The following is a 57,671-nucleotide window of genomic DNA, read 5'->3' as shown; positions in this document are numbered from 1 at the left end:
CAGGGAGGCGGTGTTCGACGCCGGGTTCCTTTCGGCGCTCACCGAGGCCGTGCTGCGGCGCAGCATGGAGTCCGCCGCGGGGGAGGAGCCGTTCGAAGGCAACCCCGACGCGGTGGAGCTCCAGGTGGCGTCGGCGACCGAGAACATGCCCGAGGCGATGCTGGAGCGGTTCGTGCGCGGCCCGCTCGCCGCCACCGTGGAGCGCCTGGAACGGCAGAACGCCACGCGGGAGCAGGTGGCGGACATCGTGCTGCGCCCGCTGCGCAAGGTCGCCGGCCGCCCGGAGGCGACCATGCTCGGCATGCGGCTGCTCGGCTACGTCCAAGGGCAGCGCGAGCGCACCCTCGGGTACTGCCTCACCGTGGCCATCATCGCCGACCTGCTCGGCGAGTCCGCGGACACGGAGTCGTCCTACGCCTCGCTCATCGGCTACCACAGCGCCCTGCGTGGCGTGTGGGAACTGCTCACCGAGGGGGAGCTGGAGTTCGAGGGCCGCGCGCGGCGGTTCACCGCGACCAACACCGCCAACCTGGCCACCGAGATGTGGAAGCTGATCGAGGCCTCCCCGTCCACCCCTGAGGAGCGCGAGCGGCGGCATCGGGTCATGCGGACCCTCAAGATGATGGCGGCGGTCGCCAAGGAGGCCCCGGACATCGAGGACGCCGCCGCGACGGCCGTCCTGGAGGGGCTCGGCGTGCGGGCCGCCCCGCCGCGGGCCGCGCTCGCCGTGATCCGCACCATCGGGATCGGCGTGGCCGACCTGTGGAGCGACGACCTGCCCGACCAGGCGCGGCTGCTGTCCGCCGGAGCGGTCGCCGCCGCCACGATGGACGAGTCCGACCGCATGGCCGCCGCCTTCTTCAACGCCGGGGTGACCCTGCTGCAGAGCGACCGCCGCGAGACCTCCACGGTGATCTGGGCGCGCATGGTGCTCAACCTCCTCGGCATGCGGTGGGGCCTCGCCGAGGACGGCACCCCGGCCGCGTTCATCGCGGGCGACGGGCTGGACTGCGCCGTCAACCTGCTCGGCAGCGCCGTCGAGCACCGCCGGCTCAACCGGCCGGACCCGCCGGCGCCGCCGGAGCTCCACAGGGTCGCGCGTCTGGTACTCGGGCTGCTGGACCTGATGCCCGACCACCCGGACAACCGCCTGAAGGCGTCGAGGATCTCCCGCTCGGGACGCATCCTGGAGGCCGAGCCGCTGCCGCTCTCCGACCTCGGCCCCCTGACGGCCGCCGTGGACGAGGCGATCTCGGCGCTGCGCACGGCGGTCGCCGGGACCCGGCCCGAGGAGGCCGACCCCCTGCTGGACACGGCGCGCACCGTGCGGTGGGTGTTCGAGGACCTGCTCGGCCGCCCGTCGTGGCCGCTCGCCGACCGCGTCGCGGAGCTGGTCGCCATGCGGGAGCACGCCGGGGACGTGTTCGCCCGGGGCTACGCCGAGTACGCCCGGCCGCTCGACGACCCGTACGGGACCGGCCCCCTGGTGCCGGCCGGCATGCTGACGGAACAGGAATGGGCCGAGCGCTGCGCACGGCTGCTCGGCACCGTTCCCGACTCGATGGTGCGGGCGCTGCGCGGCTTCAGCCTCTGAGCGCCCGGCGGGTCAGCTGTCGTCCGGGCGGGGCTCGATCAGCTCCATCGCCACCTGAAGGGCGGCCTCCTTGCGCTCCTCGTCGGTGATCTTCTCGCCGGTCAGGAAGAACATGGCCCCGTGCAGGGCGAACAGGGCCATGGTGGAGCGCAGGCGCTTGGCGTGGGGGTCGTCCTCGTCGGACAGGACGCCGACCATGGCGACCATCAGGTCGCGCATCTTGCCGACCTTGGGGTGGTCGCGCAGGGCGGTCTGGTTGCGCTCCATGAAGCGCATGAACAACTGGTGGTGGCCGGCGAACAGCTCGTCGGCGTAGCGGCGCACGAACTCGCGGCGGGTCTCGATGGTGCGGGGCTGGTCCTGCGCCCACTTCACGAGGCGCTCGATCATCGCATGCCGCTCCTCGCTGAGGCTGGCGATGATGTCGTCCTTGGTCTTGAAGTGGTAGTAGAGGGCGGCCTTGGTGACACCGAGGGCCTCGGCGATCTCGCGCAGCGACGTCGCCTCGTAGCCCTGTTCGGTGAACAGCCTGAGGGCGATCTCCTGGATGCGGGTTCGCGTGTCGGTCGTTTCCCTCATGTCTCCCCAGACGTGCTTTAGACCCATATTGACTTGACGGTCGGCAAGTTCGAGCCCTACCTTGGTCGCCATACTAACTTACCGGTCGTCAAGTAAGTACAGCGTTCCGTTCCACCAAGGGGGCACAAAGAAATGACGGAAACCGGAGCCGAGGCGGTTCCCGGTAGGCGCCGAGAGGTCATGATCGTCCTCCCGGGCCTGATGCTGGCTGTGATCCTGGCCATGCTCGACAACATGATCGTCGGCACGGCGCTGCCGCGCATCGTCGGCGAGCTCGGAGGCCTCGCCCACCTGTCCTGGGTCGTCACCGCTTACGTCCTGGGCACCACGGTCTCGACGCCGATCTGGGGAAAGATCGGCGACCTCTACGGCCGCAAGAACATCTTCCTGGCTTCGATCGTCATCTTCCTGATCGGCTCGGTGCTGTGCGGCATGGCGGGCTCGGCCATGTTCGGCGGCGCCGGCGGGGGCATGGGCGAGCTGATCGCCTTCCGGGCCCTGCAGGGCCTCGGCGCCGGCGGCCTGCTGGTGAACGCCATGGCGATCATCGGCGACCTGGTGCCGCCCCGCGAGCGCGGGCGCTACCAGGGCATCATGGCCGCCATGATGTCGCTGGCCATGATCGCGGGCCCGCTGGTCGGCGGCTTCATCACCGACCACCTGAGCTGGCGCTGGGCCTTCTACGTCAACCTGCCCATCGGCGCCGTTGCCTTCGTGTGGCTGCTCGTCCGGCTCCACCTGCCGAAGTACCGCACCGAGCACCGCATCGACTGGCTGGGCGCCGGGCTGCTGGCCGTCGGCATCACCGCGCTCGTACTGATCACCACCTGGGGCGGCACCGAGTACGACTGGGTGTCCCCGCAGATCCTCGGCCTGGCCGCTCTCGCGGTGATCTCGCTGGCCCTGTTCGTCCCCGTCGAGCGCCGCGTCGCCGAGCCGATCCTGCCGCTGCACGTGTTCGGCGACCGCAACTTCACCCTCATCTCGCTGGTCGGCTTCCTGCTCGGCTTCGCGATGTTCGGCGCGATCAACTTCCTGCCGCTGTTCCAGCAGACCGTCCAGGGGGCCTCGGCCACCAACTCCGGCCTGCTCCTGCTGCCGATGATGGCGGCGATGATGGTGATCTCACTGTTCGTCGGCCAGGCCATCACCCGGACCGGCCGCTACAAGATCTTCCCGGTGGTCGGCGGTGTCATCATGGTCGCCGGCATGGGCCTGCTGTCGCTGCAGGACGTCAACACCCCGAGCTGGCAGACCGGCGTGTTCATCGCCGTGCTCGGCCTCGGCATGGGCTTCCTGATGCAGACCACGATGCTGATCGCGCAGAACAGCGTCGAGCAGAAGGACCTCGGCGTGGCCAGCAGCGCCTCCACGTTCTTCCGGTCCATCGGCGGCTCGTTCGGCGTCTCCATCTTCGGGGCCATCTTCAACCACCACCTGACCGCCGGCCTCGCCGACAGGCTCGGCCCGCAGGGCGCGTCCCTGGCCGAGGGCGGCGGCGGGCGCCTGGACCCGGCGGCCCTCGCGGCGCTGCCCGCGCAGGTGCGCGACGGCTTCCTGGGGGCGCTGGCCTCGTCCATCTCCAGCGTCTTCTTCTGGGCGATCCTGTTCGCGGTCGCGGTCCCGCTGCTCGCCGCGTTCGTCAAGGAGGTGCCGCTGCGCGGCGGCCCCGGGGCCACGCCCTCCGACGAGCCCGGTGAGCGGCCCCAGCCGGTTGCGGCGGCCCTCGACTGACGACCCTCACCACGCTCGTGCGGTGGCCGTGATCCCCCAGGGGGCACGGCCACCGTCACACCGGGGTACTCGCAGGGTAGTAGCGTCGGATCATGCGAGTCGGCGTTCTCGACATCGGGTCCAACACGGTGCATCTGCTGGTGGTCGACGCCCACCGGGGGGCGCAGCCGCTGCCGGCCTTCTCCCACAAGGCCGAGCTGCGCCTGGCCGAGCACCTGCACGACGGGAACACCCTGTCGCCCGACGGCGAGCGCAGGCTGCGCAAGTTCATCGAGGACGCGCTGCGCATCGCCGAGGACAAGGGCGTGGAGGACGTCATGGCCTTCGCCACGTCCGCTGTCCGTGAGGCGGTCAACGGCGAGAAGGTGCTGTCCGGCCTGCGCTCGGCCACCGGGGTGGACGTCCAGGTGTTGTCGGGGCCGGAGGAGGCGCGGCTGACGTTCCTCGCGGTGCGGCGGTGGTTCGGCTGGTCCTCGGGGCGGCTGCTGGTGCTGGACATCGGCGGCGGGTCCCTGGAGATCGCCTCCGGCATGGAGGAGGCGCCGGACGTCGCGGTGTCGCTGCCGCTCGGCGCGGGCCGCCTGACCCGGCAGTGGTTCACCGCGGACCCGCCGCCCCCCAAGGAGGTGCGGGCCCTGCGCAAGCACGTGCGGGCCGAGATCGGCCGCGTCGTCGGCGACGTCGCGCGCCACGGCCGTGCCGACCACGCCGTCGCCACCTCCAAGACGTTCCGCCAGCTCGCCCGCATCGCCGGCGCCGCGCCGTCCGGCGAGGGCGCGTACGTCAGGCGCACGCTCTCCAGGGACGACCTGTCCCGCTGGGCCGAGCGCCTCGTCACCATGACCCACGCCGAACGCGCCGCCCTCCCCGGCGTCTCCACCGGCCGCGCCCCTCAGCTCGCCGCCGGCGTCGTCGTCGCCGACGCCACCATGGACCTGTTCGACCTCTCGTCCCTGGAGATCTGCCCGTGGGCCCTGCGTGAGGGCGTCATCCTGCGCCGCCTGGACACGATGCCGGGTGCCTGACCCCACCCGCGCGCCCCCGCCCCAGCGGGCCCATGAGAAACACCGCTCCACCTGCCGGAACGCAGGTGTGAGCGCGCCCGTCCGGGGCACGTGAGGCACTGGCACAAGAGAAGAGGAGGACAGGCGATGATGGCGATCATCGGCACGGTCTACACGCTGCTGGCCGTCCTGATGCTCGTGACCCTGGCACTGATGCTCATAGCAGTGCTGACTCTGATCACCCTGGCCCTTCTGGCCTCCACCACCAACCCCGAGCCTCACCCCGACCCCGCCCCGCCCCCGGACCCCCGAGCGTCCACCGACCCCGTCCCGGCCCCCGCGCGCCCGGCCACCCGTTCCCCCTTGGCCAACGGGACACGCCCGGTCAAGGAGCCGCGTACGGGCGGCGATCTGCTCACGGTCTTCGAGCCACGCGCGGGTGAGGAGCCGCGCACGGCCTCCGGGCCGCGTGCGGGCGGTGAGCTGCGTACGGCCTTCGAGCCGCTCAGGGGCGGCGAGCCGCGCACGGTCTCCCGGGCGCGTGCGGACGGTGAGCTCTCTGGAGTCTCCCGGGTGGGAGCGGACGGTGAGCTCTCTGCGGTCTCCGGTGCAGGTGAGGACGAAGAGCCGCGTGCGGTGCCGGGGTCACGTGCGGGTGGCGGGTCGCGTAAGGCGGCCGAACTGCGTAAGGCGGCCGAACTGCGTGCGAGGGGCGAGCTGCGTACCGGGGGCGAGCTGCGTACGGCCTTCGAGTCGCGTATGGGCGGTGAGCCGTGCACGGTCTCCGGGGCGCGTGCGGACGGTGAGCCGCGTACGGTCTCCGGGCCCCGTGCGGGCGGTGAGCCGGGCAAGGCCGCCGAGCCGCGTGTGAACGGTGAGCCGCGTACGGCGGCCGGCTCACGTGCCGCCGGTGAGTCCCGGCGTCCCATGACAGCGTTCATGCCCGGTGGGCAGCCGACCAGGAAGGACGGCGGGCCGGGGACGCGTGCTCTTGACCGGTGGATCGCCTCGGGGTGAAGGTCGGGTCCGGCTCCGTCGGACCGACCCCTGAGGAGGGACCATGCCGTCCGGCAGGACTCTCGGCGTGTTCACGACCCTGCTGCTCGCCTCCGCCCCACTCACCCCGGCCCTCGGTGCGCCCGCCACGGCGGCCCGTCCGCACGGCCCGGCGGGTGCCGCCGTCACCGTGACGGCCGGCCCCCGTGCCGCTCTCGGTCACCCGCACGAGGCCACCTCCGCCGCCGGTGGGCCGGCGTCGTACACCGCGGACACTTCGGCCGCCGGCGGACCGGCGATGTACGCCTCGGCCGCCGCCGGTGGATCGGCGTCGTACACCGCGAACGCTTCAGCCGCCGGCGGACCGGCGATGTACGCCGCCGCCGGTGGGCCGACGGCGTCCACCTTGACCGCCGGCGGTTCGGCGGGGTCCGCTTCGGCAGGGAGCGGTGGGACGGAGAGGTTGCGGTGGGGACCGTGTGAGGGGACGGCCGATGAGACGGTGCGGTGCGCGGGAGTGCGGGTGCCGCTGGATCATCGGCGGCCGGAGGGGCGGTCCATCACGATCGTGATCTCGCGGCTGCCCGCGACCGACCCCGCGCGGCGGCGGGGTGTGCTGCTCACCACAGGGGGCGGGCCGGGTGGTCCCGGGGTGCCGCTCCCGGCGGCACTCGCGCCCTGGTTCTCCGCGGAGGTGCGGGCCCGGTACGACCTGATCGGCTTCGACATGAGGTTCGTCGAGCGCAGCACACCCATCGGGTGCGGGCAGGCCGCCGAGGAGCCGGGCGGGTTCTGGGTGCGGACCGCGACGCCGGGGAGCTTCGGCGCCGACGCCGCCGCGGCCCGGCGGTACGCCGAGGACTGCGCGCGTGCGGCGGGCTGGGCCCTGCCGTACGCCACCACCGCGAACGCCGCCCGGGACATGGATCTCATCCGGGCCGCGCTCGGCGAGTCCCGGATCTCCTACATCGGCGGGTCGTACGCGGGGATGCTCGGGGCGACGTACAGCACCCTGTTCCCCGGCCGGGTGGACCGGTTCGTCCTGGACAGCCCGGTGAACGGGGACATCGCGTGGCGGCCGTTCGAGCTGGCCCGCACACCGGGGTTCGAGACCGGTCTGACCGCCTTCGCCGCCTGGGCCGCCGAGCGGGACGACGTCCACGGGCTGGGCGGCACGACCGAGGCGGTGATCGGCTGGATCACCGCGCTCCTGGACCGGGCCGGGCGCGAGCCGATCGTCGCGGGCGGGCACGCGTGGACGGCCGGGGAACTGGGCTTCCTCCTGGTCGCCGCCGTCTACTACGAGCACTACTCAGGGCTGGTCGCCGCCGCGCTCGCCGACGTGTCGGCCGGCCGCGAGCCGTTCGTGCCCTTCCCGGTGCGGCCCCTCCCGCCCGAGGGCGTCCCCGGCGTCCCGGTGGACAACCACACCGCCGTCAGCACCGCCTTCCGCTGCGCGGACGGCCCCTGGCCCCGCGGCCTCGGCACCTACCGCCGCGACCTCGCCGTCTACACCGAGCGGTACCCCTTGTTCGGCCCGGCCAACGCCAACATCACTCCCTGCGCCTTCTGGCCGCGCGTCCAGGCCGAGCGCGTCCCGCTGGCCCGCAACCGGGCGCCCGGCGCCCTGGTCCTCGCCGCCCTGGGCGACGTGGCGGTCCCCGTCTCCGTCAGCCGCTCCGTGGCCGCCCGCATCCACGGCTCCCGCCTGGTCACCGTGAACGCCCGGACCCACGCCCCGTTCCCGTACCACGGCGACCCGTGCCTCAACGACACGGTGAACCGCTACCTGGCCACCGGCACCCTCCCTCCGGCCGACATCGCCTGCTGACCCCCACCATGAGGGCCTCCGTCACGTCGCGGGCCGGAAGTAGGTGCCGGGGCGTTCGCGGCCGGTCACGCCGCCGACGCAGCGGTAGATGCGGACGCCTTCCTTGAAGGCGTCGGGGCTCGGGGGGAGGACGGAGACCATCCACTGCGAGGACGGGACGGAACGGGCCGCCCCGATGCGGGAGCGGAGCATCACCTGGGAGGAGCACAGTTTCTTGACGACGGGGTGGGCTTCCAGGTCGGCCAGGTCGAAGGTCATGGCGTCCTGGGGCAGGGGGGCGATGGCGAAGGTCTCCCAGACGTGGCTCTCCTCGCAGGCGCGGCGGCGTACCGACACGGCGCCGGTGATGGCCACGATGCCGCCCCAGCACTCGGGGTCGCGGCCGCAGGCCGCGCCGGCGCCGGTGACGACGGTGGCGGGGCAGTTCTCGGTGACGACGGGGACGCCGCCGAGGGTGCCGGGGGCATCGGCCTGGCCGTCGCCGGTCCCGGCGCCGGCGTCACCGGACGGGCCGGCGGCCTGGCCCGGCGCGCCGGTGGCGCCCGGGGACCCCGAGGGGCCGGTGACGGGCTCACGGGACTCGAACCACGCGACGGTCACCCCGACCACCAGCAGCACCGCGAACAACGCCGCCACCGTCCCGTAGAGCTTGGTCTGCCTGGGGCGCGCCACCGGGGGAACGGGCGGCTGGGTGATGTCCGCCCGGCCGCCCGGCCCCGCGGCCCTGGACCTCGCCCCCGGACGGCCGTCACCGCGCACACTCGGACCGGTGACCTGGCCCCGCAGCCCCGGCTCGGCGCCCCCGCCCCACCCGCCGGGCACCCTCCCCCCGCCCGCGGGACCCGCGGCACCGCCGGGCCCACCGGGCCCGCCGCCGGGACGGCTCCTGAGCCCGCCGGGAGCGCCGGTGCCGCTGCCGGGATTGCCGGGACCGCTGATGGGGCCGTTGGGAGCACCGGGACCATTGGGTACACCGGGGCTGACGATGGGAGCACCGGGGCCGTTGGGAGTACCGGGGCCGATGGGAGTACCGGGGGCGATGGGAATGCCGGGGGCACTGAGGCCGCCGGGAGTGCGGGGGGCACTGATGAAGCCGCCGGGAGCGGCCGGGGCACCGCCCGGCCGGCCGCCTGGGCCCGCACCAAGCTGTCCGCCGGGCGTGGCGTTCGCGGGGGACCCGCCCGGGCCGTACCCGTGGCCACTGCCAGGGTCGTACCTGTGGCCGCCGCCAGGGCCGTACCCCAGGCCGCCGCCAGGGTCGTGCCCGTGGCCGCCGCCAGGGCCGTACCCCAGGCCGCCGCCAGGGCCGTACCCCAGGCCGCCGCCAGGGTCGTGCCCGTGGCCGCTGCCCGGGCCGGTGGCCTCCAGTGGGCCGGCGTCCCTGTGCCTGCTGTGCCTCCCGTGCCCGCTGGGGCCCGTCACGTCCGCCGCGTGCCCGGGGCCGGTCGCGTCCGGGGGGAAGGCGGTGTGGGGGAAGGCGTACGGCCCTGCGGGGCCGGAGGACGGCGAGGCGGGGGTGTAGGGGCCCGACGAGGGGTGCGTGTGGGGGCCGGCGGGGGGCGGCGGCGTGGTGGTGGGGGGCTGGGAGAAGATCTCGGCGGGCAGGGCGGTGAGGGCGTCGCGGAGGGCGGCGGCGGAGGGGAGGCGGTCGTGGGGGTGGGTGGCCAGGCCGGTGCGGAGGACGGCGGTGAGCCGGGGTGGGACGCCGGGGATCTCCGGGACGGGGAGGCGGTGGAGGGCCATGATCATGGCGACGTTGACCACACCGCTCTCGGGGAAGCGCGGGGGGCGGCCGTTCAGGAGCGCGTACAGGGTGGCGGCCAGCGAGTACACGTCCCCGGCGGGGCTCGGCTCGGCCAGTTCGAAGGCCTCCGGCGGGCCGAAGGCGGGGGTCAGCGACTCCCGGGTGACCGACACCTCGCCTTCGGCGTGCCCGGTCGCGGCCAGCCCGAAGTCCGACAACGCGACCATGCCGTACTGGTTGATCAGGATGTTGGCCGGTTTGACGTCGCGGTGCAGCACCCCGGCGGCGTGCGCGGCGGCGAGGGCGTCGGCGATCCGCACCCCGATGTCGCGCACCTCGGCGGGCGGCAGCGGCCCCCGTTCACGCAGCCGGTCGGCCAGCGATCCGCCGGGGCACAGCTCCAGCACCATGTACGGCCGCCCGTCGGGCAGCACCCCGGCGTCGTACACGTCGGCCACGTGCGGGTGGCCCGACAGTGCCCCCGCGGAGCTGACCTCCCGCATGAACCGCCGCCGGTCCCGTTCCGACACCAGCACCCGGTTGTCCACCTTGAGGGCGACCTCGCGGCGGACGGCGAGCTGCCGGGCCCGGTACACCACCCCGAACCCGCCCTGGCCCAGGATCCCGAGCATCTCGTACCCCGGCACCGCGGGTGCCCCCGGCTCGGTCACCTTTCGCCCTCCTCGCTGTCCGCGAGCGGCACATTACCGGAATGATCCAGTTTCGTTGCGGGCGTTCCGGAAGCGAAAGAACGGTCCCCGGGAACCACGCGGGTTCCCGGGGACCTCGGTGCCCCGGCGGCGGGGCGTTCGGACGGCGGGGACGGCCCGGCGCCGCCGGGGGTCAGTGCGAGCCGGAGAGCTCGATGTCGTGCACCCGGGGGTCGCCCTCGTCGGCGAAGTAGTGGTCGGGCCGGGTGGCGTCGGTGCCCTCGTCCGCCTTGGCGGCCCGGGCGATCAGCGTGGCGACCGCCGCGACGGCGAGGTTCACCGCGAGCGCGAGGAACCCGGCGTAGATCGTCACGTTGGTGTCGAAGCCCAGCTTGGCCAGGGGGAACGCCGAGCCGCCGAAGTGCTCGTGCTTGATGGCCGGGTTGGAGATGTTGTAGAGCATCACCATGCCCGCCGTCATGCCGGCGGCCCACCCGGCGATCAGCCCGACCCGGTGGAACCACCGCGTGAACAGCCCGAGCGCCACCGACGGCAGCGTCTGCAGGATGATCACGCCGCCGATGAGCTGCAGGTCGATGGAGAACTGCGGGTCGATGAGCAGGATGACCGCCACCGCGCCGACCTTCACGACCAGCGAGGTGACCTTGCTGACCGCGGCCTCCTGCGCGTCGGTGGCGTCCGGCTTGATGTACTCGCGGTAGATGTTGCGGGTGAACAGGTTGGCGGCGGCGATGGACATGATCGCGGCGGGCACCAGCGCGCCGATGCCGATGGCGGCGTAGGTCACCCCGGCCAGCCAATCGGGGAACATCTTGTCGAACAGCAGTGGCACGACGGTGTTGGCGTCGGTCTTGCCGTCGGCGGTGATCGGCTTGATCCCGGCCGCGATCGCCATGTACCCGAGCAGCGCGATCAGGCCGAGCAGCAGGCTGTAGGCGGGCAGCGCCGCCATGTTCCGCTTGACGACGCCGCGGTTGCGCGCCGCCAGCACGCCGGTGACGCTGTGCGGGTAGAGGAACAGCGCCATGGCCGAGCCGAGGGCCAGCGTGACGTACTGAAGCTGGTTGCCGGCGTTCAGCAGCCAGCCGTCCCCGGGTGCCGGGGTCGTCTCGAACTTGGCGCGGGCGGCGTCGAAGACCGATCCCCAGCCGCCGAGCTGGGTGGGGATGTAGATGATCGCGATCAGGATCACGATGTAGATGAGCGTGTCCTTGACGAAGGCGATCAGCGCGGGAGCGCGCAGCCCCGACTGGTAGGTGTAAGCCGCGAGGATGGCGAAGGCGATGATGAGCGGCAGGTCGCCGGTCACGCCCATCGTCTTCAGCACGGCCTCGATGCCGACGAGCTGCAGCGCGATGTACGGCATGGTGGCCACCAGGCCGGTGATCGCGATCAGCAGTGCCAGTGTGGGGGAGCCGAACCGGGCGCGCACGAAGTCCGCCGGGGTGACCATGCCGTGCACGTGCGCCACCGACCACAGCCGGATCAGCACCAGGAAGACCAGCGGGTACACGATGATCGTGTAGGGGAGCGCGAAGAAGCCCATCGCCCCGGCGCCGAACAGCAGCGCGGGCACCGCGACGAAGGTGTACGCGGTGTACAGGTCGCCGCCCACCAGGAACCATGTGATCCAGGAGCCGAACTTGCGCCCGCCGAGGCCCCATTCGTGCAGGCTGGCCAGGTCGTCGGGACGGCGCCAGCGGGCCGCGACGAAGCCCATGCCGCTGACGACCGCGAACAGGAACGTGAAGACGACGATCTCGACGATGTGGTCGCTCACCGGCCGTCCCTCCCGCCGCGCTGCCCCATGCGGTACACGACGGCCGTGCAGCCGACCCCGATCACGATGAACGCGAGCTGGAGCCAGTAGAACAGCGGGAACCCGAACAGCCGGGGGTCCTCGTGGTTGTACAGGAGCGGGATCAACGGGATGACGATCGGCAGGAGCAGGAGCCAGTTCCACTTGCTGCGGTCACTGCGTTCCGGACGCTGGTCGCTGGGCGGCGTGGTCAACGCGTTCTCCTCGGTATCAGTGGGGCCCGACGGACTTAACAGCACTGTTGAGACTGTTGAGCCTGGTCAACCGGATGGGCGAAGCGTAATTTCGTTCGGTCCCTGTCAAGCTCACCGATCGCCGAACGGCCCCGTCGGCGCGGTGAACGGCCGGACCGGGCGGGCCGGTCCTGCGGTGAGGCGGGCCCGGTCAGCCGTTGAGGTGACGAAGCACGAGCGCCGACGGGTGGGCCGGGTCGTGGAAGACCTCCTCGTCCACCGGCACCGAATCACGGCCGGTGGCCAGCGGTTCCCCGGTACCCAGGTTACGGGCCAGCCGCGGGTAGGCGCCCCCGGCCACCTGCACCCGCACGCGGTGGCCGCGGCGGAAGCGGTGCGCGATCGGCCACAGCTCCACCTCGGCGCGCCGCACGCCGTCCTCGTCCGCGGCGGGCGCGCCCGGGGCGAGCCGCCGCACGCCTTCGCACACGTTGAGCGACGTGCCGTCGGGGTGCACGTCGCAGACCCGGACCACCAGGTCGGCGTGCCCGGTGCTGGTGCGCACGTACAGCTCCGCGGTGACCGGGCCGATCGCGTCGAGGTCCTCGTGCAGCACCGGAGAGGTGTACACCAGCACGTCGGGGCGCCGTTCCACGCGGCGGTTGTCGCGGGGCGCGGAGTTGCCGAGCAGGGTGGGGCCGCCCATGACCGGCGTGGGGTCGGCCGGGTCGAAGCGGAACCGGTCCGGCTCGGCCTCGGCGGGGCCGTCCGGCCCGAGCCCGTGTTCCCCCTGCAGGTGCCAGCGCCGCTCCCGCGTGCCGGGCACCGGCCAGTCGTCGTAGTCGCGCCACTCGTCCGCCCCGGTGACGTACACCCGCACCGGGCTCTCCCGCAGGCCCGACGGGTCGCCGAGCAGGTGGGCGCGGAACCACGCCAGGGCGTCCAGGGTGGCCAGCCTGCCGTGCCGCACGTCGGCGTGGTGCCAGGGCCCGATGGTGAGGTGGGGCCGCCGCCCGGCCCTGCGCATGGCCGCGTAGTCGCGGAGCTGCCACGGCAGGAACACGTCGTACCAGCCGCCGGTCATGGTGACGGCGGCGTCCACCTCGCCGACGGTGCCCGAGTGGTCGCGTTTCTTCCAGAACGGCGCGTCGGGGTCGGCGTGGTGGGTGAGCACCTCCTGGAAGAACGGCAGCCGCCGCCCCGCGGCCAGCACGTCGAACTCGCCGACCGGCCGGTCCGAGGACACCGCCCGCCGGGTGCGGCGCGGCGCGAAGAACACCGCGGCGCCGCTCAGCGGGCCGTTCATCATCGCGGTCAGCGTGCTCCAGCTCAGCGTGGCCTCCAAGGCGAACGAGCCGCCGACGTAGGCGGCGTCGCGCAGTTGCGAGGCGGTCACCTGGGTGGCCATCGCCTTCAGCTCGGGCCCGGCGTAGGGGGCGATGCCCCAGTGGGCGTGGCCGAGGTAGCTCGGGCCGTGCAGCGCGAAGCTGCCGCCGTACCACGGCTGGGCCCGCATCCACTCGATGGTGGCGAGGCCGTCGTCCTGCTCGTCGAGCGGCGTGGCCACGCCGCCGGAGCCGAAGCCGCCGCGGCAGCTCTGCAGGATCACCTGGAAACCGTGCCGGGCGAAGGCCCTGCCGTAGGCCAGCCCGAACATGCCGCGCCTGCCGTACGGCGAGCGGACCAGCACCGTGGGTACCCGGCCCGCCCCGACCGGCACGTAACGGTCGGCGAGCAGGACCACCCCGTCGGGCATCTGCACCCGCATGTCCCTGTGGACGAGCACCTTGTAGGGAACCCGTTCCATGCGCGCCCCCTCTGGCCGGAGGATCACTCCGATCGCGATGCAAGCAGCGCTTTACTCGCGAGTAACATACTAGTGCTAGACTCGCCCCGCCGCTGTGACGGACGTCACTGTGAGGCTGCCCCGCTTCGCCCGGCGTCACTCGCGCACCACCCCGCCGCCACCCCGGCGCGGCGCGCCAGGCGCCCGAACCGGTGGCATCCTGTTCACGGGGCCGCTAGCATTCCCCTCATGCGATCCGTTTCGCCCGCTCAGTGGTGGCGCTGCTCATAGGCGGCGCGAACTTCGCATGTTTCCAACGGCCGCCCCGGAAGGCGGCCTTTTTCGTGCCCGCCCGGGGCTTCACCGATCACATGATCATCAGAGATCGGCGATCAAGAAGGGCGAGTGCATGGTGGACACCAGCGGATATACCACCGCCGGGGGCATAGGCGTCGAGGTGAAGACGGCGAACGTGCCCGAATCGGTGCTCGAGGACATCGTCGCGTCCCTCGGCGAACACCGCGGCGGCGTGCTCTCCTCCGGCATGGAGTACCCCGGCCGGTACAGCCGGTGGCATCTGGCCTACACCGACCCGGTGCTGGAGATCGTCGCCCGGGGCCGGGTCATCGGCGCGCGGGCCCTCAACGAACGCGGGCGGGTGGTGCTCCCCGTCGTCACCTCCTGCCTGCTGGCGGCGGGCAAGCCCACCTCCGAGCCCACCGCGGACCACGTCGAGGTGCGTGTGCCCGAGTCGGAGGAGATCCTCCCCGAGGAGATGCGCAGCCGGCGGCCCACCGTCTTCACCGCCATCCGCGAGGTCATCGCCGCGTTCGCCGGGAAGGACGCCCACCTCGGGCTGTACGGCTCGTTCGGCTACGACCTGGCCTTCCAGTTCGAGCCGATCCGCCAGGTGCTCACCCGGGCCGCCGACCAGCGCGACCTGGTGCTCCACCTGCCCGACCGGATCATGGTGGTCGACCGCAAGCGCGAGACCAGCCGCGAGTACCGCTACGAGTTCACCGTCGACGGCGTCTCCACCCACGGGCTGCCCCGCACCGGCGAGGCGGTGCCGCTGGCGGCCGTGCCCGCCGAGATCCCGCCCGGGCCCCGCGCCGGCGACTACGCCACGGTGGTGGAGGCCGCCAAGGCCAGGTTCAAGCGCGGCGACCTGTTCGAGGTGGTGCCCGGCCAGGTGTTCCACGGACCGTGCGCCGACCCGGTGGCCTTCTACCGTGCCCTGCGGCTCGGCAACCCCGCCCCGTACGAGTTCCTGTTCAACCTCGGCGAGGGCGAGCACCTGGTGGGGGCCTCGCCGGAGATGTACGTGCGGGTGCAGGGCGACCGGGTGGAGACCTGCCCGATCTCCGGCACCATCGCCCGTGGCGCCAACCCCGTCGAGGACGCCGAGGCCATCCGCACGCTGCTCAGCTCCACCAAGGAGGAGTCCGAGCTGACCATGTGCACCGACGTCGACCGCAACGACAAGTCCCGCATCTGCGTGCCGGGCACCGTGCAGGTCATCGGCCGGCGCCAGATCGAGATGTACTCGCGCCTCATCCACACCGTCGACCACATCGAGGGCCGCCTGCGCCCCGGTTTCGACGCCCTGGACGCCTTCCTCACCCACATGTGGGCCGTCACCGTCACCGGCGCCCCGAAGACCTGGGCCATGCAGTTCATCGAGGACCACGAGGCCACCGCGCGGCGCTGGTACGGCGGGGCCGTCGGCTACCTCGGCTTCGACGGGTCGATGAACACCGGCCTCACCCTGCGCACCGCGCAGATCCGCGGCGGGGTGGCCGCCGTGCGCGCCGGGGCGACGCTGCTGTACGACTCCGACCCCGGCGCCGAGGAGCGCGAGACCGAGCTCAAGGCGAGCGCCCTGCTCCGCGCGCTGGCCGCCGTCGGCACCGCGCCCCCCGAGACCGCCGCGCCGGTCGCCGAGCGGCCCGGCGAGGGCATGAAGGTGCTGCTCGTCGACCACGAGGACTCCTTCGTCAACACCCTGGCCGACTACTTCCGCCAGCAGGGTGCCGATGTGCTCACCCTGCGGCACGGCTTCCCGCGCGCCATGCTGGACGAGTCCGCCCCCGACCTGGTGGTGCTGTCGCCCGGCCCCGGCTGGCCGTCCGACTTCGGCTGCGCCGACCTGATCGGCGACCTGTACGAGCGCGGGCTGCCCGTCTTCGGGGTGTGCCTCGGGCTGCAGGCCATGGTCGAGCAGGCGGGCGGCACGCTGGAACTGCTGGACTACCCCGAGCACGGCAAGCGCGGCAAGGTGGGTCGTATCGGCGGCAGCACCATGCTCGACGGACTGCCCGGGGAGTTCACCGCGGCCCGCTACCACTCGCTGCACGCCAAGACCCCCGGCGTGCGCGGCTTCACCGTGACCGCCGCCACCCCCGACGGCGCGGTCATGGCCATCGAGGACGACGTCAACCGCCGCTACGCCGTGCAGTTCCACCCCGAGTCGATCCTCACCACCGAGGGCGCGGCCGGGGCGCGCATCGTGGCCAACGTCCTGCGGCTGTGCCGCCCGGCCCCCGTCCGGACCGGCTGACCCGGGCCGGCCGGCACGGCACGGGAGGCGGTCCCGCCCGCCCGGCGGCCCGCCTCCCGCCACCAGTACCATTGCGGCCGACGAGAAGGGGAGGACCGGCGTGGAGTTGGTCAGCGAAGTGACGGTGGAACTGGTCAAGCACAGCGCGTCGGACTCCGACGTGGTCTGGGCGGCCCGCGTCTCGACGGCGGGTGAGAAGTCCCTCGCCGCCGTCGGCCAGGACGCCGAGCGCGCCAGAGGCTTGATCAACTTCCTCATGCGCGACCGCCACGGCAGCCCCTTCGAGCACAACTCCATGACGTTCTTCGTCAGCGCCCCCATCCTGGTCTTCCGCGAGTTCCACCGCCACAGGGTCGGCTGGTCCTACAACGAGGAAAGCGGTAGATATCGGGAGCTCCGCCCGGTTTTCTACGTGCCGGGGCCGGATCGCAAGCTCGTGCAGGAGGGCAAGCCCGGGCAGTACGTCTTCACGGAGGGGGACGAGACGCAGCACAAGCTGGTGGGGGAGGCGATGGAGCGGTCGTACCGCGAGTCGTACGCGGCCTACCAGGAGATGCTGGCGGCGGGCGTCGCCCGGGAGGTCGCCCGGGCGGTGCTGCCCGTCGGGTTGTTCTCGTCGATGTACGCCACCTGCAACGCGCGGTCGCTGATGCACTTCCTGTCGCTGCGCACCAAGGACGAGCGGGGGATCGTGCCGTCGTTCCCGCAGCGCGAGATCGAGATGGTGGCCGAGAAGATGGAGGCCTTCTGGGCGGAGCTCATGCCCATCACGCACGCCGCCTTCAACGCCAACGGCCGCGTCGCCCCCTGAACGCCCGGGAGGACGCTCCCCGTGGTCCCCGCGGGGCCGCGCCGGAGGGCGGCCACTCCTCTTCCTATAAGGCGGGCATGACGTAGACCTCGGCTCCTGGCGGCAGGGCGCAGGATAAGCCGCCGAGACGGCGGGCGTTCTCGCCGCAGACGAACATGCTGATGTGGCGGCGGATGCCCCCGTACTCGTCGCACAGGCGGCGTTCCAGTGTGGGATGGGTGCGCCGCAGCGTGTGCAGGGCGGCGCCCAGGGTGGGGCTGGCCTCGGCGGAGTCGGCGACGGCGAAGACGCGGACCTCGGTGGCCCCGCTTCCCCAGTGACCGAGCATGCTGGGCAGGACGAACGTCACGAGCGTGACCGGCTTGGCCATGGGAGTCAGCGCACCGCCGCCTCGGCGGGGGAGGCCGGGGAGCCCCCGGGGGTCCGCTGCGGGCCGGCGGTGTGCGGGGTGCCGGGCATGATCGCCCTTCCTTTCACGGCGGGGAGAACGGCACGCCCGTCCCCCCGGCTCGGCGTGGTCTCCGCGGCTCGACATGGGTCACCGCTGTGCGCGGATCGCTGTCATCGTGCCACGTCGCCGGGGAGGCCGCCGGGCTCCACGTGATTTGGGTGATCAGTTCGCCCGGAAGGTCCGGGAATTCGGGTCGGCCGCCGCCGTCAGACCGGCTCCAGGCAGGTGTCCTGGTGGATGCGGGCGGCCGGCACGCCGTCCTCGCGCAGGTGCCGCACGGTCTGCCGCACCATGTCCGGCGGGCCGCAGACGTAGACCTCGTGCTCGTTCCAGGCGTGGAAGCGCCGCACGACGTCCGGCAGCCGCCCCCGCAGGCCGTCGTAGGACGGCTGTTCCGACACCACGGGCACCACCCGCAGCCAGGGGTAGGACGCCTCCATGCGGATCAGGTCCCCGAGGTCGTACAGCTCGGCCGCGGTGCGGGCGCCGAACAGCAGGTGGATGTTGGGGCGGCGGCCCGAGGCGATGACGTGCTCGATGATCGCCTTCAGCGGGGCCAGCCCGGTGCCGCCCGCCACGCACAACAGGTCGCGGTCGGCCCCGCCGTCCGGCGGGCTCATCGTGCCGACCGGCGGGCCGAGCAGCAGGGAGTCGCCGATCTTGGTGTGCGTGACCAGCGCGGTGCTGACCCAGCCGGCGGCGACGGCACGCACGTGCAGGCGGACGAGGTTGTCCGGGCGCGGCGCGTTGGCGAGCGAGTACGTGCGCCACACCCGCGGCCAGCGCTCGGTCTGCACGTTGACGTACTGCCCGGCGGTGAACGCCAGCGGGGCGCCGGGGCGCAGGGTGATGACCGCGATGTCGGGTGTGCGCCGGTCGTGGTCGACCACCTCGGCGAGCCACCAGGCGGGGGAGACCCCCGCGTCGGCCTCGGCCGCCTCGATCATCATGTTGGCCGCCGCGGTGTACGCCGCCACCCAGGCGGCCTCCATCTCGGCCGACCACATGCAGGCGGCGAATCGTCTCATCGTGGCGACCAGGGCGTTGCCGACGGCGGTGTAGTGCTCGGCGAGCACACCGTACTTGCGGTGGTCGCGGCCGAGCTGCCCGAGGTAGACGGTGAGGCCGTCCGGGTGGTCGATGCTCCAGACGATGCGGGTGAGCGCGGCGAACAGGCGCTCCCGCTGGACGTCCATGGCAGGGGGGAACATGCCGCGCAGGTGTGGGTGCTCCGCGAACAAGCGCCCGTAGAAGTAGGCCGCCGCCTTGGCCATGACCGGCTGGACGACGGAAAAACTTTCCTTGATGAGACGTGGATTCAAAGACATTGATGGACGCCACCCTTGCGGGATCGGATTTCCCGATCCGGTCTGCACCTCCTTGACGGTCCGGGTCGTGAGCGTACGGCGGTCCCGGCCCGGCCGTTCGCTCGAAATGGAGTCTTCCATTCCCCATTGCGCCTCACAACCGTTTCACCACAAGGCGCGGCGTAAGCGAACTCTTGGTAATCACCGGATGATTGTCGGTGACCGCCGATTTTCGCCGGTCGGAGGGGCATGGTGAACGAAATTCATCTCTCGTTTTACCTAATAATTCTCAGTCGGCATCACTCCCCGTCATTCCGGAAGCCCGACGATATTTCATGTATTGGGAGAGTCGGATCGTCCCCACCCTCGCCGGGGCCGTCCCGGCGGCGGCGGGGGCGGCCGCGGCGCGGGATGACGCGGCACGGGTTCCCGCCGCAGGTCCGGGCCTGATTGGACCGTGCCAGTGTGACGAATGATGCTGAAGTGACGTGACTGATACTCGGATAGCCGACATACCCGAAATGCAGTACGCCATGATGGGTTTGCCACAGGAATGGGCTGGATGCCGCCGCACCTGGGCGGTACGACCTCGCGCGAGCCCCTGGAGATCGCATGTCCCGACCGTTGATCGGTATCACCACCTACTTCGACGCGGCCCGCTGGGGCACGTGGGTCCGCGAAGCCGTGATCTCGCCGCCCGCGTACACCAAGGCGGTCGACCGGGCGGGTGGCGCGCCCGTACTCGTCCCGCCGCTCAGCCAGGGAGCGATCGACGGGTACGTGCGCGGCCTGTCCGGCCTGATCCTCGCGGGTGGCGTGGAGGTGGACCCGGCGGCCTACGGCGAGGAGCGCGACGAGCGGCTGGAGGAGCCCCAGCCGGGCCGCGACCGGTTCGAGCTGACGCTGGCCCGCGCGGCCATCGACGCCGGGGTGCCCCTGCTCGGCGTGGCCCGGGGCATGCACGTGATCAACATCGCCCTCGGCGGCACGCTGATCCCGTGGCTGCCGAGCGCCGTCCACCACGAGCGGCACGGCGCGAGCACCCCGCACGTCATCACGGTCAGCGTGTCCAGCAAGGTGGGCAAGGCGATCGGCGACCGCATCGAGGTGTCCACGCCGCACAACCAGGCCGTCAAGCGGCTCGGCAACGGCCTGCTCGCCATCGCCTGGGCCGACGACCAGATCGTCGAGGCCGTGGAGCTGCCCGGCCACCCTTTCTGCGTGGGCGTCCAGTGGCACCCCGAGCGCGGCGACGACAACCGCCTGGTGGACGCCCTGGTCGAGGCGGCGATGCCCTGACGGCCCGTTCGGCCCGTCGGGCCCGTACGGCCGGGCGCGCCCGCCGCGAGCGGGCGCGCACCCCCCGGGGGGGCTCTCAGAAGCTGCGCGGCAGGCCGAGGACCTGCGTGGCGAGGTAGTTCAGCAGCAGTTCCTCGGTGACCGGCGCCACCCGCCCGATGCGGGCGTCGGCCAGCAGCCGGGCGACGGGGTACTCCAGGGAGTAGGCCATCCCTCCGTGCGTCTGGAAGGCGTGGTCGGCCGCCTCCCAGGCGGCCTGCGAGGCGGCGAGCTTGGCGATGTTGGCCTCGGTGGCGCAGGGCTCGCGCCGGTCGAACAGCCAGGCCGCCTTGTACAGCATCAGCCGGGCCAGCTCGATCTTCGCCTTCACCTGCGCCAGCGGGAACGCGATCGCCTGGTTGGCGCCGATCGGCCGGCCGAACACCTCACGCTCCTTGGCGTAGGCCACGGCCACCCGCAGCGCCACCTCGGCGCCGCCGAGCGCGCTCGCCCCGAGCAGCACCCGCTCGGGGTTGAGGATGTCCCACAACACCAGCGCCCCGGCGTCCACCTCGCCGAGCACGGCGGACGCCGGCACCCGCAGGTCGTCGAGGAACACCATGTTGGACGGCGTGGTGTTGGCCCCCATCTTCGGGATCGGCCGGAAGGTGAGCTGCCCGGCCGCGGCGGCGCGCGGCACGTCCACCAGGAAGACGGTGAGCCCCGTGGTGCGCGGCTTCGCCCGCTCGGCCGGGATGGTGCGGGTGACCAGCAGCATCCAGCTCGCCCGCTGCACGCCGGTGATCCAGATCTTCCTGCCGTTGATCACGTATTCGTCGCCGTCGCGGCGGGCGGAGGTGGTGATGGCCAGGGAGTTGGACCCGGCGTCCGGCTCGGTGAGGGCGAAGCAGGTCTCGGCCTCCCCGCGTGCCAGCCGCGGCAGCAGCTCGGCCCTCTGCGCCTCCGAGCCGTGCCGGGCGATGGTCAGGGCGCCGAAGCCGGGGGTGAGCACGTAGGTGAACGCCGAGCCGCCCGCCGCGCCTGAGGCGGCCAGGGTCTCGGTGGCCACGGCCAGCTCCAGCAGGCCCTGCCCGCCGCCGCCGTACTCCTCGGGCACCGCGAGGCCGAGCCAGCCGCCCTTGGCGAGCTCCGACCACACCTCCTCCGGCCAGCGCTTTTCGGTCTCGCAGCGCTGCCAGTACGCCATGTCGTACCGCGAGCAGACGTCCGCGATGCCGCGGCGCACGTCCTCGGCGGTCTCCGGAAGCGTGAAATCCACCGTGATCACTCCAATTCCCGTCGCGCAATACTAGAACGGAGTTCTGCTGTGGACGAGGAGGACGGCGCCGTCTACGCGCGCGGCCGCCGGGCGTGGTACACGAACGCGGGCGGCAGGTTGCCCCACACGGTGCGGCTCGGCACGACCTCCTCGAAGGTCGACGCGAGCAGCCGCCGGAAACGCAGCGCCGGGGGAAGCGTGCGCGCGTGCACGTAGGCGAAGGTGGTGAACGCCCCCTCCGGCGCGAGCACGCCGGTGATCGCGGAGAGCAGCCGGTCCTGCACCGCGGGCGGGAACGCCGCCCACGGCAGGCCGCTGATCACCGCGTCGGCCCGCTCCAGGCCGCGCTCGGCGAGGATGCGCGGCAGCTCCGCGGCGTCGTCCACGACGATCTCGGCCCCGGGGTGGCGCCCGGACAGCAGCTCCGCGAGCTTGGCGTTGATCTCGACGGCCAGGTGGTGGCCGCGCCCGCCCAGCCTGTGCTGGATCTCCGCGGTGAACGCGCCGGTCCCCGGGCCGAGCTCCACGATCACGGGCTCGCCCCGCTCGGGCACCGGGCTGGCGATCGCCCTGGCCAGGCGGCGCGAGCTCGGCGCGACCGCCCCGGTGGTGCCGGGCGACCGGACGAACTGCCCGAAGAACACTGCGGAGTCATTGGCCATGGACCTGACATTAAACGACAAAGCGCTCTGCTCACTTCCACCGGACGGACGATCTCGCGGTCCCCAGGAGGATGCCATCTCCACCACCCGGATGGTGCCTCTTCGCCGGGGAAAAACCGGTCCGGACGGTGGCTTTCCGCCGGGGAGAACCCGGTACGTGCCACCCGCCCCCAGACCGCCCGGGGCTCGCCCGCCGCAGGCGCCGCCCACCGGATAGGGTCGTCATCAGTGTCGCGAACGGGCACGCGGAGGCGGCGCGGGCACACACCGGCACGCCGGGGCACACGGGGGACGGGTGACGGGTGACGAGGTCGCATGGTCGTGAGGGAGAGCCACGGGTGAGCGCCGCGGAGGACCGGATCTGGACGGTTCCGAACGCCCTGAGCATGCTCCGCCTGCTCGGCGTCCCGGTGTTCCTGTGGCTCGTGCTCGGCCCGCAGGCCGACGGCTGGGCCCTGCTGCTGCTGATGCTGGCCGGCTTCTCCGACTGGCTGGACGGCAAGCTGGCGCGGGCCTGGAACCAGACCAGCCGGGCGGGCCGCCTGCTCGACCCCCTGGCCGACCGCCTCTACATCCTCGCCACCCTGATCGGGCTGACGCTGCGCGAGGTGATCCCCTGGTGGCTGGCCGGGCTGCTCATCGCCCGCGACGTGCTGCTGCTGCTGTGCGTGCCGATCCTGCGCCGCCACGGCCTCGGCACCGCGCTGCCGGTGCACTTCCTCGGCAAGGCGGCCACCGCGGGGCTGCTGTACGCCTTCCCTTTGCTCTTCCTGGCCTCCCACGACGGCTGGTACGCGGACGTGGCCCGAATCCTGGGATGGGCCTTTGCCATCTGGGGAACAGGTCTGTATTGGTGGGCGGGGGCGCTGTACGTGGTTCAGGGGCGTCGGCTCATCGGTGGGGCGAGCCGGGCATGACCGACCGTGGGGCCCGCCCCGGCGAGCCTCCTCCGGTGCGTGCCCGGGCGCGCGTTCGGGTGCCCGCCGTGACACGACATCCGGAGGGTGATCAGTGAAGGCCGTCGTGATGGCGGGCGGTGAGGGCACTCGGCTGCGGCCGATGACCGCCAACCAGCCCAAGCCGCTGCTGCCCGTGGTCAACCGGCCCATCATGGAGCACGTCCTCCGCCTGCTGAAACGCCACGGCTTCACCGAGACCGTGGTGACCGTGCAGTTCCTGGCCGCGCTGGTGCGCAACTACTTCGGCGACGGCGACGAGCTCGGCATGAGCTTGCACTACGCCACCGAGGAGGTGCCCCTCGGCACCGCGGGCAGCGTCAAGAACGCCGCGGACAAGCTGCGCGACGAGCGTTTCCTCGTCATCTCCGGCGACGCGCTGACCGACATCGACCTCACCGACATGATCAGGTTCCACGAGGAGAACCGGGCGCTGGTCACCATCGGGCTCAAGCGGGTGCCCAACCCCCTGGAGTTCGGCATCATCATCGTGGACGACCAGGGCCGGGTGCAGCGCTTCCTGGAGAAGCCCACCTGGGGCCAGGTGTTCTCCGACACCGTCAACACCGGCGTCTACGTCATGGAGCCCGAGGTCCTGGACGAGGTGGCGCCCGGCGTGCCCGTCGACTGGTCGGGAGACGTGTTCCCCAAGCTGCTGGAGCGCGGCGCCCCGCTGTACGGCTACGTCGCCTCCGGGTACTGGGAGGACGTCGGCACCCACGAGAGCTACCTCAAGGCCCAGGCCGACGCCCTGTCCGGCCGGGTGCGCCTGGACCCCGACGGCTTCGAGCTGTCCCCGGGGGTGTGGGTGGCCGAGGGCGCCTCGGTGGACCCCGAGGCCGTGCTGAAGGGCCCGCTGTACATCGGCGGCTACGCCAAGGTCGAGGCCGGCGCGGAGCTGCGCGAGTACACCGTGCTCGGCGACAACGTCGTGGTGAAGGAGGGGGCCTTCCTGCACCGCGCCGTCGTGCACGACAACGTCTACATCGGCCCGAGCGCCAACCTTCGCGGCTGCGTGGTGGGGAAGAACACCGACATCATGACCGGCGCCCGCATCGAGGAGAACGCGATCGTGGGCGACGAGTGCGTGATCGAGGCCGAGGCCTACGTCTCGTCCGGCGTGAAGATCTACCCGTTCAAGACCATCGAGGCCGGGGCGGTCGTCAACACCAGCGTGATCTGGGAGTCGCGCGGCCAGCGCAGCCTGTTCGGCCCGCGCGGGGTGTCCGGGCTGGTCAACGTCGAGATCACCCCCGAGCTGTGCGTGCGGCTCGCCAGCGCCTACGCCACCACGCTGAAGAAGGGCGAGTCGGTCATCACCTCGCGCGACTCCTCGCGCGCCGCGCGGGCGTTCAAGCGGGCGGTGATCAGCGCGCTGAACGCCAGCGCCGTCAACGTGCTGGACCTGGAGGCCGCCGCGCTGCCGGTGGCGCGCTTCCACACCGCCAACGGCACCGCCTCCGGCGGCATCGCGCTGCGCACCACGCCGGGGGACCCGCAGAGCGTCGACATCGTGTTCATGGACCACAACGGCGCCGACCTGTCCCAGGGCGCCCAGCGCAAGCTGGAGCGGGTGTTCTCCCGGCAGGAGTTCCGGCGGGCCTTCCCCGGCGAGATCGCCGAGCTGAGCTTCCCGGCCCGCGCGGTGGAGGACTACGCCCGCGAGCTGCTGCGCTGCATCGACATGTCCGGCGTGCGGGACGCCGAGATGAAGGTCGTCATCGACTGCGCCGGCGGCACCTCGTCGCTGGTGCTGCCCACCCTGCTCGGCCGGGTCGGCGTGGACGTGCTGACCGTCAACAACCGCCTGGACGACTCCTCGCCCACCGAGACCCTCGCCGAGCGCCGCAGGGACCTGCAGCGGCTGGCCGAGCTCGTGGCGTCCTCCAGGGCCGCGTTCGGGGTGCGTTTCGACACCGTGGGGGAGCGCATCTCGCTGGTGGACGAGATGGGGCAGCTCATCAGCGAGGAGCGGGCCCTGCTGGTCGTGCTGGACCTGGTGGCCGCCGAGCGCCGCGGCGGGCGGGTGGCGCTGCCGGTGACCACCACCCGGGTGGCCGAGCAGGTCTGCCGGTTCCACGGCGCCCAGGTGCAGTGGACGCCCACCGCGCTGGACGCGCTCACCTCGGCCGCGGCCGACCCGGACCTGATCTTCGCGGCGGACGGGCGTGGCGGGTTCATCGTGCCGGAGTTCGCGGCCACCGTGGACGGCCTGGCGTCGTTCCTGCGGCTGCTCGGGCTGGTCGCCCGCACCCGGCTGTCGCTGAGCCAGATCGACGCCCGCATCCCGCGCGCCAAGATGCTCAAGCGCACCGTGCCGACGCCGTGGGCCGCCAAGGGCGCGGTGATGCGGTCGGTGGTGGAGGCCGCCGACGGCTACCATCTGGACACCACCGACGGCGTGCGGGTGGTCGAGGAGGACGGCGGGTGGGCGCTGATCCTGCCCGACCCGGCCGAGGCGGTCACCCACCTGTGGGCGGAGGCCGACGACCTGGACGTGGCGCAGGCCCTCCTGGAACGCTGGGCCCGGGTGGTGGAACAGGCGGTCGGGCCCTGACCGCCGAGGAACCGCCCGTTAGGTGGCAAACGACCCGATTTCTGGCGCATTCGCACGGCGCGCCGCATGGACCAGAGGGCGCGGCGGGCGGTAGCTTTGGACCGGCGCGGCGAGCCGAGTCGGAGGGAGCGAGGGGCGAGCGCCGTTCACCATCACGCGAGCCCCCGTCAGCGATGACTCGAACGAGCCCGACCAGCAGCAAGTCCGACCCCGCGAGCCTGACCTCGTCTTGACCTTTGCGACTCAATCAGCGTAGGTTGCGGCATTCGCAGTCTGAGCAATCTTGAGAAGCGAAGCACCGAGGCACGCCGCACCGAGCACCGTCGCCGCGACTTCGCGGTAGGAGGCCGAGCCGATCCGATGCCGAGCGTCTACTGCACGCAGTGCGGTCATGCCAACCCTGACGACGCCCGTTTCTGCTCTCGGTGCGGGTCGCCGTTGAACCGTGTCGAGAACACGCCCGGGGACACCACCTCCACGATCTCCTTGAGCGGGATCGAGGCGATGGACGGCGAGGCCACAGGACAGACGCTCCTGCCGGACCGGGCGGCGGTGGAGCAATTGCCGCCGGGCACCGCCCTGCTGGTGGTGATGCGCGGTCCCAACGCCGGGAGCCGGTTCCTGCTCGACAGCGACCTCACCACGGCCGGGCGTCACCCCGAGAGCGACATCTTCCTCGACGACGTCACGGTCTCGCGGCGCCACGCCGAGTTCTACCGCCGCGGCGGCTATTTCACCGCCCGCGACGTCGGCAGCCTCAACGGCACCTACGTCAACCGCGAGCGCATCGAGGAGCATCCGCTGACCGGCGGCGACGAGGTCCAGATCGGCAAGTTCCGGCTGGTGTTCCTCACCCGTGCGTGATCGGGGACGGTGATGGGCGCGCAGGCCGCCAGGGCGTTCATGAGCATCGGGGAGGTCCTCGAGCTCCTGCGCCCCGACTTTCCCGACATCACCGTCTCCAAGATCCGGTTCCTGGAGGGGGAGGGGCTCATCGAGCCCCAGCGCGCCCCCTCCGGGTACCGCAAGTTCACCCACGCCGACGTCGAGCGACTGCGTTTCATCCTCACCGCCCAGCGGGACCGCTACCTCCCGCTGCGCGTGATCAAGGACCACCTGGACACCGCGGGCCACGACGGCGCCGGTCCCCGCTCCCTGGAGGCCCCCGAGCCGGAGGTGCGGCTCGGCCGCGCCGAGCTGTGCGAGGAGGCCGGGCTGGACGAGGAGACCCTCGCCGAGCTGGAGGACTACGGCCTGCTGGCCCCGGTGGCCCGCCGGTACGACGCCGAGGCCCTCGCCGTGGCCAGGGCCTGCGGCGCTCTCGCGGCCTACGGGCTGCACCCCCGCCACCTGCGCGTGCTGCGGGCCGCCGCCGAGCGTGAGGCGGGCCTCGTGGAGCAGGCCGTGGCCCCGCTGCTGCGCCGCCGCGCCCCGGGGGCCGCCGGGCAGGCCGAGCAGACCGCCCGCGAGTTGTCGGAACTGCTGCTCGACCTGCACTCCGCCCTCGTGAAGGGCGCCCTGCGCGGCATTCTGGGCCGTTGACCGAGGCACCCGGACATTTCGGGGTGCGAGGATGTTACGTTGAGGTTTGCGGCGATGGTCACGCCGCGAGCCGAGAGCCGCGAGGGAGCAGGCCTGAAGCGGGCCGGCGACCAACGAGACGGAGCCGCCTGTGTTGCAGATGGAGGTCGTGGGGGTCCGGGTAGAGATGCCCTCCAACCAGCCCATCGTCTTGCTCAAGGAGGCGAAGGGCGAGCGTTATCTGCCGATCTGGATAGGGATGACCGAGGCCACGGCCATCGCTCTCGCACAGGCCGAGGAGCCGCCGCCGAGGCCGCTCACGCATGACCTGTTCAAGGACGTCATCGAGGCACTCGGGGTGCGGTTGCAGACGGTCAACATCGTCGCGCTGCGCGACGGCATCTTCTTCGCCGACCTGGTGTTCTCCAACGGCGTCGAGGTGAGCGCGCGGCCGTCCGACTCGATCGCGCTGGCCCTGCGGACCGGCGCGGGCATCTTCGCCAGCGAGGACGTCGTCCGCGAGGCGGGCGTCATCATCCCCGACGACCAGGAGGACGAGGTCGAGAAGTTCCGCGAGTTCCTGGACACGATCACACCGGAGGACTTCGGGCGTGCCGGTTAGTCATATCGGGCATTTACGCTTCACGACGCGCCGGGCGGGATCGTTGACTGAGCATCCCGCCGGTCCTACGGTGCAAGGGAACCCACGGTTGTAATTCACGAACCCCCAGATCAGACCGTGGGATGAGAGAAAGCCGGAGGTCCGCAGTGGCGGTCAGCAGCGGCGAGGGCAAGTCGGCCGGCCAGCGCGATCGGGCTCAGCGTCAGTCGGCACGTGAGCGCGCGGGCGAGCAGGGCCTGCTGTTCGGCGAGCGGCCCGGGTCGCTCCCCGCCGACGTGGGTTACCGCGGCCCGACGGCGTGCTCGGCGGCCGGCATCACCTACCGGCAGCTCGACTACTGGGCACGCACGCAGCTCGTCGAGCCGTCGGTGCGCGCCGCGCAGGGTTCGGGCTCGCAGCGGCTGTACAGCTTCCGCGACATCCTGGTGCTCAAGGTCGTCAAGCGCCTGCTCGACACCGGGGTGTCCCTGCAGCAGATCCGCACCGCCGTCCAGCACCTGCGCCAGCGCGGCGTGGACGACCTGGCGCAGATCACCCTGATGAGTGACGGGGTCAGCGTCTACGAGTGCACCTCGGCCGACGAGGTGATCGATCTGCTGGAAGGCGGTCAGGGCGTGTTCGGCATCGCCCTCGGCGGCGTCTGGCGCGAGGTGGAGGGCTCCCTGGCCGAACTGCCCGGGGAGCGCGCCGAGCCGGCCGACCGTGACCCTTTCGCCGAGCACCCCGGTGACGAGCTCGCCCAGCGCAGACGGGCCCGCCGCACCGGCTAGGCCTGCTTTCCGCGCGACCCCGAAGGGCCCCTGGTCAGGCACTGTGTGCCCTGAGTGATCGGTGCGGGCCGGCGAGGGGCACGGGCCAGGGCCGGGTAGGGGTGCCCCCTGCCCGGAGGCGGGCGGGTACCATTGGCGTGAAGCTTTCGACCCCGCGCGGGAGAGTCCCGGGCACGAGCCGGCGCCTGCACGGAGCCGGTGGGTGACCCGGGCGCCGAAGGAGCAACCTCCCCGGAATCTCTCAGGCACCCGTACCGCGTGGGCGAGGCCACTCTGGAAAGTAGGCGTGCCCGCCAGGCGTGCCTCACCGACGGTGCAAGCCCCCGCCCGGGGGTGAAGCTCTCAGGTCGTGACGAGGGATGTCGCGCTGACAGAGGGGGAGATCAGGCGCATCCGCGCGCCCGCTCCCAGCCACGTCCAGGAGGGCCTCATGACCGATCGGTCCCCGCTTCGCGACCTGTCCGCACCGCCGTTCGTCACCCGGCACGTCGGCCCCTCCGACGCCGAGCAGGCCCGCATGCTCCAGGCCGTCGGGTACGCCTCGGTGGCCGACCTGATCGCCCTGGCGGTGCCCGGCGCCATCCGCGCCGAGGAGCCGCTCGACCTGCCCGAGGCGGCGAGCGAGACCGAGGCCATCGCCGAGCTGCGCGCCCTCGCCGGGCGCAACCGCGTGCTCACCTCCATGATCGGGCTCGGCTACCACGACACGATCACCCCGGCGGTCATCCGGCGCAACCTGCTGGAGAACCCCGGCTGGTACACCGCCTACACCCCCTACCAGCCGGAGATCTCGCAGGGCCGCCTGGAGGCGCTGCTCAACTTCCAGACCATGGTGTCCGACCTGACCGGCCTTGACGTCGCCGGCGCGTCGCTGCTCGACGAGGCCACGGCCGCCGCCGAGGCGATGACCCTCGCCCGCCGGGCCGGCCGCGCCCCCGGCGCGCGGTTCGCGGTGGACGCCGACGCGCTGCCGCAGACCAAGGCCGTGCTGGCCACCCGGGCCGAGCCGCTCGGCATCGAACTGGTCGAGGCCGACCTCTCCGCCGGCCTGCCCGAGGGAGATCTTTTCGGCGTGCTCGTGCAGTACCCCGGCGCGGGCGGCCGGGTCGCCGACTTCCGCGAGGTCGCCGAGGCCGCCCACGAGCGCGGCGCCCTGGTGGTGGCCGCCGCCGACCTGCTGGCGCTCACCCTGCTGGAGGCACCCGGTACCCTCGGCGCCGACATCGCGATCGGCTCGACCCAGCGCTTCGGCGTGCCGCTCGGCTTCGGCGGGCCGCACGCCGCGTACATGTCGGTGCGCGAGGGCCTGCAGCGCCAGCTCCCCGGCCGCCTGGTCGGGGTCTCCAGGGACGCCGACGGCCACCCCGCGTACCGGCTGGCCCTGCAGACCCGCGAGCAGCACATCCGCCGCGAGAAGGCCACCAGCAACATCTGCACCGCCCAGGTGCTGCTCGCCGTGATCGCCTCCATGTACGCCGTCTACCACGGGCCCGACGGCCTGCGGCGCGTCGCGCAGCGCGTGCACCGGCACGCGGCCGTGCTGGCGGCCGGGCTGCGGGGCGGCGGCGTCGAGGTGGTGCACGACGAGTTCTTCGACACCGTGCGGGCCCACGTGCCCGGCCGGGCCGCCGAGGTCGTCGCGGCCGCCGAGGCGCTGGGCGTCAACCTGCGGCAGGACGGCCCCGACCACGTCGGCGTGACCTGCGACGAGACCACCACCGCGGACCACCTGCGTGCCGTGTGGGAGGCCTTCGGGTGCTCCGGCCTCGTGGTGGACGACCTGGACATCGCCACCTCCGACGCTCTGCCCGCCGCGCTGCTGCGCACCACCGGCTACCTCACCCACCCGGTGTTCTCCTCGTACCGCTCCGAGACGGCGATGCTGCGCTACCTGCGCAGGCTCCAGGACAAGGACATCGCGCTCGACCGGTCCATGATCCCGCTGGGCTCCTGCACGATGAAGCTCAACGCGACCACCGAGATGGAGCCGGTCACCTGGCCGGAGTTCGCCGCGATCCACCCGTACGCGCCGCCCGCGCAGGCCGAGGGTTACCTGCGGCTCATCGGTGACCTGGAGCGCTGGCTGGCCGAGGTCACCGGGTACGCCGCGGTGTCGCTCCAGCCGAACGCCGGCTCCCAGGGGGAGTTCGCCGGCCTGCTCGCCATCCAGGCTTACCACCGGGCCAACGGCGACGAGGGCCGCGACGTGTGCCTCATCCCGTCGTCCGCGCACGGCACCAACGCCGCCAGCGCCGTCATGGCGGGCATGCGGGTCGTCGTGGTGGCCTGCGACGACCAGGGCAACGTCGACGTCGCCGACCTCACCGCCAAGATCGAGAAGCACGCGGAGCGGCTCGCCGCCATCATGGTGACGTACCCCTCCACGCACGGCGTGTACGAGGAGACCATCACCGAGATCTGCGACCTCGTCCACCGGGCGGGCGGCCAGGTCTACGTGGACGGCGCCAACCTCAACGCCCTGGTGGGCCTCGCGAAGCCCGGCTGGTTCGGCGCGGACGTCTCCCACCTGAACCTCCACAAGACCTTCTGCATCCCCCACGGCGGCGGCGGCCCCGGCGTGGGCCCGGTCGCCGTCCGCGAGCACCTGGCCCCCTACCTCCCGTCCCACCCGATGAACGGCGGCCCCGTCGGTCCCGTCTCCGCCGCCCCCTACGGCTCGGCCGGCATCCTGCCGATCTCCTGGGCCTACGTCCGCATGATGGGCGCCGACGGCCTGAAGGCGGCCACCGAGCAGGCCATCCTCTCCGCCAACTACCTGGCCCGCCGCCTGTCCCCGCACTACCCCGTCCTGTACACGGGCCGCGAGGGCCTGGTCGCCCACGAGTGCATCGTCGACCTGCGCCAGATCACCAAGGAGACCGGCGTCACCGTGGACGACGTGGCCAAGCGCCTGATCGACTACGGCTTCCACGCCCCCACGATGTCCTTCCCGGTGGCCGGCACCCTGATGATCGAGCCCACCGAGAGCGAGGACCTGGCCGAGCTGGACCGCTTCTGCGACGCCATGATCGCCATCCGCGCCGAGATCCGCAAGGTCGCCGAAGGCGCCTACGACCGCACGGACAACCCCCTGCGCGGCGCCCCCCACACCGCCGGCGCCCTGATGGCCGAGCCCTGGCCGCACGCCTACACCCGGGCCGAGGCCGCCTACCCCGTCCCCGCACTGCACGAGGCGAAGTACTGGCCCCCCGTCCGCCGCATCGACCAGGCCTACGGCGACCGCAACCTCATCTGCGCCTGCCCCCCTCTGGAGGCCTACGAGGACTGACCCACCCCACACCTGGCGCCACCGGCCTGGTGGGCGAGCCGGAAGGCGCCCGCGAGGCCGGGGCCCGGCACGGACGCGGAGCCCCGGCGGCCCGTCCCGGTGGTGCACCTGCCCTCGGCGCTGATGCCCGTGTTCGAGCGGGCCCCCCTGCCGGCCGACCTGCACCAGCGGCTCCAGCACACCGGCGACGTCCCCCGTGCGTCCGTCATCCTTTCGGCGAGTGCCGGAAGGATCCGGCGGGCAGGGGAGGAGACGTCACTCATCGTGATGAGGTATGCGGGGAGCGGGCATCGGTCTCGGAGAGGGGGCGGGATCGGCATAATGGTCGCGGCGCGTGGTGTTGGCGGATTCCCCCTATCCGGAGATGAGGGCGCTATGGCGGCGCATGAGGTGCAGTCAGGGCGGCTCATCGAGGACGCGCGGCGCAGGGCCGAGAGCGGCGATCTGGACGGGGCGGCGGAGATCTTCGCGGGGCTGGTCGCGGACGGGCGCGAACAGGACCGGGCGCAGGCGGCGGTGGGGCTGGCCGTGGTGCTGGAGGAGCGGGGAGACGTGGCGGGCGCGCGGGCCGCGGCGCGGACGGCGCTGGCGACGGGGCATCCGGAGTACGCGGCGCAGGCGGCGTGCCACCTGGCCCGCGGGTTCGAGCGCGACGGGCTCGCCGACCAGGCCCGCGCGGCGTGGCAGGCCGTGATCGGGGTCGGGACGCCCGCTTACCTCCCGGCCGCTCACATGGCGCTGGCCCGGCTCGCGGCCGAGCGCGGGGACGACGCCGAGGCCGAGTCGGCGCTGCGGGCGGCCCTCGCCACCGGTGACCCGAATGCCGGCTCCCGCGCGGCGCAGCACCTGGCGGAGTACCTCCTCGCCGGGGGAGCGCCGGGCGAGGCGGCCGACGTGCTGCTGGCCGCGCTCGACCTGCCGGAGATCGCCGACGCCGGGCGGCTGCGCGTGCTGCTCGGCATGGCCCACCTGGACATGGCCTGCGCCGAGCTCGCCATCGCCGTCGAGACCGCCGGGGACGCCGACAGCGTGGCCCTCGCCGTGGAGCTGCTGGCCCGCACCCTCCCACTGCGCGGCAGGGACGAGGACGCCGACGTGGCCTGGGCCTACGGCCTGGACCACCCCGATCCGTCCGTCGCCGAGCAGGTCGCCCTCCGCCTCGGCCGCGACCCCGCCGCGGCCGAGGAACTCGCCCACCGGCTGGACCGCGACGACCCCGGGAACGCTCCCGGCGTGTAGCCGCGGCCCGCCGTGGGGCAGCCGGTCCGGGTCGAGCCCGTCACGCCGGACGATGAGCGGCCGAGCCGAGCCCGCTCAGTGGGTTGGCCCCAGCGCCGTCAGCGATGATCGAAGAGGTTCGCGCCATCACCGCCCCGTCACGCCGGACGATGAGCGGCCGAGCCCGTACCGGCTCGGCGGGTCGGTCCCAGCGCCGTCAGCGATCATCGAAGAGGTCCGCGCCATCACCGCGACCGTGGCCACCGCCGCCCTGGCCGCGCCGCCCGGGGCGATCGGGCCTGGTGGGCACGTCTCGTCGTAGTGGACCGCGGCGACGGGAAGACCGAGGGTCAGCGGCGGCGGCGGCCGAAGGCGGCCGCGATGTTGACGACGACGATGCCCGCCCAGGCGAGGAACAAGCCGGCCGGGCCCGCCTCGCCGGCGGCGATGGCGGTCAGGGGGATGCCGATGCCGAGCGAGCCGAGCGCGATCGGGATCGTGCCGTCACTGTGGCGCTGCTGCTTCTGCGGCGGCGCGTAGGGAGGCGTTCCGTGCGGACCGGGCGGCGGGTAGCCGTGGCCCGTCTGGGCGGCCACCTCGGCGCGGACACGGGCCTGGATGGCACCGTCGACCTTGTCCAGGAACGACTCCACCAGCGCGGTCTCGTACTCGGGGCCGAGGTCCCGACGGGCCTCGACTGTGGCGCGAAGCTCGTCGCGCGGCAAGGATGAATTCTCCGGCACGCTCCTAATCTGGCACAAATTCACAACCGGTGGCATCCCCCCGGAGAAGTAGACGCATCGTTCCCCGGTACCGGAACGTCCCTCATCGCCCGCGGGCGGGTGCCCCGGGGGCGCGGCGCGCACACCGTCACGGGGTCCACCGGCTTCGGCACGGCGAGCTCGGACAGGGGTGAGCAGGGCCGCGACCCGCGGGTGGTCGGACATCGCGGCGGGCGGGACTCCGTCCCGCCGTACACCCCGTCGTAGGCCGCGACCCCGACCGGCGGCCCGGCGAGATCAGATCGATACGTTCCCGCAGTGCGTCCCCCGTCCGGGCCGGGGAACACCGGCGGCGCGGGCATCGGCCAGTCGGAAGGGCTGCGTCACGCGGGCCGCGGCGCCGCCGATCGCGCGGGCCGCGGCGCGCACGGTCAGCAGGTCGGGGGCGTCCACCCCGCCTGCGGAGCCGTGGGTGAGCACCAGCAGGGGCCGCCCCTGGCTGTCGCCAGGTTGTCGTCGCCGTTGAGGTCTTTGACCACCACGACGACATGCCCCCGGCACGGCGCGACCAGGACGTTTTTGATGTGCGCGGCCCGCCACGCGGTCCGGTCGAGCCTAGGGGAGTGGTCGCCGGACAGGGCGGATGTTCACGTTCCGCGCCAGGTGCCTGTTCGCGTTCGCCCCGCCTGGGTGCCTCTTCACGGGCCGGACGACCTCGGGACGCGCCCAGGGGCGTGCGGGGGAGCGCGGCGGGGGTCGGCTAGCGTGGCGGCCATGCGCGTCATGACCGGCCGGGGACCGGCGATCGTGGAGGTCGACGAGGCGGACGAGGCCCGTTTCCTGCTGGTGCTCACCCATGGCTCCGCGGGCGGGGTGGACGCCCCCGACCTGCTGGCCGTGCGCGCCGCGGCCCGCGCGATCGGCGGCACCGTGGCCCGGGTGACGCAGCCCTTCCGGCTGGCCGGCGCCCGCGCCCCCGGCTCCCCGGCCCGCCAGGACGAGGCGTGGGCCGAGGTGCTGCACGAGGTCCGCGCCGCGTACCCCCGGCTCCCTCTGGTGCAGGGCGGCCGCAGCAACGGCGCCCGGGTGGCCTGCCGCACCGCCCGCGCTGTCGGCGCCCACGCGGTGGTGGCCCTGGCCTTCCCCCTGGTCCCCCCGGGCAAGCCGGACCGTTCGCGGGCGGACGAACTGCGCGAGGCGGGCGTGGACGTCCTCGCCGTCAGCGGCGACCGCGACCCCTTCGGCGTCCCCGCCGAGGCGGACGCCACCCGCGTGGTGGTGATTCCCGGCGAGAACCACGACCTCAAGAAGGATCCCGCCCGCGTGGGCGAGGCCGTCGCCGCCTGGCTCGCCCCCAGGTTCCGCTGATCAGACCCCGGGAACCGTGGCCCCCGGGGGAAGCACGGGCGCGGGTGGCCGGGTTCCCCCGGTCGGACCGGGACCGCCGCGGACGGCGGGGGAGGGGGACTTCCGGAGCGAGGCGGGGGGTGGCTATACTTGAGGGAACATCCTATGGTCGGATGAATAAAAGTCGTCGGCGCCACGCCGGGGGTGTGGTGCGGCGGGCCGTCACATCGAGGGGGAGGGGCGGACCGGCCGGGGTTCCGGTCCCGGCGTCCCGGCGTCCGGGCGCAGGGGATTTCGGTCTCCGTGCTCGGGATCACCGGGCGCTGGAAAGCCCTCCGGAGTGCCGGTCGAGGGCAAAGGGAGGGAGCGGCACGGTACTGGCCGGCTCAGGTGGAACCTGAATCCGGTGGCGGCGCCAGGAGGTGCCTGGTCGCGGGTGCTGGTTCCGGCATGGCGGAGATCGTGGTTCGCCGGTGGCGGCCGATCGTCGCGGGCCCGGTCAGGGCTGGTCCCCTGGCCCCTGGCGGGCGGGCGGTGATCGGCCGGAGTTCCCCGTTCGGCTGTCTCAGGTGATGCCGGGTGCTGGGTGGGTCAGGCGGCGCTGATGGCGAGGTCGGTGGGGCGGTGCGGTGCGATCACCGCGCCGTCGGGCAGGAGCTCCCCGGTGTCCTCGAAAAGCACGATGCCGTTGCACAAGAGGCTCCACCCCTGCTCGGGGTGGGCCGCTACGGTGCGGGCGGCTTCGCGGTCCGATGCGGAACTGCTCGGACAGGACGGCTCATGCGGGCACATGGGTGTGCCTCCGGATTTCTCTCTCGATCTGTTGTGCTCGGCCGGGATCCCGCGGGCAAGGAGGCATCCGCCACCTGCCCGTTCCCCCGACCCCCGTAGGACGGGGCCGAGCGCTGTCTGGTTGCCGTGTGCGCGAGGGCACACCTCTAGAGTAAGTGTGCTGCGGGTCACATGCGCGCGACATAGCCCGTTAGGACGGTTTCCGGTCGTGAGTCAGGGGTCCGGGTAGGTCTTCGGGGCTGGTCTGGCCATGTGACCTGCGACACAAGGGTGCCCCACCGAATATAACGGTCCAAGCACGACTCGCCGCCGAACAGATAAACGAGGAATTACGGCTCCCTGAGGCCTTTGAGCACGGCGTCCAGACCCCGGTCGAAGGCCGCGACGGCGGCGTCGGCGGACTCGGGGGGCGCCGCCTGGGGGAGGGGCGACGGGGGGCCGCCGTTCTCGTCGTCCGGCTCGGCGGGGGCGGCCCAGCCGGAGCGCTGGATCTCCACCGCGACGCTGCCCATGGTGTACGCGCGCAGGGTGCGCACCGCCGGGCCGGGGTCGGGCAGGCCGGTCGCGGCGAGTTGCTCGGTCTGCTCCCTGATGGCCAGCAGTGCGGTGCCCCGGGGGGGCTTGGTCAGCGCGAGGGCGAGCACCCCGGGGTGCTCGAGCAGGGCGGCCCGGCCGGCGTGGGCCCACGCGCGGGCGACGTCCCGCCAGTCGGCGAGGCCCGAGGAGTCCACGGCGACGGTGGTGACGTGCTCGGCGAGCGCGTCCAGCAGGGCCTCCTTGCCGCGGGGGAGGTGGTGGTAGATCGCCATGGCCTCCACCTGCAGGGCGTCGCCGAGGCGCCGCATGGTGAGACGGCGCAGGCCCTGGCCGTCGGCGATGTGCAGGGCGGCCTCGATGATGCGGTCACGGGACAGCGGGACCGGGGGTCGTTTCGCGGGCATGCCCATGATGATCCACACGATGACTTACTTTGTAAAGGGCGGCGCGCCGTACCGCGTACCGTCCCGCTCGCACGGGGCCGTACGCTGGGCACCATCGACGAACGCCGGGACGACCGGCGGTGTGCCGGAAAGGGGCGGACGATGGCGTTTTTCCGACCGGGGGTCAGCCGGGAGGCCGAGGTCAGGCATCACGCCGATCATGAGGTCGGCGAGGGTTTCCCCGCGCTGCTGGACAAGGCGCGTGCCGCCGAGGCCGCGCTGCGCCGTGCCCAGGCCGCCGGGGCCGGTGCCGACGAGCTCCGCGCCGCCGGCCTCGCCTACGACCGCGCCCTCACCGACGCCCTGCGCGCCGCCGAGGCCGCCAAGCGCGCCGCGCTCGGCGTGAAGGCCTACGACGACCGCATCCGCCGCCGCAAGGGTGTCGCGACCCCGCGTGGCGCCATGTGGACCGCCGAGGTCGACCGCCTGCGCACCCTGCGCGAGGAGCACCGCCTCACCGGCATCGCCCGCGTCCCCCGGCCCATGCCCGCCGCCGGCTGACCCGCGCCTGAGACACGCCGAACCCCGCACGGCGGTGCCGTGCGGGGTTCTGTGACGACCGGCCGGAGCGCGGCGCCGGGGTCAGCTCGCCCAGTCCAGCAGGGGCCGGGTGTTGCTCGGGTGGCGCAGCTTGGAGAGCGACTCCTTCTCCAGCTGGCGGATGCGCTCCCGGGTCAGGCCCAGGTGCTTGCCGATCTCGTCGAGGGTGTGCGGCTTGCCGTCCACCAGCCCGAAGCGCAGAGCCATGATCTTGGCCTCGCGCGGGGTCAGGTTGCCGAGGACGCCGCGCAGCTCGGCGCCGAGCAACTGCCGGTCCACCACCTCGGACGCCTCGGGGGCGTCCACGTCCTCGATGAGGTCGCCGATGGTGGTCTCGCCGTCCTCGCCGATGGTGGCGTTGAGGCTGATCGGCTGGCGGCTGGTGCGCAGCAGCTCCTCGATCTGGTCGGGGGTCTTGTCGAGCTCCACCGCCAGCTCCTCGGGGGTGGGCTCGCGGCCGAGGCGCTGGTGCATGTCACGCTCGACGCGCGACAGCTTGGACAGCATCTCCAGCACGTGCACCGGCAGCCGGATGGTGCGGGCCGAGTCGGCGAACCCGCGCTGGATCGCCTGCCGGATCCACCACATGGCGTAGGTGGAGAACTTGTACCCCTTGGAGTAGTCGAACTTCTCCACGGCGCGGATCAGCCCGAGGTTGCCCTCCTGCACGACGTCCAGCAGCGCCATGCCCCGGTCGGTGTACTTCTTCGCCACCGAGACGACCAGCCGGAGGTTGGCCTCCAGCATGTGGTCCTTGGCGTGCCGGCCGTCGGCGGCGACCCACTCGAGGTCGGCCCGCTCGTCGCCGGTGAGGATCTCGTTCTCCAGCTTGTGCTCGGCGTACAGCCCGGCCTCGATGCGCTTGGCCAGCTCGACCTCCTCGGCCGCGGTGAGCAGCGTGCGGCGGCCGATCGACTTGAGGTAGGTGTGCACCGAGTCACCCATGACCGAGGACTGGTCGTCCAGGTCGAGTGTCTCGCTCTGCAGGTCGGCCTCGTCCGGCTCGCCCCAGGCGTCCTCGGTGTCGTCGGGCTCGGGACGGGGCGCCGGGACCTCGGCCGCGGCGGTCTTGCCGGTACGGCGGGCGGCGGGGCGACGGGTGCGCGCGGCCTCGGTGCCCGCACGGCCCTCGGCGGGCCGGACGTCCTCGGCGTTGTCGGCGGCCGGGTCGGTGGAGACGATGGTGCGGGTCATTGCGGTCTTCGCGGTAGTCTTCACAGCGGTGCTCTTACGGGTCTTCCTCGCCGGGGCTCCGGTCCGCGCGGGCGGCGCGTCCTCCGCGGTGAGGCTCACTCCGGCGTCGGTGAGCTCTCGCAGGATCGATCGCCCTCGGGCGGGCGTGATCCGCGCCGTGTGGAACGCCTCGCGGAGTTCCGCGAGGGAAAGGTGACCTTGCGCTCGCCCGCGGTCGATGACCTGGGCGACGATTGTCGGGGTGGCCTCGCGCTCAGTCGAGGTCGCCACGGCGGTTCGGGGCATGAGCACACCTCCTCCGTCACGGAGTTCCTACGTTCGATGGGGTGGCGCGGCATCCAGGCGCACCAGTATCAATAACGTTCCGGGGCGTCGTTTGTTCCCGTGGCGTACCGGAGGCTCCCCATCGCCACCGCCGTCCTGTGCTACCCATCTTCCCTGGTCGCACTCCTCGTCCCGCGCGCGGGTCCCCGGCACGGCGAGAGGCGGGCCGCTCGCGGCGGCCCGCCTCCCCGTGAAGATCCGCTGGTGGGCGCCCCGGAGACGGGGCGGCGCCGTCAGTCCTTCTTCTTGGGTTTGTCCGGCGTGAGGACCGGGATGGGGAGCGGCTCGGCCTCTTCCATGCGCCTCTCGGTCCAGAACTCGGCGACCTTCTTCGGGTCGCCCTCCATGTCCTCGCGGACGACGAACTTCTCGGGGGAGCGGGTCGGCTCGGCGTTCTGCGGGATGGCCGGGCCGGGGATCTGCCCGGGGGCCTCGCCCGGGGCGTCCGTCGAGGTACCGCTCGGGCTCCCGGCGCCCAACCCTCCCGAGGCGGCCGCGGCCGCGACGGAGATGCCCCCAGCGAGGATCACACCGGCGACACCGGCGGAGATCCACATCTTGCGGGTCGGCTTGATCAAAGCGTCGTCCTTCCTGGATCCGGCTTGCCGGTATGACGCGCCGGATGTGACTTCTGGTTCCCTTGACCGGACATTGTGGTCAAGATTCATCCTTTGTGCTAGCAAAGCCGAAAATATTGCGACGTATGGCTACAAGATCATGTTTGCCGTTGGGCAGCAGCGGGAGCCCGTCCAGCACCTCCAGCGCCCGCGGCGCCGCGTAGCCCGGCAGCGTCTCCTTCACCGCCGCGCGTAGCTCCCCGAGCGTCGGCGGGGCTCCCGGATCGGCGGGCACGACGACCGCGACCACCTCCTCGCCCCACTCCGGGTGCGGCCGCCCCACCACCACGGCGTCGCGCACCGCCGGGTGGCCCGCCAGCACGCCGGCCACCGGCCCGGCGGCGACCTTGCGCCCGCCGGTGTTGATCACGTCGTCCGCGCGGCCGAGCACGCGCAGGCGTCCGTCCCGGAACTCTCCCACATCAGATGTGACGTACCAGCCGCCCTGAAGGTTCGACGGCGCCGCCCCTGACCGGTATCCGGAGAACAGCACCGGCCCGCGGATCCTGATCCGCCCGTCCGCCCCGACACCGGCCTCCACGCCGTCCAGCGGCACGCCGTCGTACACGCACCCGCCGCAGGTCTCGCTCATGCCGTACGTCGTCACGACCCTCGTGCCCGCCGCGGCGGCGAGGCCCGGCGGCGCGGCGGCCCCGCCGAGCAGCACCGTGCGGAACCTTGACAGGCCGGCGCCGTGGTCGAGGAGCCGCCTGAGCTGGGTGGGCACCAGGGACACGTGGTCGGCGCCGCTCGCGGCCACCGCGGCGGGGGAGAAGCGTTCGTGGATCAGGGGCTCGGTCCCCGACAACACCGACCGGACCAGCACCTGCAGGCCGGAGACGTGCGACGGCGGCAGGCAGCACAACCACCGTTCCCCCGGCCGCGCCCCGAGCCGCCGCAGGGACGCCTCCGCCGAGGCGGTCAGCGCCCCGGCGGACAGCTCCACTCCCTTGGGCGTCCCCGTGGACCCGCTCGTCGAGATGATCACCGCGGTGCCCGCGCGGGTGGGCACCCCGCCGGGGAAGGGCCGCGTGCCCTCGGGGGTGACCACGTGGGTGGGGCGCAGCGCCGCGAGGACCGCCCGCAGCGCCGGGCCGGGCAGCCCGGGGTCCAGAGGCAGCACCGCGGGGCCGTCGCCGTCCAGCGCCCGGCGTACGCGGTCGAAAAGGGCGCCGTCCGGAGGCGAAACCACCGCGTGCACAGGCCGCTCACTCACGGTCGTAAGGTTAGTCCCGTCGTATGCACGCCCCCGCCCGAGTCGCCGGCCGGGCGACGCGCAGGTGAGCGCAGGTGAGTGAGGAGCGAGTGTGACCGTGAGCACTGTCGACTGGAAGCGGTCCGGTGACTACGAGGACATCATCTACGAGACCGGCGAAGGCATCGCGAAGATCACCATCAACCGTCCCGAGCGGCGCAACGCCTTCCGCCCCACCACGCTGTTCGAGCTTCGCGACGCCTTCGAGAAGGCCCGCGACGACGGCGAGGTCGGTGTGATCATCCTCACCGGGGCGGGCACCGAGGCGTTCTGCTCCGGCGGCGACCAGAAGATCCGCGGCGACGACGGCTACGTCGGCCCGGACGGCATCGGCCGCCTCAACGTCCTGGACCTGCAGATCCAGATCCGTCGCCTGCCGAAGCCGGTCGTCGCGATGGTCGCCGGGTACGCCGTGGGCGGCGGGCACGTGCTCCACGTCTGCTGCGACCTGACCATCGCCGCCGACAACGCCGTCTTCGGCCAGACCGGCCCGAAGGTCGGCTCGTTCGACGGCGGGTACGGCGCGTGGCTGCTCGCCGAGACCGTCGGCCTGAAGAAGGCCCGCGAGATCTGGTACCTGTGCCGCTTCTACAACGCGGCCGAGGCCGAGGCCATGGGCCTGGTCAACAAGGTCGTGCCGCTGGCCGACCTGGAGGCCGAGACCGTCCAGTGGTGCCGGGAGATGCTCGACAAGTCGCCGCTGGCGCTGCGCATGCTCAAGGGCGCCATCAACGCGGTCAGCGACGGCGCCGCCGGCATGCAGCAGTTCGCCGGGGACGCCACGCTGCTGTACTACATGAGCGAAGAGGCCCAGGAGGGCCGTGACGCGTTCAAGGAGAAGCGGCGCCCTGATTTCTCCAGATTCCCCCGACGTCCCTAGATGAGCTGTCTGTCCGCGGCCGTGCGCCCGCGCCCCCCGCGGGGCCGCGGCGCGGCCGTGCCCGAGGAGGGCAGGTGAACCCCGCCACCGCGCTGTCGTCCGTGCTGGTCGACGAGCTGGTGCGCTGCGGCCTGACCGAGGTGGTGCTGGCCCCCGGCTCGCGCTCGGCGCCCCTGGCCATCGCCGCGCACGCCGACCCCCGGGTCCGGCTGCACGTGCGCGTCGACGAGCGGTCGGCGTCGTTCCTCGCGCTCGGGCTGGCCCGCCGGTCCGAGCGGCCGGTCGCGCTGGTGTGCACCTCCGGCACCGCCGCCGCCAACTTCCACCCCGCGGTGATCGAGGCGCACGAGTCCGGCGTGCCGCTGCTGGTGCTGACGGCCGACCGGCCGCCGGAGCTGCGCGGCACCGGCGCCAGCCAGACCATCGACCAGATCAATCTGTACGGCGGGTCGGTCCGCTGGTTCGCCGAGGTCGGCGTGCCCGAGGACCGCCCCGGCCAGGTCGCCTACTGGCGCTCGCTCACCTGCCGGGCCTACCAGCGGGCACTCGGGCCGGGCGACCCCGGCCCGGTGCACCTCAACCTGGCGTTCCGCGAGCCGCTGATCCCCGACGGCGACGACACCTGGAGCGAGCCGCTCACCGGCGCCGCGTCCGGCCCGTGGGTGCGCGTCCGGGTGGCGCCGCCTTCGGCGGCCCTGCACGTCGCCCCCACGCGGCGCGGGGTGCTCGTCGTCGGCGACGGCGCCGCCAACGTGCGCCGCTACGTCGCCGCCGCCGGCATGGCGGGCTGGCCGGTGTTGTCGGAGCCCACCGGCGGTGCCCGGTACGGCGACCACTCCATCTCGGCGTACCACTTCCTGCTCGGCACCCCCGAGTTCGCCGACGCCCACGTGCCCGACGTCGTGGTGACGCTCGGCCGGCCGACCCTGTCCCGGCCGCTGCTGGCCTGGCTCAGGCGGGCCACGGAGCACATCGTGGTAAGTCCGGACATGTCCCGCTGGCCTGACCCCACCCGGTCGGCCACCCAGGTCGCCGCCGCCGTCGAGATCCCGGTCGCCGCGGGGGACGACTCCTGGCTGCGGTCCTGGCGGTCGGCCGAGGCGGCCGCGCGGGAGGCCGTGGACGCCGTGCTGGACGACTCGGGCGTCAGCGAGCCGCGGCTGGCCCGTGACCTGACGGACGCGCTGCCCAACAACGCGCTGCTGTTCTGCGCCTCCTCCATGCCGATCCGCGACCTGGACCAGGCGATGCGGCCCCGCAGGGGCCTGCGGCTGCTGGCCAACCGCGGCGCGGCCGGCATCGACGGCCTGGTGTCCACCGCGGTCGGCGCCGCGCTGGCGCACAACGGCCCGTCGTACGCGCTGCTCGGCGACCTCGCCTTCCTGCACGACCAGAACGGGCTGATCCTCGGCCCGCGCGAGCCGCGTCCCGACCTGTGCCTGGTCGTGGTGAACAACGACGGCGGCGGCATCTTCTCGCTGCTGCCGCAGGCCGGGCTGACCGCGCCGTTCGAGCGCGTCTTCGGCACCCCGCACGGCGTGGACCTCGCCTACGTGGCCGCGGCCACCGGCACCCCCTACACCCTGCTGTCCTCGGCGGGCGACCTGCCGAAGGCCATCAGGGGGGAGGGGCTGCGCGTCGTCGAGGTGCGCACCGATCGCGCCGAGAACGCCCGGCTGCATGCGGCGCTGCGCGAGGCGGCCCAGGAGGCGGTCATGTCATTTCTCGCGACGACCGGCGAGGCAGAACATCTCGCCACCTAGGGTGTGAATCATGCATGTCGACGAATGGCTGCAAGCCATTGAGCCGGCTTGGATCTGCGTGATCGTCGGGCTGGTCATCGGCTTGGAGAGCCTCGGCATCCCGCTGCCGGGCGAGGTGGTCCTGGTCAGCGCGGCGCTGCTGTCGGCCCAGCACACCGTCAGCCCGCTGTGGGTCGGGGTCTGCGCCAGCGTGGGCGCGATCATCGGCGACTCCATCGGCTACGCCATCGGACGCAGGGGCGGCCAGCCGCTTTTCGACCGGCTCGGCAGGCGGTTCCCCAAGCACTTCGGGCCGTCCCACCTGGTCAAGGCCAAGCAGTCGTTCGACCGGTGGGGCATGTGGGCGGTCTTCTTCGGCCGGTTCATCGCCCTGCTGCGCATCCTGGCCGGGCCGCTCGCCGGGGCGCTGCGCATGCCGTACTGGCGGTTCCTGGTGGCCAACGTGTTCGGCGGCATCCTGTGGGCGGGCGGCACCACCGCGGTCATCTACTACCTCGGCATCGTGGCCGAGCGGTGGCTCAAGGGCTTCTCGTGGGTTGGCCTGGTCGCCGCCGTCCTGTGCGGCGTCGGCACCACCCTGTACCTCAAGCGGCGCGCCTCCCGCGCCGCGGCCGGGCACGCGGAGGACCCCACGGGGGAGGACGCCGGTGACGCGATTCCCGGGACGACGGGGAAGGCCGTGCCCGAGGTGGCCGGCTAGGCCGCACCACCCGGGGTGCCCGCCAAGGACCCGCGTGCGGGATCACCTCTCGGAGACGCCGGGTACCGGATCTACTTTGTAAAGGCGCCGGGTCGTTCGCCACACCAGACGTCACAGAACCAGACCCCCACCAGGGTCAGCGCTCGATGAGCGTGACCTCCAGCGAGTAGTGCGCGGCCCGGTAGACGTGCGACCCGTGCTCGACGGCCCGGCCCTGGTCGTCGTAGGTGGTGCGGGTCATGGTGAGCAGCGGGGCGCCGCGCCGTTCGTCCAGCAGGCGGGCCTCGGTGTGGGTGGCGGCCTTGGCGCCGATGCGCTGGTTGGCGACGCGCATGCGGACCCCGGCCGCGCGCAGCAGCTCGTACAGGCCGCGCTCCTCCAGCGCCTGCGCGGTGAGCGGCCCGAGCCCCACGGGCAGCCAGTTGTGCAGCAGCGCCAGCGGCTCCCCGGCGGCGTACCGCACCCGCTCGACGTGCACCACCTGCGTGCCGGCCGCGACCCCGAGCACGGCCGCGATCTCGTCGTCGGCGCCCACCGGCTCCAGCGCGAGCACCCGCGTGCTCGGCTCCTGCCCCGCGCGCCGCAGGTCGTCGTACAGGCTGGTCAGCTCGACCGACCGCTTGACCTGCCCGTGCACCACCTGGGTGCCGACCCCGCGTTTGCGGACCAGCAGGCCCTTGTCCACGAGGTACTGGATCGCCTGCCGGATCGTGGGGCGCGACAGCCCGAGCCGGTCCGCCAGCAGGATCTCGTTGTCCAGCCGCGACCCCGGCACCAGGTCGCCCCGCCGGATCGCCTCGGCTATCTGCTCGGCCACCTGGAAGTAGAGCGGCACCGGGCTGGACCGGTCGAGATCGATGTCGAGTCGAGTGCTCATGGCGTACTCCCGGCTCCGTGACCGACCGCTTACGGGGAGAGGTTAGCGGACGTCAGAATGTCCTGACAAATCCTGACGCCAAGTGAACGGGCCGGTCAGGGTGGCACGCCGTTCCGTGGCCCGGTGAGCCGTCCGCGTCCCGCTGTTCCGCTCGTGAAACGTGCAGGGACGCCGGGATAGGTCCGAATGTCACGACAAATTATTGACAGAATGGTTACGCGAGGTTACAAACTCTGGCATGCGGCCGATCTCGTCCTCCGGGACGGTACGGGAGGTGTCCATGAGACTGACCACGCGGTTGGCGGCGGCGCTCGCGCTCGGCGCGCTGGCGCTCGGCGGCTGCTCCGGGGGCGGCCAGGCCGCCCCGTCCGCCGGGGCCTCGGCGCCGGCCTCGCAGGGCCAGGGGAGCGGGAGCACGTTCGCCGTGATCACCCACGGCGCGCCCGGCGACGCGTTCTGGGACGTCGTCAAGAACGGCGCCGAGGCGGCCGGCCGCCGGTACGGCGACACGGTGACCTACCAAGGCGACGGCGACCCCGCGCGTCAGGCCCAGCTCATCGACCAGGCGGTCAGCCAGAAGACGGGCGGCCTGGTGGTGTCCATGGCCAACCCCGACGCGCTGCGGGAGTCGATCGGCAAGGCGGTGGCCGCCGGGATCCCCGTCGTCACCATCAACTCCGGCGGCGACCGGTCCAAGGAGTTCGGCGCCGTCACCCACGTCGGGCAGTCGGAGGAGGTGGCCGGGCGCGGCTCGGGCGAGAAGCTCAAGGCCGAGGGGGTCACCAAGTTGCTGTGCGTCATCCACGAGGCCGGCAACGTCGGCCTGGACCAGCGGTGCAACGGCGCCACGGCGACCCTCGGCGGCACGGTGGAACGGCTGCAGGTGGACGTCAGCAACCTCGCCGACGCCACCTCCAAGATCAAGGCGAGACTCCAGTCGGACACCTCGCTGAACGGCGTGCTCACCCTCAACCCGGCGGTCGCCGTCGCCGCCCGCGACGCGATCGCGGACGGCGGCTCCACGGCCAAGCTGGCGACGTTCGACCTGTCGGCCGACGTCGTGGACGCCATCGAGGCCGGGGAGATCCTGTTCGCGGTGGACCAGCAGCAGTACCTGCAGGGCTGGCTGCCGATCACCTTCCTCCACCTGTACAGGTCCAACCTCAACACCGTCGGCGGCGGCCTGCCGGTCAACACCGGCCCCGGCTTCGTCACCAAGGAGAACGCGGCGCAGGTCGCCAAGCTGGCCGAGGCCGGCACCCGGTGACGACCGTCACGGCCGACGAGCGGATCGCGGGCACCGGCCTGGCGCGGCGCCTGCTGATCCGCCCGGAGCTCGGCTCGGTGGTCGGCGCGGTGGCCGTCTTCGCGTTCTTCTCGGCCGAGGCGCCGGTGTTCCGCTCCGCCGACGGCGTGGCCAACTGGCTGGACCCGGCCTCGACGCTCGGCATCATGGCGGTCGCCATCGCCCTGCTGATGATCGGCGGGGAGTTCGACCTGTCGGCCGGCGTGCTCACCGGTACCACCGGGCTCGTGCTGGTCACCCTGGCCACGCGGTACGGGTGGAACGTGTGGGCGGCCATGGCGGCGGGCCTCGTGCTGGCGCTGGCGGTGGGCTTCGCCAACGGTGTGCTCGTCGTCCGCACCAGGCTGCCGAGCTTCATCGTGACCCTGGGGGCGTTCCTCATGCTCCAGGGGCTGAACCTCGGCGTCACCAAGGCGCTCACCGGCACCGTGCAGGTGAGCGGGCTGCGCAGGGCCGAGGGGTACGAGGGGGCCCGGGCGCTGCTCGCGGGCTCGGTGACCGTCGGCGGGGTGGACTTCCGGGTGGCGATCTTCTGGTGGATCGGCGTGACGGCTCTCGCCACCTGGATCCTCATGCGCACCCGCGCCGGGAACTGGATCTTCGCGGTGGGCGGGGACGAGCGGGTGGCACGCGCCGTCGGCGTCCCGGCCGCCCGCACCAAGATCGCCCTGTTCATGGGCACCGCCGTCGCCGCGTGGCTGGTCGGCTCGATCATGGCGCTGCGCTTCACCTCGGTGCAGGCCAGCGCCGGCATCGGGCAGGAGTTCGTCTACATCATCGCCGCCGTGATCGGCGGCTGCCTGCTGACCGGCGGGTACGGCTCGGCGATCGGCGCGTCCATCGGCGCGATGATCTTCGGCATGGCGGACAAGGGCATCGTGTTCGCCGGCTGGGACGCCGACTGGTTCACGTTCTTCCTCGGCGGCATGCTGCTGCTGGCCACCCTCACCAACCGCCTGGTCCGCCGCTACGCCGAGGAGGTGCGGCGATGACGGCCCCGCCGCTGCTGGAGGTCCGCGACATCGGCAAGACCTTCGGCGGCGTGATCGCCCTGCGCGGCGTCTCGACCCTGGTCCGGGCCGGTGAGGTGACCTGCGTCCTCGGTGACAACGGCGCTGGCAAGTCCACCCTCATCAAGATCCTCGCCGGCGTCCACCAGCAGGACACCGGCGAGTACCTGGTGGACGGCGCCCCTGTGCGCCTCACCGGCCCCCGTGAGGCCCTCGACCGCGGCATCGCCACGGTCCACCAGGACCTGGCGATGATCCCCCTGATGTCCGTCTGGCGGAACTTCTTCCTCGGCTCCGAGCCCGTCAAGGGCCCCCTGCGCCGCCTCGACGTGGCCAGGGCCAAGCGTGTGGCCCGCGAGGAGCTCCGCGCCATGGGCATCGACATCCGCGACGTCGACCAGCCCGTCGGCACGCTGTCCGGCGGCGAACGCCAGTCGGTGGCCATCGCCCGCGCCGTGCACTTCGGCGCGAGGGTGCTCATCCTTGACGAACCCACCTCCGCGCTCGGCGTCAAACAGGCCGGCGTCGTGCTCCGCTACATCGCCCGTGCCCGTGACCGCGGCCTCGGTGTGGTCTTCATCACCCACAACCCCCACCACGCCCACCCGGTCGGCGACCGCTTCCTGGTGCTGAACCGCGGCACCAGCCTGGGCCACTACGACCGCGACGCCGTCACCCGTGAGAAGCTCACCACGCTGATGGCCGGCGGCGCCGAGCTGGACGACCTGGCCCGCGAGCTGGACCGCCCCGCTAGCCCTCCAGGGCCTGGCGCATGACGCGGAACTTGGCCTGGGCCTCGGCGAGCTCGGCGGCGGGGTCGGAGTCGCTCATGATGCCGCAGCCGGCGTACAGGCGGGCGGTGTTGCCGTCGATCTCGGCGCTGCGCAGGGCGATGCCCCATTCGCCGTCGCCGCGGGCGTCGATCCAGCCGACGGGGCCGGCGTAGCGGCCGCGGTCCATGCCCTCCAGCTCGCGGATGACGTCGAGGGCGACGCCGGTGGGGGTGCCGCCGACGGCGGCGGTGGGGTGCATGGCGGCCACGACGTCGAGCACCGAGGCGCCGTCGGCCAGTCGGCCGTGCACGCGGCTGGCCAGGTGCTGCACGTTGGGCAGGATCAGCAGTTCGGGCTCGTCGGGCACGGTCAGCTCCGCGCACAGCGGGGCGAGCGCGTCGCGGACCGAGGCGACGGCGCAGACGTGCTCGTACCGGTTCTTGGGGGACTCGAACAGCGCCGCGCCGCGTTCCTTGTCCTCGGCGGGGGTGGAACCGCGGGGGGTGGTGCCCGCCAGCACCAGCGACTCGATGGACTGGCCGGTGTGCCGCACCAGCAGCTCGGGGGTGGCGCCGACCAGGCCGTCACAGGAGAACGTGTAGCACTCGGGGTAGGCGCGGGCCAGGCGGTCCAGCAGCAGGCGCACGTCGATGTCCCGCTCGGTGGTGGCGATGAGGTCGCGGGCCAGCACGACCTTCTCCAGCCGCCCGGACCGGATCTCGCCGACCGCCCGGGCCACCGCGTGCTCCCACTCCGGCGCGGTGCGCGACCCGTCGGCGTACAGCACGCCACCGGGCGCGCGGGGGGACGCCATCAGGTCGATGGGCGGGTCGCCGACCGTGGTCAGCCAGGCGCGGCCGTCGCGGCGGCCGAGCACGATGCGGGGGACGACGAGCACCGACCCGGCGGAGGCCGGGTCGAAGGTGAACGAGCCGAACGCGACCGGCCCTGACCCGGGTACGAGCACGTCGTCGTCCACGCGGGTCGCGGCGAACGCGCGCGCCAGCCAGCGGCGCGCCCAGTCGAAGCGTCCCGCGCCCGGCGGCACCGTGACCCTGGCGGCCTCTCCCCAGGCGACCAGGCCGTCCCCCTGGTGGATCCAGGCGTAGGGGGGTGCCTGCGGCAGGCGGGCGACCAGGTCCTCCGGGTCGTGAACGGGAATGGTGCGAACCAGCGGGGGGCGGGTTATCCCGAGCGCGACACTCACCTTGCCCACCTTATGCGGAAACTGAACGCGTTCGACATCGGGGGCGCCTCTCACAGCACTGCCCACGGAACGTGATGCCACGCCGTCCCACGCTGCACACGCGTCTTCCCATGTCAAGCCGCGATAGGAACTTGGTCAACGGTAGCAACGCCTTGCTCAGAGGTAATAGAGCAGGTGGTCGCCGATCTCTACCTTGGGTGCTCGTTCCTCGATCTCTTCCGGGATCGGATGGTGTCCCAGGCGGAGGTGCCCATGGTCAGAAGGATCGCGTTCGTGCTCGCCGCGGCGGTGGCGTGGACGCCGGGTACGGCCGTGGCGCTGGCGGCCGACCCGGTCCCGCCGGTGATGGCGGCGCTCGGCGACTCGATCAGCGCGGGCTTCAACGCCTGCGGCTGGTACGTCTCGTGCACCTCGCGGTCCTGGTCGGCGGGCGACCACCCGGGGGTGAACAGCCACTACCTGCGGCTGCTCGCGCTCGGTCCCGCCATCAAGGGGCACAACCGTAACTTCGCGGTGCCGGGGTCCACCAGCGCCGACATGGCGGCCCAGGCGCAGAAGGCGGTGGCGGCCAAGGCGGCGTACGTCACCCTGCTCATCGGCGCGCAGGACGCGTGCGTGGAGAGCGAGTCCAAGATGACCCCGGTGGCCACCTACCGCGCCCGGATCGACCGGGCGCTCGCGGTGCTCGCCCCGTCGGGGGTCAAGGTGTTCGCGGCGAGCATCCCCGACCTCAAGCGGCTGTGGCGCATCGGCAAGGACAACGTCCTGGCCAAGTCGTTCTGGACGATCGGCCGCATCTGCCCCACGATGCTGGCCAACGCCGGCTCCGACGCCAAGAAGGACCAGGCCCGCCGTGACCGTGTGCGCGAGCGCGTGCAGGCGTACAACGCCGCGATGGCCGAGGCCTGCGCGGCGTACACGCCGGGGTGCCGCTACGACGGCGGGGCGGTGTTCTCCTATCCCTTCACGCTGGACCACGTGAGCAAGTGGGACTTCTTCCACCCCAACGCGGACGGCCAGCGCGCCCTGTCGCAGGCGACGTTCAAGACGAGTTTCCCCTTCGACCGCGCACCGCTGGCCCGCGACCAGCCGCTGGCGCAGCCGAAGCCCGAGCCGGACGCCCCCGACCAGCGGACGCCTCCGGCGGAGGACCCGGTGACACCGCCTCCGCCGCCCGTGACCCCGGAGCCGTCCCTGCCGGCCGAGGACGCCGTCGCCCAGCAGCCCGCCATCCGGTGACGGTCACCCGCGCGGCGGCAGCGGCGGCACGGTGAGACGGGGCCGGTCGGCCGGGTTGGGCGTGTGCGGGGGATGTTCGGTCAGGGCCTCCAGGGCGAGGTCGATGGCCCGCTCCAGCTGGGAGTCGACCCCGCGGGCGTACTCCTGCGGGGTGATGTCCACCTCGACGTCGGGGTCGGTGCCGTAGTTCTCCACCCGCCAGCCGACGTCGTCGAAGGCGAAGGAGAACTCCGGCTGGGTGGTGACGGTGCCGTCGGCGAGCTGGTGGCGGGGCCAGATGCCGATGACGCCGCCCCAGGTGCGTTTGCCGACCAGCGGGCCGAGGCGCAGCAGTTTGAACGTGTGGCTGAAGATGTCGCCGTCCGAGCCGGCCAGCTCGTTGGTGATGGCCACCATCGGGCCGCGGGGCGACTCGGCGGGGTAGGGCTCGGGCAGGCCCCAGCGCGGGAAGTCGTAGCCGAGCCGCCGGCGGGCCAGTTTCTGCAGCAGCAGGCCGGAGACGTGGCCGCCGCCGTTGAAGCGGACGTCCACCACCAGGCCCTCGCGGTCGTGCTCGGCGAGGAAGCCGCGGTGGAACTCGGCGTAGCCGAGGGGGCCCATGTCGGGGATGTGCAGGTAGCCGACGCGGCCGTCGGTGCGTTCGTGGACGCGGGCACGGTTGGCCTCCACCCAGTCGCGGTAGCGGGCGGGCTGCTCGTCGGACATGGCCTTGACCGTGACGGTGCGGGGCGGGCCGTCGCCGCGCCGGACGGTCAGTTCCACCTCCTGGTCGGCCTGGTTGACCAGCAGCGGCGCCGGGCCCGCGGGAGTGGTGACCGGCCGGCCGTTGACCGCGACGATCACGTCGCCGGGCCGTACGTCCAGTCCCGGGCGGTTGAGGGGCGAGGTGGCCTCGGGGTCCCACGGGTCGCCCTGGACGACGCGGGTGATGACGTGCGCGCCGTCGCGGTACTCCCAGTCGGCGCCGAGCAGGCCCTGCCAGTAGTGGGGGCTCTCGCGGTACTCCCCGCCGCCCTCGTAGGCGTGGGACGTGCCGAGCTCGCCGTGCAGCTCCCACAGCAGGTCGGAGAACTCGCCACGGGTGGCGATCTTGTCGACGAGCGGCAGGTAGCGGCGGTACACGCCGTCCCAGTCGATGCCCGCCATGTCCTCCACCCAGAAGTGCTCGCGCTGCAGGCGCCACGCCTCGCGGAACATCTGCCGCCACTCGGCGTCCGGGAGCACCGACACCTTGACGCGGTGCAGGTCGATCCAGCCGGCGGCCCGGGTGGTGGCGTCGTCGTCGGACGGGCTCTCGCCGGCCTTGACGACGCGCAGGCGGCGGCCGGAGCGGTAGAGCAGGGTGCTGCCGTCCTGGCCGAGACGGAAGTCGGACACGTCGCCCGCGATGGTGTCGAGTTTCTGCTTGCGCAGGTCGTAAGCCTGCAAGGTGCCGGAGACCGGGTCGGCGTACTCGTCGCCGCGGCTGCCGGAGACGGGATACACGATGAACAGCACCTTGTCCTTCAGGCCGGCGACGCGGTGGTACCGGCCCTCGGGGACGGGGAAGGCGATGACGCGGCGCTCGATGCCGTCCAGGTCGATGCGCAGGCCCTCCTCGTCGCCGGACTCGTCGTCCTCGGTGTCCTCGGCAGTGCCGGTGGCGGCCTCCGCGGGGTCGCTGTCCTCGTCGCCCGCGGGGGCGCTCGTACGGTCGGTGCCCTTCTTCGCGGTGTCGTCGCCCGACAGGGGACGGGGTTCGAGGACGAACGGCGAGCCGACGTCCTCGCGCAGCGTCACGGCGTAGGGGCGGGTGCCGAGGGGGAAGCCGAGGTCGAACTGCAGGGAGTCGTACACGGGGTTGAAGACCCGTTCGCCGATGAAGTACAGGTAGCGGCCCTCGGGGTCGAAGGCGGGCATGCCGTCGCGCAGCACGGGGCGGGTGACGCGGTGGGTCTGCCCGGTCGCGGTCCGGTAAAGCTTGATCACCGTGCTGTGGGCCGTCTCGGGGCAGGAGTAGGCGAGCCAGTCGCCCTCCGGGGACCAGGTGGGGTCGGTGATCCGGGCGTAAGGGGCACGGTCGGCGACGGTGAGGACGGCTTCCTCGCCGGGGGCCGAGGGCAGGTCGATGACGAGCAGCTCGTTGCGGTGGTTGGTCACCGCGATGCGGTCGGTGCCGGTGTCGGGGGACACCTCCAGGTGGATGGCGCGGCCGGTGTCGAGGCCGGTCAGGCGGATCGGCTCGGCGCTGCCGTCCGCGGTGAGCACGACGAGGACCTCGCGTTCGCCCTCGTCGCTCGCGGCGGCCACGAGGCGTTCGTGGCCGGGGAGCCAGCTCAGCAGGCGGTAGCGGACGCCGTCGGGCTCGCCGTGCTGGCGGACCGGGCCCTCCCAGTTGCCGAACGAGTAGGCCTTGCCGCGCGTGGTGACGGCGAGGCCGCTGCCGTCGGGGGCGAGCCGGGCGCTGTCGAGGTAGCGGGCCGCGGAGGCGAAGCGGCGGTTGCGCTGGGTGCGGGAGCTGCCGAGGCGCACGTCCAGGCGGCGGGACTCACCCTCGGCGGGGTCGAGCAGGTACAGGTCGCCCGCCGCGTGGTACACCAGGCGCGTGCCGTCGCTGGACAGGTTGCGGGCGTAGTAGTCGCCGTGGTCGGTGTGGCGCCGCAGGTCCGTGCCGGCGGGGGTGCAGGAGTAGACGTTCCCGATGCCCTCGTGGTCGGACAGGAAGTAGATCCGTTCCCCCGCCCAGCACGGGGAGGCGAGGTTGCCGGCCAGGGCGATGAGGCGGGCGAAGCGGCCGTCGCCCTCCCTGTCGATCCAGAGGTCGCCGACGGTGCCGCCACGGTAACGCTTCCAGCGGGCCGGGTCGGCGGTGTTGCGTCCGAGCACCACGGCGCCGCCGTGCCCGTAGGTGATGGTGTTGGCCGGTCCGTGCGGCAGCGGTTCCGAGTGCCCGGCGGGGTCCACGCGGTGCAGCCATTTGCGCCGGTTGAAGGGCTGGCGGGCGTCGCTGGCGTAGATCACCGCCCCGTCCGGCGACCACGCCGTCACCGTGCACAGCGCTCCGTCGTAGGTGAGCCGCCGGGCCGATCCGCCGTCGGCGGGCATGACGTAGACCTCCTCCGGTCCCTCCTCGCGGCCGACGAACGCGAGCAGCCCGCCGTCCGGTGAGAACCGGGGGTAGGTGGCCTCGGCGAGCCCGGCGGTCAGCCGGAACGCCCGCCCGCCCTCGTCGGACACCATCCACAGGTCGTCCTCGGCGGTGAACACCACTACCTGCCCGAAGATCGCGGGAAACCGGATATATACGGACATCAATCCTCACGTTCGTTCCGGAGGGCTCTGCACTGCTGAGCGCCCATCTTCCCCGCTCCGACCCCTCTCGCGGTAACCGTGCCCCTACCTTCCGCCGTCCTCATGATCGGCCGTTCCCGCCGTGGCGTCGAGGGCGGCCTCCGGTTCGTCCCCGAGGAGGGCGCCGCGATCGTGTCCGTGCCGAAGGCAGAGCACGATCACACGGGCGTGGGCCTCGGCCGGTCCACGCGGGCCGACCTGCCGCGGCTGTTGAACGCAGCACACGTGGGACGAGGGGATCCTCCGCCTCGAACTGCAGCCCGACGACGACGCCTGCCGGTTGGTGTTCACCACGGTCGTCAGCGGCCGCGGCTCGGCGCCCGCGCTGGGACTGTGAAGCCGATGATGCGGCTAATAGCTGTATTAGCCGCATCATCGGGAGTAAGTACCCCAGAGGGGGACAATCATCACCTATATGGCGTTAAGTGGGTTATTGGGGGATTGGGGAGAGGTACTCCCGGAGATGCCGGGCCGTCAGGGTGTCGCCGGCGGCGATCAGATCGGCCGGGGGGCCGGTGAAGACCACGCGGCCGCCGTCGTGGCCGGCACCCGGGCCGAGGTCGATGATCCAGTCGGCGTGGGCCATGACGGCCTGGTGGTGCTCGATGACGATGACCGTGTTGCCGGTGTCGACCAGGCGGTCGAGCAGGGCCAGCAGACGGTCCACGTCGGCCAGGTGCAACCCCGTGGTCGGCTCGTCCAGGACATAGATGGCGGACTTCTCAGCCATGTGGATGGCCAGCTTGAGGCGCTGCCGTTCGCCGCCGGACAGGGTGGTGAGGGGCTGGCCGAGGCTGAGGTAGCCGAGGCCCACGTCCGCGAGGCGGTTGAGGATGGTCCGGGCGGGGCCGGAGGTGAAGAAGTCGCGGGCCTCGGCGATGGACATCAGCAGGACCTCGCTGATGTTCTTGCCGTTCAGCGTGTGGGTGAGCACCTCGGGGGTGAAGCGCCTGCCCTCGCACTGCTCGCACACCGACGCGACCCCGGCCATCATCGCCAGGTCGGTGTAGACCAGGCCAAGACCCTTGCAGGCGGGGCAGGCGCCCTCGGAGTTGGCGCTGAACAGGGACGCCTTGACGCCGTTGGCCTTGGCGAACGCCGTGCGGATCGGGTCGAGCAGGCCGGTGTACGTGGCCGGGTTGCTGCGCCGCGAGCCGCGGATGGGGGACTGGTCGGCCACCACGACGCCGTCGAACCGCGGCAGGTAGCCGTGGATCAGCGAGCTCTTCCCCGACCCGGCGACCCCGGTGACCACGGTCAGCACCCCGAGGGGGATGTCCACGCTGACGTCCTTGAGGTTGTGCAGGGTGGCGCCGGTGATGGGCAACGTCCCGGTGGCCGCGCGCGGCTTCTCGCGCAGCGTCACCTTGTGGTCCAGGTAACGCCCGGTCAGGGTGTCCGAACGCCGCAACTCCTCGACGGTCCCGGTGAAACAGATGCGCCCGCCGGCCGGGCCCGCGCCCGGGCCGAGGTCCACCACGTGATCGGCGATGGCGATCACCTCGGGTTTGTGCTCCACGACGAGCACCGTGTTCCCCTTGTCCCGCAGCAGCCGCAGCAGGGTGTTCATGCGCTGGATGTCGTGCGGGTGCAGCCCGGCCGTCGGCTCGTCGAAGACATAGGTGACGTCGGTGAGACTGGAGCCGAGATGGCGCACCATCTTCACGCGCTGCGACTCCCCGCCGGACAGCGTGAGGGAGGGACGGTCCAGGCTGAGGTAGCCGAGCCCGATCTCCACCAGGTTGTCCAGCGTGCCACGCAGCCCGGCGAGCATCGGCGCCACCGACGGCTCGTCCAGCTCGGCCACGAACCGTGCCAGCTCGTTGATCTGCATGGCCGAGCACTCGGCGATGTTGCGCCCCTGGATGGTCGACGACAACGCCGCCGGATTGAGCCGGGCCCCCTTGCACTCCGGGCAGGTCGCGAACGCCACCGCCCGGTCCACGAACGCCCGCATCTGCGGCCGCATCGACTCACGATCCTTATTGAGGAACAGCCGCCGCACCTTCACCGCGAGCCCCTCATAGGTCATGGTCGACCCACCCACCTTGACCGGGGTGGCCGCCTTGAACATCAGTGCGTCCCACTCGGCCGGCGACAGGTCCCGCAGCCTGGCCGCCGGATCGAAGAACCCCGAAGAAGCCAGAATCTGCCAGTACCACCCCCCGACGTCGAACCCCGGCACGGTCACCGCACCGTCGTTGAGCGACCGATCGACGTCCACCAGTTGGTACACGTCGATGTCGGACACCTCCCCGAGCCCCTCACAGGCCGGGCACATCCCCTCCGCGGTATTGAAACTGAACGCGGAGGACGTACCGATGTGCGGCGTACCGAGCCGGCTGTAGATGATCCGCAACATGGTGTAGGCATCGGTCGCCGTCCCCACCGTGGAACGGGAGTTGGCCCCCATCCGCTCCTGGTCCACCATGATCGCCGCACTGAGATTGTGCAGCGCATCGACATCCGGCCGCCCAAGACTCGGCATGAACGACTGCACGAACGCCGTGTAAGTCTCGTTGATCAGCCGCTGCGACTCAGCGGCGATGGTGCCGAACACCAGCGAACTCTTACCGGACCCGGAAAGCCCGGTGAACACCGTGAGACGCCGCTTAGGTATATCGAGCGAGACACCCGTGAGGTTGTTCTCCCGAGCCCCCCGAACCTGAATCACATCATGACTGTCCGCCGCATGACCCGCGCCCGTCATCGCGCCACCCAGAAGAACCGTACCGGAGAGTACGTCATAGCGACCCTTTCTCATGGTGGAGGAACACCGCCGACAACCCCGGCGCCTACCTCAATTCTTTCATTGACACCACGTTTGAGACTTGACGTAGCCCATACCGCCAAATCTCAATGTTTCTCCCGCCAAAGTCTCAAACATCACGTCAAGCCGCCCCATCAACCGCACAGCCCCGACACGCGCCTCCAGCCGACACTTCGAACGCCCCCGAAGCGATGCCGCCCAGCAACCCACCCCACGCCGCCAAAACCTCGACCCACTAAACGCGCACCTACGCCGCCCCCCATGCGACCTCCGTGGCGCCCACGGAAACGGCCCCCGCATCTCCACCACCTCCCACCGCCGGCCGCAAATAAGCACGACGGAGGGAGACGCCGGCAGGAGTCTGTAGGTGGGTGAGAGCGAGGGTGAGGGCCCCGCCGACCGCCGGGGAAGGACGGCGGGCAGCGGGAGTCTGTGGGTCGGCGGATGAGGGCGAGGGCCCCGTCGTCCACCACGGGAAGCGCGAGGAAGGGGCGGTGGAGGGCGGGAGTCTGGTGGGGGGGATGGATGAAGCGAGGGCCCCACCGCGCGCCTGGGGGAAGCGCGGGGAAGGGAGGGAGTGCGCGGGGTAGGTGAGGCGAGGGCCCCGTCGTCCGCCAGGGAAGGCGGGGGGAAGGGGGAAGGGCGGGCAGGCAACCTGTGGGGTGCGTGGGTGAGGGCGAGGGTCCCGCCCTCCGCCAGGCCAAGTGCGGGGAAGGGACGGCGGGAGTGCGCGGGGTAGGTGAGGCGAGGGCCCCGTCGTCCGCCAGGGAAGGCGGGGGAGAGGAAGGGAGGGCGGGCAGGAATCTGTGGGGTGCGTGGGTGAGGGCGGGGGG

General features: G+C 72.5%; 44 protein-coding genes, 1 pseudogene and 1 riboswitch (1 of these 46 running past the window's edge). Of the genes and pseudogenes, 25 read left to right on the top strand and 20 right to left on the bottom strand.

The genetic code is table 11. From position 1 onward, the window contains the following. On the top strand, nucleotides 1-1,594 hold the 3' portion of the coding sequence (locus tag ABGB17_RS26880) for a hypothetical protein (RefSeq protein ID WP_347634343.1). It extends 275 nt beyond the left edge of the window; 1,594 of the gene's 1,869 nt are visible here — the last part of the coding sequence; its start codon lies beyond the left edge, outside the window; its stop codon occupies nucleotides 1,592-1,594. 12 nt (nucleotides 1,595-1,606) lie between these two features. Here ABGB17_RS26880 and ABGB17_RS26875 read toward each other — a convergent pair whose 3' ends face one another. Next, nucleotides 1,607-2,173 (bottom strand): helix-turn-helix domain-containing protein, encoded by a 567-nt coding sequence (locus tag ABGB17_RS26875; RefSeq protein WP_347634341.1) that lies wholly within the window; start codon nucleotides 2,171-2,173, stop codon nucleotides 1,607-1,609. Between the two features lie 180 nt (nucleotides 2,174-2,353). On the opposite strand from ABGB17_RS26875, the gene ABGB17_RS26870 reads away from it, so the two are divergent. From ABGB17_RS26870 to ABGB17_RS26855, 4 genes are all read left to right on the top strand, one after another. Beyond that, on the top strand, nucleotides 2,354-3,907 hold the full coding sequence (locus ABGB17_RS26870) for an MDR family MFS transporter (protein ID WP_347634339.1): 1,554 nt from the start codon (nucleotides 2,354-2,356) through the stop codon (nucleotides 3,905-3,907). Between the two features lie 92 nt (nucleotides 3,908-3,999). Beyond that, complete coding sequence (locus ABGB17_RS26865) at nucleotides 4,000-4,932, top strand: Ppx/GppA phosphatase family protein (protein WP_347634337.1); 933 nt, start codon at nucleotides 4,000-4,002, stop codon at nucleotides 4,930-4,932. A 126-nt stretch (nucleotides 4,933-5,058) separates the two neighbouring features. Further along, nucleotides 5,059-5,928, top strand: a complete 870-nt coding sequence (locus tag ABGB17_RS26860; RefSeq protein WP_347634335.1) for a hypothetical protein — start codon at nucleotides 5,059-5,061, stop codon at nucleotides 5,926-5,928. Nucleotides 5,929-5,971: 43 nt separating this feature from the next. Next, nucleotides 5,972-7,738 carry an alpha/beta fold hydrolase gene (locus ABGB17_RS26855; RefSeq protein ID WP_347634333.1) on the top strand — a complete coding sequence of 589 codons (1,767 nt, stop codon included), beginning with the start codon at nucleotides 5,972-5,974 and terminating at the stop codon, nucleotides 7,736-7,738. 21 nt (nucleotides 7,739-7,759) lie between these two features. Here ABGB17_RS26855 and ABGB17_RS26850 read toward each other — a convergent pair whose 3' ends face one another. The 4 genes from ABGB17_RS26850 to ABGB17_RS26835 form a co-directional block, all read right to left on the bottom strand. Further along, nucleotides 7,760-10,153, bottom strand: a complete 2,394-nt coding sequence (locus ABGB17_RS26850) for a serine/threonine-protein kinase (protein WP_347634331.1) — start codon at nucleotides 10,151-10,153, stop codon at nucleotides 7,760-7,762. A gap of 172 nt (nucleotides 10,154-10,325) precedes the next feature. Then, nucleotides 10,326-11,933 (bottom strand): sodium:solute symporter, encoded by a 1,608-nt coding sequence (locus tag ABGB17_RS26845; protein WP_347634329.1) that lies wholly within the window; start codon nucleotides 11,931-11,933, stop codon nucleotides 10,326-10,328. Next, complete coding sequence (locus ABGB17_RS26840; RefSeq protein WP_347634327.1) at nucleotides 11,930-12,166, bottom strand: DUF3311 domain-containing protein; 237 nt, start codon at nucleotides 12,164-12,166, stop codon at nucleotides 11,930-11,932. Before ABGB17_RS26840 ends, ABGB17_RS26845 begins: the two co-directional genes overlap by 4 nt. 190 nt (nucleotides 12,167-12,356) lie before the next feature. Continuing rightward, the gene (locus ABGB17_RS26835) at nucleotides 12,357-13,952 is read right to left on the bottom strand and encodes a CocE/NonD family hydrolase (RefSeq protein WP_347634325.1); all 1,596 of its coding nucleotides are present in this window, start codon (nucleotides 13,950-13,952) and stop codon (nucleotides 12,357-12,359) included. Nucleotides 13,953-14,343: 391 nt separating this feature from the next. On the opposite strand from ABGB17_RS26835, the gene ABGB17_RS26830 reads away from it, so the two are divergent. After that, on the top strand, nucleotides 14,344-16,491 hold the full coding sequence (locus tag ABGB17_RS26830; RefSeq protein WP_347634399.1) for an anthranilate synthase component I: 2,148 nt from the start codon (nucleotides 14,344-14,346) through the stop codon (nucleotides 16,489-16,491). A gap of 100 nt (nucleotides 16,492-16,591) precedes the next feature. Continuing rightward, nucleotides 16,592-17,302 (top strand): FAD-dependent thymidylate synthase, encoded by a 711-nt coding sequence (gene thyX, locus ABGB17_RS26825; RefSeq protein ID WP_347634323.1) that lies wholly within the window; start codon nucleotides 16,592-16,594, stop codon nucleotides 17,300-17,302. A 64-nt stretch (nucleotides 17,303-17,366) separates the two neighbouring features. On the opposite strand, the gene ABGB17_RS26820 is transcribed toward thyX, so the two are convergent. Both ABGB17_RS26820 and ABGB17_RS26815 read right to left on the bottom strand, forming a co-directional pair. Beyond that, complete coding sequence (locus ABGB17_RS26820) at nucleotides 17,367-17,672, bottom strand: hypothetical protein (RefSeq protein WP_347634321.1); 306 nt, start codon at nucleotides 17,670-17,672, stop codon at nucleotides 17,367-17,369. A gap of 287 nt (nucleotides 17,673-17,959) precedes the next feature. Next, the gene (locus ABGB17_RS26815; RefSeq protein WP_347634319.1) at nucleotides 17,960-19,081 is read right to left on the bottom strand and encodes a globin domain-containing protein; all 1,122 of its coding nucleotides are present in this window, start codon (nucleotides 19,079-19,081) and stop codon (nucleotides 17,960-17,962) included. Nucleotides 19,082-19,672: 591 nt separating this feature from the next. Here ABGB17_RS26815 and ABGB17_RS26810 point away from each other — a divergent pair. Next, nucleotides 19,673-20,359, top strand: a complete 687-nt coding sequence (locus ABGB17_RS26810; RefSeq protein ID WP_347634317.1) for a gamma-glutamyl-gamma-aminobutyrate hydrolase family protein — start codon at nucleotides 19,673-19,675, stop codon at nucleotides 20,357-20,359. Nucleotides 20,360-20,435: 76 nt separating this feature from the next. Here the strand turns inward: ABGB17_RS26810 and ABGB17_RS26805 are convergent, their stop codons facing one another. Together ABGB17_RS26805 and ABGB17_RS26800 are read right to left on the bottom strand one after the other, a co-directional pair. Next, the gene (locus ABGB17_RS26805) at nucleotides 20,436-21,617 is read right to left on the bottom strand and encodes an acyl-CoA dehydrogenase family protein (RefSeq protein WP_347634315.1); all 1,182 of its coding nucleotides are present in this window, start codon (nucleotides 21,615-21,617) and stop codon (nucleotides 20,436-20,438) included. A gap of 71 nt (nucleotides 21,618-21,688) precedes the next feature. Beyond that, entirely contained in the window at nucleotides 21,689-22,279 is a 591-nt protein-coding gene (locus ABGB17_RS26800) for a methyltransferase domain-containing protein (RefSeq protein WP_347634313.1), read from the bottom strand. Between the two features lie 338 nt (nucleotides 22,280-22,617). Between ABGB17_RS26800 and ABGB17_RS26795 the strand changes: the two genes are divergently transcribed. From ABGB17_RS26795 to ABGB17_RS26760, 8 genes are all read left to right on the top strand, one after another. Continuing rightward, nucleotides 22,618-23,196, top strand: coding sequence for a CDP-alcohol phosphatidyltransferase family protein (locus tag ABGB17_RS26795; protein WP_347634311.1), 579 nt, complete (start codon nucleotides 22,618-22,620; stop codon nucleotides 23,194-23,196). Between the two features lie 94 nt (nucleotides 23,197-23,290). Further along, entirely contained in the window at nucleotides 23,291-25,792 is a 2,502-nt protein-coding gene (locus ABGB17_RS26790) for a mannose-1-phosphate guanyltransferase (RefSeq protein ID WP_347634309.1), read from the top strand. 360 nt (nucleotides 25,793-26,152) lie between these two features. After that, nucleotides 26,153-26,656 carry an FHA domain-containing protein gene (locus tag ABGB17_RS26785; protein WP_347634307.1) on the top strand — a complete coding sequence of 168 codons (504 nt, stop codon included), beginning with the start codon at nucleotides 26,153-26,155 and terminating at the stop codon, nucleotides 26,654-26,656. Nucleotides 26,657-26,668: 12 nt separating this feature from the next. Beyond that, entirely contained in the window at nucleotides 26,669-27,334 is a 666-nt protein-coding gene (locus ABGB17_RS26780; RefSeq protein WP_347634305.1) for a MerR family transcriptional regulator, read from the top strand. 130 nt (nucleotides 27,335-27,464) lie between these two features. Further along, nucleotides 27,465-27,935, top strand: coding sequence for a bifunctional nuclease family protein (locus tag ABGB17_RS26775; protein WP_347634304.1), 471 nt, complete (start codon nucleotides 27,465-27,467; stop codon nucleotides 27,933-27,935). A gap of 146 nt (nucleotides 27,936-28,081) precedes the next feature. Beyond that, nucleotides 28,082-28,705 carry a MerR family transcriptional regulator gene (locus ABGB17_RS26770; protein ID WP_347634302.1) on the top strand — a complete coding sequence of 208 codons (624 nt, stop codon included), beginning with the start codon at nucleotides 28,082-28,084 and terminating at the stop codon, nucleotides 28,703-28,705. Nucleotides 28,706-28,852: 147 nt separating this feature from the next. Continuing rightward, a riboswitch (glycine riboswitch) is annotated at nucleotides 28,853-28,972 on the top strand. Nucleotides 28,973-29,135: 163 nt separating this feature from the next. Further along, nucleotides 29,136-31,994, top strand: coding sequence for an aminomethyl-transferring glycine dehydrogenase (gene gcvP / locus ABGB17_RS26765; protein WP_347634300.1), 2,859 nt, complete (start codon nucleotides 29,136-29,138; stop codon nucleotides 31,992-31,994). 375 nt (nucleotides 31,995-32,369) lie between these two features. Beyond that, nucleotides 32,370-33,233 carry a hypothetical protein gene (locus tag ABGB17_RS26760; RefSeq protein ID WP_347634298.1) on the top strand — a complete coding sequence of 288 codons (864 nt, stop codon included), beginning with the start codon at nucleotides 32,370-32,372 and terminating at the stop codon, nucleotides 33,231-33,233. A 329-nt stretch (nucleotides 33,234-33,562) separates the two neighbouring features. Here the strand turns inward: ABGB17_RS26760 and ABGB17_RS26755 are convergent, their stop codons facing one another. Together ABGB17_RS26755 and ABGB17_RS26750 are read right to left on the bottom strand one after the other, a co-directional pair. After that, nucleotides 33,563-33,955, bottom strand: a complete 393-nt coding sequence (locus ABGB17_RS26755; RefSeq protein ID WP_347634296.1) for a hypothetical protein — start codon at nucleotides 33,953-33,955, stop codon at nucleotides 33,563-33,565. A 342-nt stretch (nucleotides 33,956-34,297) separates the two neighbouring features. Next, nucleotides 34,298-34,420, bottom strand: a pseudogene (locus ABGB17_RS26750) (alpha/beta hydrolase); the annotation flags it as partial. 288 nt (nucleotides 34,421-34,708) lie between these two features. Here ABGB17_RS26750 and ABGB17_RS26745 point away from each other — a divergent pair. Beyond that, the gene (locus ABGB17_RS26745) at nucleotides 34,709-35,302 is read left to right on the top strand and encodes an alpha/beta family hydrolase (RefSeq protein WP_347634294.1); all 594 of its coding nucleotides are present in this window, start codon (nucleotides 34,709-34,711) and stop codon (nucleotides 35,300-35,302) included. A gap of 570 nt (nucleotides 35,303-35,872) precedes the next feature. Here the strand turns inward: ABGB17_RS26745 and ABGB17_RS26740 are convergent. Beyond that, entirely contained in the window at nucleotides 35,873-36,073 is a 201-nt protein-coding gene (locus ABGB17_RS26740; protein WP_347634292.1) for a DUF5999 family protein, read from the bottom strand. 329 nt (nucleotides 36,074-36,402) lie between these two features. Next, entirely contained in the window at nucleotides 36,403-37,014 is a 612-nt protein-coding gene (locus ABGB17_RS26735; protein ID WP_347634290.1) for a TetR/AcrR family transcriptional regulator C-terminal domain-containing protein, read from the bottom strand. A 141-nt stretch (nucleotides 37,015-37,155) separates the two neighbouring features. Here ABGB17_RS26735 and ABGB17_RS26730 point away from each other — a divergent pair, with 141 nt between their 5' ends. Continuing rightward, entirely contained in the window at nucleotides 37,156-37,554 is a 399-nt protein-coding gene (locus tag ABGB17_RS26730) for a hypothetical protein (RefSeq protein WP_347634288.1), read from the top strand. Between the two features lie 81 nt (nucleotides 37,555-37,635). Here ABGB17_RS26730 and ABGB17_RS26725 read toward each other — a convergent pair whose 3' ends face one another. From ABGB17_RS26725 to ABGB17_RS26715, 3 genes are all read right to left on the bottom strand, one after another. After that, on the bottom strand, nucleotides 37,636-39,072 hold the full coding sequence (locus ABGB17_RS26725) for an RNA polymerase sigma factor (protein ID WP_347634286.1): 1,437 nt from the start codon (nucleotides 39,070-39,072) through the stop codon (nucleotides 37,636-37,638). Between the two features lie 272 nt (nucleotides 39,073-39,344). Then, on the bottom strand, nucleotides 39,345-39,689 hold the full coding sequence (locus tag ABGB17_RS26720) for a hypothetical protein (protein WP_347634285.1): 345 nt from the start codon (nucleotides 39,687-39,689) through the stop codon (nucleotides 39,345-39,347). A 79-nt stretch (nucleotides 39,690-39,768) separates the two neighbouring features. After that, complete coding sequence (locus ABGB17_RS26715; RefSeq protein WP_347634283.1) at nucleotides 39,769-40,944, bottom strand: AMP-binding protein; 1,176 nt, start codon at nucleotides 40,942-40,944, stop codon at nucleotides 39,769-39,771. Between the two features lie 97 nt (nucleotides 40,945-41,041). On the opposite strand from ABGB17_RS26715, the gene menB reads away from it, so the two are divergent. The 3 genes from menB (at nucleotide 41,042) to ABGB17_RS26700 (ending at nucleotide 44,326) form a co-directional block, all read left to right on the top strand. After that, entirely contained in the window at nucleotides 41,042-41,863 is an 822-nt protein-coding gene (gene menB, locus ABGB17_RS26710; RefSeq protein ID WP_347634397.1) for a 1,4-dihydroxy-2-naphthoyl-CoA synthase, read from the top strand. 74 nt (nucleotides 41,864-41,937) lie between these two features. Further along, a complete protein-coding gene (gene menD / locus ABGB17_RS26705; protein ID WP_347634281.1) occupies nucleotides 41,938-43,626 on the top strand; it encodes a 2-succinyl-5-enolpyruvyl-6-hydroxy-3-cyclohexene-1-carboxylic-acid synthase in 1,689 nt (562 codons plus the stop codon). Nucleotides 43,627-43,636: 10 nt separating this feature from the next. Then, entirely contained in the window at nucleotides 43,637-44,326 is a 690-nt protein-coding gene (locus tag ABGB17_RS26700; protein WP_347634279.1) for a DedA family protein, read from the top strand. 136 nt (nucleotides 44,327-44,462) lie between these two features. Here the strand turns inward: ABGB17_RS26700 and ABGB17_RS26695 are convergent, their stop codons facing one another. Further along, complete coding sequence (locus tag ABGB17_RS26695) at nucleotides 44,463-45,203, bottom strand: GntR family transcriptional regulator (RefSeq protein ID WP_347634277.1); 741 nt, start codon at nucleotides 45,201-45,203, stop codon at nucleotides 44,463-44,465. Nucleotides 45,204-45,483: 280 nt separating this feature from the next. Between ABGB17_RS26695 and ABGB17_RS26690 the strand changes: the two genes are divergently transcribed. The 3 genes from ABGB17_RS26690 to ABGB17_RS26680 are packed head-to-tail and all read left to right on the top strand — an operon-like array spanning nucleotide 45,484 to nucleotide 48,295. Continuing rightward, nucleotides 45,484-46,470 (top strand): sugar ABC transporter substrate-binding protein, encoded by a 987-nt coding sequence (locus ABGB17_RS26690; protein ID WP_347634275.1) that lies wholly within the window; start codon nucleotides 45,484-45,486, stop codon nucleotides 46,468-46,470. Continuing rightward, nucleotides 46,467-47,501 carry an ABC transporter permease gene (locus ABGB17_RS26685; protein WP_347634273.1) on the top strand — a complete coding sequence of 345 codons (1,035 nt, stop codon included), beginning with the start codon at nucleotides 46,467-46,469 and terminating at the stop codon, nucleotides 47,499-47,501. Before ABGB17_RS26690 ends, ABGB17_RS26685 begins: the two co-directional genes overlap by 4 nt. Further along, nucleotides 47,498-48,295, top strand: coding sequence for an ATP-binding cassette domain-containing protein (locus ABGB17_RS26680; RefSeq protein WP_347634271.1), 798 nt, complete (start codon nucleotides 47,498-47,500; stop codon nucleotides 48,293-48,295). Before ABGB17_RS26685 ends, ABGB17_RS26680 begins: the two co-directional genes overlap by 4 nt. On the opposite strand, the gene ABGB17_RS26675 is transcribed toward ABGB17_RS26680, so the two are convergent. After that, nucleotides 48,270-49,499: an isochorismate synthase gene (locus ABGB17_RS26675; protein ID WP_347634269.1), complete on the bottom strand. Its 1,230-nt coding sequence runs from the start codon at nucleotides 49,497-49,499 to the stop codon at nucleotides 48,270-48,272. The two genes, ABGB17_RS26680 and ABGB17_RS26675, sit on opposite strands and share 26 nt — an antisense overlap. A gap of 252 nt (nucleotides 49,500-49,751) precedes the next feature. Here ABGB17_RS26675 and ABGB17_RS26670 point away from each other — a divergent pair, with 252 nt between their 5' ends. Continuing rightward, a complete protein-coding gene (locus tag ABGB17_RS26670) occupies nucleotides 49,752-50,738 on the top strand; it encodes a GDSL-type esterase/lipase family protein (protein WP_347634267.1) in 987 nt (328 codons plus the stop codon). Between the two features lie 3 nt (nucleotides 50,739-50,741). Here the strand turns inward: ABGB17_RS26670 and ABGB17_RS26665 are convergent, their stop codons facing one another. Both ABGB17_RS26665 and ABGB17_RS26660 read right to left on the bottom strand, forming a co-directional pair. Further along, nucleotides 50,742-54,029, bottom strand: coding sequence for a PDZ domain-containing protein (locus ABGB17_RS26665; RefSeq protein WP_347634265.1), 3,288 nt, complete (start codon nucleotides 54,027-54,029; stop codon nucleotides 50,742-50,744). Nucleotides 54,030-54,498: 469 nt separating this feature from the next. Next, a complete protein-coding gene (locus tag ABGB17_RS26660; protein ID WP_347634263.1) occupies nucleotides 54,499-56,778 on the bottom strand; it encodes an excinuclease ABC subunit UvrA in 2,280 nt (759 codons plus the stop codon). Nucleotides 56,779-57,671: the final 893 nt, after the last annotated feature.

It is taken from the genome of Sphaerisporangium sp. B11E5, from assembly GCF_039871875.1.
Classification (GTDB): Bacteria; Actinomycetota; Actinomycetes; order Streptosporangiales; family Streptosporangiaceae; genus Sphaerisporangium.
Note: the sequence above shows the minus strand (reverse complement) of the source record. Positions and strands in the feature narration are given on the sequence as shown.

Bases quoted from the DNA above. Each gene is read 5' to 3' on its own strand.
- ABGB17_RS26875 (WP_347634341.1), bottom strand. From the start codon at position 2,173: ATGAGGGAAACGACCGACACGCGAACCCGCATCCAGGAGATCGCCCTC.
- ABGB17_RS26870 (WP_347634339.1), top strand. From the start codon at position 2,354: ATGATCGTCCTCCCGGGCCTGATGCTGGCTGTGATCCTGGCCATGCTC.
- ABGB17_RS26865 (WP_347634337.1), top strand. From the start codon at position 4,000: ATGCGAGTCGGCGTTCTCGACATCGGGTCCAACACGGTGCATCTGCTG.
- ABGB17_RS26860 (WP_347634335.1), top strand. From the start codon at position 5,059: ATGATGGCGATCATCGGCACGGTCTACACGCTGCTGGCCGTCCTGATG.
- ABGB17_RS26855 (WP_347634333.1), top strand. From the start codon at position 5,972: ATGCCGTCCGGCAGGACTCTCGGCGTGTTCACGACCCTGCTGCTCGCC.
- ABGB17_RS26835 (WP_347634325.1), bottom strand. From the start codon at position 13,952: ATGGAACGGGTTCCCTACAAGGTGCTCGTCCACAGGGACATGCGGGTG.
- ABGB17_RS26820 (WP_347634321.1), bottom strand. From the start codon at position 17,672: ATGGCCAAGCCGGTCACGCTCGTGACGTTCGTCCTGCCCAGCATGCTC.
- ABGB17_RS26815 (WP_347634319.1), bottom strand. From the start codon at position 19,081: ATGTCTTTGAATCCACGTCTCATCAAGGAAAGTTTTTCCGTCGTCCAG.
- ABGB17_RS26810 (WP_347634317.1), top strand. From the start codon at position 19,673: ATGTCCCGACCGTTGATCGGTATCACCACCTACTTCGACGCGGCCCGC.
- ABGB17_RS26800 (WP_347634313.1), bottom strand. From the start codon at position 22,279: ATGGCCAATGACTCCGCAGTGTTCTTCGGGCAGTTCGTCCGGTCGCCC.
- ABGB17_RS26785 (WP_347634307.1), top strand. From the start codon at position 26,153: ATGCCGAGCGTCTACTGCACGCAGTGCGGTCATGCCAACCCTGACGAC.
- ABGB17_RS26780 (WP_347634305.1), top strand. From the start codon at position 26,669: ATGGGCGCGCAGGCCGCCAGGGCGTTCATGAGCATCGGGGAGGTCCTC.
- gcvP (WP_347634300.1), top strand. From the start codon at position 29,136: ATGACCGATCGGTCCCCGCTTCGCGACCTGTCCGCACCGCCGTTCGTC.
- ABGB17_RS26760 (WP_347634298.1), top strand. From the start codon at position 32,370: ATGGCGGCGCATGAGGTGCAGTCAGGGCGGCTCATCGAGGACGCGCGG.
- ABGB17_RS26745 (WP_347634294.1), top strand. From the start codon at position 34,709: ATGCGCGTCATGACCGGCCGGGGACCGGCGATCGTGGAGGTCGACGAG.
- ABGB17_RS26740 (WP_347634292.1), bottom strand. From the start codon at position 36,073: ATGTGCCCGCATGAGCCGTCCTGTCCGAGCAGTTCCGCATCGGACCGC.
- ABGB17_RS26735 (WP_347634290.1), bottom strand. From the start codon at position 37,014: ATGCCCGCGAAACGACCCCCGGTCCCGCTGTCCCGTGACCGCATCATC.
- ABGB17_RS26730 (WP_347634288.1), top strand. From the start codon at position 37,156: ATGGCGTTTTTCCGACCGGGGGTCAGCCGGGAGGCCGAGGTCAGGCAT.
- ABGB17_RS26725 (WP_347634286.1), bottom strand. From the start codon at position 39,072: ATGCCCCGAACCGCCGTGGCGACCTCGACTGAGCGCGAGGCCACCCCG.
- ABGB17_RS26700 (WP_347634279.1), top strand. From the start codon at position 43,637: ATGCATGTCGACGAATGGCTGCAAGCCATTGAGCCGGCTTGGATCTGC.
- ABGB17_RS26695 (WP_347634277.1), bottom strand. From the start codon at position 45,203: ATGAGCACTCGACTCGACATCGATCTCGACCGGTCCAGCCCGGTGCCG.
- ABGB17_RS26690 (WP_347634275.1), top strand. From the start codon at position 45,484: ATGAGACTGACCACGCGGTTGGCGGCGGCGCTCGCGCTCGGCGCGCTG.
- ABGB17_RS26680 (WP_347634271.1), top strand. From the start codon at position 47,498: ATGACGGCCCCGCCGCTGCTGGAGGTCCGCGACATCGGCAAGACCTTC.
- ABGB17_RS26670 (WP_347634267.1), top strand. From the start codon at position 49,752: ATGGTCAGAAGGATCGCGTTCGTGCTCGCCGCGGCGGTGGCGTGGACG.
- ABGB17_RS26665 (WP_347634265.1), bottom strand. From the start codon at position 54,029: ATGTCCGTATATATCCGGTTTCCCGCGATCTTCGGGCAGGTAGTGGTG.
- ABGB17_RS26660 (WP_347634263.1), bottom strand. From the start codon at position 56,778: ATGACGGGCGCGGGTCATGCGGCGGACAGTCATGATGTGATTCAGGTT.